At 27.3% G+C, this 57671-nt stretch carries 44 protein-coding genes and 8 tRNA genes (1 of these 52 running past the window's edge); 20 read left to right on the top strand and 32 right to left on the bottom strand.

What is annotated here, in order from left to right; translation table 4 throughout:
• From KQ876_RS03320 to KQ876_RS03310, 3 genes are all read left to right on the top strand, one after another.
• Positions 1-4023 carry the 3' portion of a PolC-type DNA polymerase III gene (locus KQ876_RS03320; protein WP_216490272.1) on the top strand. The gene continues 363 nt to the left of window position 1, outside the view, so only the last 4023 of its 4386 coding nucleotides appear in the window; its start codon lies beyond the left edge, outside the window; its stop codon occupies positions 4021-4023.
• 13 nt (positions 4024-4036) lie between these two features.
• Positions 4037-4849, top strand: coding sequence for a Cof-type HAD-IIB family hydrolase (locus KQ876_RS03315; protein ID WP_205852158.1), 813 nt, complete (start codon positions 4037-4039; stop codon positions 4847-4849).
• A gap of 181 nt (positions 4850-5030) precedes the next feature.
• Positions 5031-7415, top strand: coding sequence for a phosphoketolase (locus KQ876_RS03310; protein ID WP_205852390.1), 2385 nt, complete (start codon positions 5031-5033; stop codon positions 7413-7415).
• A 190-nt stretch (positions 7416-7605) separates the two neighbouring features.
• On the opposite strand, the gene KQ876_RS03305 is transcribed toward KQ876_RS03310, so the two are convergent.
• Positions 7606-8982: a ribonuclease III domain-containing protein gene (locus tag KQ876_RS03305; RefSeq protein ID WP_205852156.1), complete on the bottom strand. Its 1377-nt coding sequence runs from the start codon at positions 8980-8982 to the stop codon at positions 7606-7608.
• Between the two features lie 416 nt (positions 8983-9398).
• Between KQ876_RS03305 and KQ876_RS03300 the strand changes: the two genes are divergently transcribed.
• From KQ876_RS03300 to KQ876_RS03290, 3 genes are all read left to right on the top strand, one after another.
• A complete protein-coding gene (locus KQ876_RS03300; RefSeq protein ID WP_216490271.1) occupies positions 9399-11288 on the top strand; it encodes an MIP family Ig-specific serine endopeptidase in 1890 nt (629 codons plus the stop codon).
• 250 nt (positions 11289-11538) lie between these two features.
• A complete protein-coding gene (locus KQ876_RS03295) occupies positions 11539-12270 on the top strand; it encodes an MAG0920 family protein (protein WP_216490270.1) in 732 nt (243 codons plus the stop codon).
• 276 nt (positions 12271-12546) lie between these two features.
• Entirely contained in the window at positions 12547-12981 is a 435-nt protein-coding gene (locus tag KQ876_RS03290; RefSeq protein ID WP_205852153.1) for a hypothetical protein, read from the top strand.
• Positions 12982-13010: 29 nt separating this feature from the next.
• Here the strand turns inward: KQ876_RS03290 and KQ876_RS04485 are convergent, their stop codons facing one another.
• The 24 genes from KQ876_RS04485 to rpmH form a co-directional block, all read right to left on the bottom strand.
• Positions 13011-13937 (bottom strand): bifunctional oligoribonuclease/PAP phosphatase NrnA, encoded by a 927-nt coding sequence (locus KQ876_RS04485; protein ID WP_216490269.1) that lies wholly within the window; start codon positions 13935-13937, stop codon positions 13011-13013.
• Entirely contained in the window at positions 13927-16083 is a 2157-nt protein-coding gene (locus tag KQ876_RS03280; RefSeq protein WP_216490268.1) for an ABC transporter permease, read from the bottom strand. The genes KQ876_RS04485 and KQ876_RS03280 overlap by 11 nt, the downstream gene beginning before the upstream one ends.
• The gene (gene phnC, locus KQ876_RS03275; protein WP_216490266.1) at positions 16083-16958 is read right to left on the bottom strand and encodes a phosphonate ABC transporter ATP-binding protein; all 876 of its coding nucleotides are present in this window, start codon (positions 16956-16958) and stop codon (positions 16083-16085) included. Before phnC ends, KQ876_RS03280 begins: the two co-directional genes overlap by 1 nt.
• A gap of 7 nt (positions 16959-16965) precedes the next feature.
• Positions 16966-18270, bottom strand: coding sequence for a PhnD/SsuA/transferrin family substrate-binding protein (locus tag KQ876_RS03270; RefSeq protein WP_216490264.1), 1305 nt, complete (start codon positions 18268-18270; stop codon positions 16966-16968).
• Between the two features lie 300 nt (positions 18271-18570).
• Entirely contained in the window at positions 18571-19194 is a 624-nt protein-coding gene (locus KQ876_RS03265) for a hypothetical protein (RefSeq protein WP_216490262.1), read from the bottom strand.
• A 117-nt stretch (positions 19195-19311) separates the two neighbouring features.
• Positions 19312-20025 carry a peptide chain release factor N(5)-glutamine methyltransferase gene (gene prmC, locus KQ876_RS03260; protein ID WP_216490260.1) on the bottom strand — a complete coding sequence of 238 codons (714 nt, stop codon included), beginning with the start codon at positions 20023-20025 and terminating at the stop codon, positions 19312-19314.
• Positions 20025-21104, bottom strand: a complete 1080-nt coding sequence (gene prfA, locus KQ876_RS03255; protein WP_205852147.1) for a peptide chain release factor 1 — start codon at positions 21102-21104, stop codon at positions 20025-20027. Before prfA ends, prmC begins: the two co-directional genes overlap by 1 nt.
• A gap of 107 nt (positions 21105-21211) precedes the next feature.
• Positions 21212-21844 carry a signal peptidase II gene (locus tag KQ876_RS03250; protein ID WP_216490258.1) on the bottom strand — a complete coding sequence of 211 codons (633 nt, stop codon included), beginning with the start codon at positions 21842-21844 and terminating at the stop codon, positions 21212-21214.
• The gene (gene ileS, locus KQ876_RS03245) at positions 21828-24533 is read right to left on the bottom strand and encodes an isoleucine--tRNA ligase (RefSeq protein WP_216490256.1); all 2706 of its coding nucleotides are present in this window, start codon (positions 24531-24533) and stop codon (positions 21828-21830) included. The genes KQ876_RS03250 and ileS overlap by 17 nt, the downstream gene beginning before the upstream one ends.
• A 111-nt stretch (positions 24534-24644) precedes the next feature.
• Positions 24645-24720: transfer RNA gene (locus tag KQ876_RS03240), tRNA-Phe, on the bottom strand.
• A 5-nt stretch (positions 24721-24725) separates the two neighbouring features.
• Positions 24726-24802 (bottom strand) — tRNA-Asp (locus KQ876_RS03235).
• Between the two features lie 3 nt (positions 24803-24805).
• Positions 24806-24882, bottom strand: a tRNA-Met gene (locus KQ876_RS03230).
• 26 nt (positions 24883-24908) lie between these two features.
• Positions 24909-25001: transfer RNA gene (locus KQ876_RS03225), tRNA-Ser, on the bottom strand.
• A gap of 7 nt (positions 25002-25008) precedes the next feature.
• Positions 25009-25084, bottom strand: a tRNA-Ile gene (locus tag KQ876_RS03220).
• 29 nt (positions 25085-25113) lie between these two features.
• Positions 25114-25190, bottom strand: a tRNA-Met gene (locus KQ876_RS03215).
• 5 nt (positions 25191-25195) lie between these two features.
• Positions 25196-25272: transfer RNA gene (locus KQ876_RS03210), tRNA-Ala, on the bottom strand.
• Positions 25273-25277: 5 nt separating this feature from the next.
• Positions 25278-25354, bottom strand: a tRNA-Pro gene (locus KQ876_RS03205).
• A 254-nt stretch (positions 25355-25608) separates the two neighbouring features.
• The gene (pgmB, locus tag KQ876_RS03200; RefSeq protein ID WP_216490254.1) at positions 25609-26277 is read right to left on the bottom strand and encodes a beta-phosphoglucomutase; all 669 of its coding nucleotides are present in this window, start codon (positions 26275-26277) and stop codon (positions 25609-25611) included.
• A complete protein-coding gene (locus KQ876_RS03195) occupies positions 26270-28654 on the bottom strand; it encodes a glycosyl hydrolase family 65 protein (protein WP_205852405.1) in 2385 nt (794 codons plus the stop codon). The genes pgmB and KQ876_RS03195 overlap by 8 nt, the downstream gene beginning before the upstream one ends.
• Before the next feature lies 1 nt (position 28655).
• Positions 28656-30311, bottom strand: a complete 1656-nt coding sequence (locus KQ876_RS03190) for an alpha-amylase family glycosyl hydrolase (protein WP_216490252.1) — start codon at positions 30309-30311, stop codon at positions 28656-28658.
• Positions 30311-32326 carry an alpha-amylase family glycosyl hydrolase gene (locus tag KQ876_RS04480; protein ID WP_216490248.1) on the bottom strand — a complete coding sequence of 672 codons (2016 nt, stop codon included), beginning with the start codon at positions 32324-32326 and terminating at the stop codon, positions 30311-30313. The genes KQ876_RS03190 and KQ876_RS04480 overlap by 1 nt, the downstream gene beginning before the upstream one ends.
• Before the next feature lie 194 nt (positions 32327-32520).
• On the bottom strand, positions 32521-34569 hold the full coding sequence (gene yidC / locus KQ876_RS04475; RefSeq protein ID WP_216490246.1) for a membrane protein insertase YidC: 2049 nt from the start codon (positions 34567-34569) through the stop codon (positions 32521-32523).
• Positions 34559-34888, bottom strand: coding sequence for a ribonuclease P protein component (gene rnpA, locus KQ876_RS03175; RefSeq protein WP_205852139.1), 330 nt, complete (start codon positions 34886-34888; stop codon positions 34559-34561). Before rnpA ends, yidC begins: the two co-directional genes overlap by 11 nt.
• 13 nt (positions 34889-34901) lie before the next feature.
• Entirely contained in the window at positions 34902-35048 is a 147-nt protein-coding gene (gene rpmH / locus KQ876_RS03170; protein WP_205852138.1) for a 50S ribosomal protein L34, read from the bottom strand.
• A gap of 240 nt (positions 35049-35288) precedes the next feature.
• Here rpmH and KQ876_RS03165 point away from each other — a divergent pair, with 240 nt between their 5' ends.
• Positions 35289-36131: an HAD family hydrolase gene (locus tag KQ876_RS03165; protein ID WP_216490244.1), complete on the top strand. Its 843-nt coding sequence runs from the start codon at positions 35289-35291 to the stop codon at positions 36129-36131.
• A 14-nt stretch (positions 36132-36145) separates the two neighbouring features.
• Here KQ876_RS03165 and KQ876_RS03160 read toward each other — a convergent pair whose 3' ends face one another.
• On the bottom strand, positions 36146-36376 hold the full coding sequence (locus KQ876_RS03160) for a hypothetical protein (protein ID WP_216490242.1): 231 nt from the start codon (positions 36374-36376) through the stop codon (positions 36146-36148).
• Between KQ876_RS03160 and KQ876_RS03155 the strand changes: the two genes are divergently transcribed.
• Complete coding sequence (locus tag KQ876_RS03155) at positions 36375-36806, top strand: PQ-loop domain-containing transporter (protein ID WP_216490240.1); 432 nt, start codon at positions 36375-36377, stop codon at positions 36804-36806. The two genes, KQ876_RS03160 and KQ876_RS03155, sit on opposite strands and share 2 nt — an antisense overlap.
• Positions 36807-36828: 22 nt before the next feature.
• On the opposite strand, the gene KQ876_RS03150 is transcribed toward KQ876_RS03155, so the two are convergent.
• Genes KQ876_RS03150 through def form a run of 4 tightly spaced genes read right to left on the bottom strand, consistent with a single transcriptional unit; the run spans position 36829 to position 40163 of the window.
• Complete coding sequence (locus KQ876_RS03150; RefSeq protein ID WP_205852411.1) at positions 36829-37380, bottom strand: DJ-1/PfpI family protein; 552 nt, start codon at positions 37378-37380, stop codon at positions 36829-36831.
• Between the two features lies 1 nt (position 37381).
• Positions 37382-38308, bottom strand: coding sequence for an MSC_0882 family membrane protein (locus tag KQ876_RS03145; protein ID WP_205852134.1), 927 nt, complete (start codon positions 38306-38308; stop codon positions 37382-37384).
• A gap of 9 nt (positions 38309-38317) precedes the next feature.
• Positions 38318-39574: a hypothetical protein gene (locus tag KQ876_RS03140; RefSeq protein ID WP_216490238.1), complete on the bottom strand. Its 1257-nt coding sequence runs from the start codon at positions 39572-39574 to the stop codon at positions 38318-38320.
• A gap of 25 nt (positions 39575-39599) precedes the next feature.
• Positions 39600-40163: a peptide deformylase gene (gene def, locus KQ876_RS03135; protein WP_216490236.1), complete on the bottom strand. Its 564-nt coding sequence runs from the start codon at positions 40161-40163 to the stop codon at positions 39600-39602.
• A 75-nt stretch (positions 40164-40238) separates the two neighbouring features.
• On the opposite strand from def, the gene plsY reads away from it, so the two are divergent.
• The 12 genes from plsY (at position 40239) to KQ876_RS03075 (ending at position 56297) form a co-directional block, all read left to right on the top strand.
• Entirely contained in the window at positions 40239-40967 is a 729-nt protein-coding gene (gene plsY, locus KQ876_RS03130; RefSeq protein ID WP_216490234.1) for a glycerol-3-phosphate 1-O-acyltransferase PlsY, read from the top strand.
• Positions 40968-41060: 93 nt separating this feature from the next.
• Entirely contained in the window at positions 41061-41960 is a 900-nt protein-coding gene (locus tag KQ876_RS03125) for an ROK family protein (protein ID WP_205852414.1), read from the top strand.
• A 100-nt stretch (positions 41961-42060) separates the two neighbouring features.
• Positions 42061-44109, top strand: coding sequence for an alpha-amylase family glycosyl hydrolase (locus tag KQ876_RS04470; RefSeq protein ID WP_216490232.1), 2049 nt, complete (start codon positions 42061-42063; stop codon positions 44107-44109).
• A 101-nt stretch (positions 44110-44210) separates the two neighbouring features.
• Complete coding sequence (locus tag KQ876_RS03115; protein ID WP_205852416.1) at positions 44211-44660, top strand: hypothetical protein; 450 nt, start codon at positions 44211-44213, stop codon at positions 44658-44660.
• A gap of 18 nt (positions 44661-44678) precedes the next feature.
• Positions 44679-47156, top strand: a complete 2478-nt coding sequence (locus tag KQ876_RS03110; protein ID WP_216490231.1) for a hypothetical protein — start codon at positions 44679-44681, stop codon at positions 47154-47156.
• Positions 47157-47162: 6 nt separating this feature from the next.
• A complete protein-coding gene (locus tag KQ876_RS03105) occupies positions 47163-47687 on the top strand; it encodes a hypothetical protein (RefSeq protein ID WP_205852127.1) in 525 nt (174 codons plus the stop codon).
• Positions 47688-47689: 2 nt separating this feature from the next.
• Positions 47690-50806 carry an ABC transporter permease subunit gene (locus KQ876_RS04465; RefSeq protein ID WP_216490230.1) on the top strand — a complete coding sequence of 1039 codons (3117 nt, stop codon included), beginning with the start codon at positions 47690-47692 and terminating at the stop codon, positions 50804-50806.
• Positions 50807-50809: 3 nt separating this feature from the next.
• Positions 50810-51760, top strand: a complete 951-nt coding sequence (locus KQ876_RS03095; protein ID WP_205852126.1) for a sugar ABC transporter permease — start codon at positions 50810-50812, stop codon at positions 51758-51760.
• A gap of 3 nt (positions 51761-51763) precedes the next feature.
• Entirely contained in the window at positions 51764-52960 is a 1197-nt protein-coding gene (locus KQ876_RS03090) for an ABC transporter ATP-binding protein (RefSeq protein WP_205852125.1), read from the top strand.
• A gap of 1 nt (position 52961) precedes the next feature.
• Positions 52962-53669, top strand: coding sequence for a hypothetical protein (locus KQ876_RS03085; RefSeq protein ID WP_216490229.1), 708 nt, complete (start codon positions 52962-52964; stop codon positions 53667-53669).
• A gap of 103 nt (positions 53670-53772) precedes the next feature.
• Complete coding sequence (locus KQ876_RS04460; protein WP_216490228.1) at positions 53773-55548, top strand: alpha-amylase family glycosyl hydrolase; 1776 nt, start codon at positions 53773-53775, stop codon at positions 55546-55548.
• A 35-nt stretch (positions 55549-55583) separates the two neighbouring features.
• Positions 55584-56297, top strand: a complete 714-nt coding sequence (locus tag KQ876_RS03075; RefSeq protein ID WP_205852122.1) for a winged helix-turn-helix domain-containing protein — start codon at positions 55584-55586, stop codon at positions 56295-56297.
• A gap of 21 nt (positions 56298-56318) precedes the next feature.
• Here the strand turns inward: KQ876_RS03075 and KQ876_RS03070 are convergent, their stop codons facing one another.
• Both KQ876_RS03070 and KQ876_RS03065 read right to left on the bottom strand, forming a co-directional pair.
• A complete protein-coding gene (locus KQ876_RS03070; RefSeq protein ID WP_216490227.1) occupies positions 56319-56870 on the bottom strand; it encodes a hypothetical protein in 552 nt (183 codons plus the stop codon).
• A gap of 95 nt (positions 56871-56965) precedes the next feature.
• A partial coding sequence (locus tag KQ876_RS03065) for a restriction endonuclease subunit S (RefSeq protein WP_216490226.1) occupies positions 56966-57671 on the bottom strand: 706 nt, incomplete at its 5' end.

Raw genomic sequence — 57671 nt, 5'->3', positions numbered from 1 at the left:
ATAAAGCATGAATCAGACATTTCCGAAGAGGAAATTACTGAAGCTAGAAATATAATCAAAAATGATATGATTCGTTATGGATTTAAAGATTTTCAAATTGATTTTCAATTGGTAGAAACCATTAATAGTTTTAATCATATTGAAGAACATGATAAAGAACTTCAAAAGTATATAAAAGAACTTAACCAAAAAGAGGTTAATATTCAAAAAACAAATAGTTATAGTTCAAATTTTTATAACAGCAATAATAATTCTAATTTTAGATTTAATAAATTTTCCAAAAATACATATAATCATGTAACGATAAAAGAAATGTCAACTTTCTCGGAGTTAGAAACAAATAAAAAAGTTCATTTTGAGGGTGAAATTTATCGTCAAGAAATTAGAAGGCTAGGTAATGTCTACGTGGCAAAATATAGTTTAACAGACTATAAAGATACCATAACAGTTTCTCACTATTTAGGTGAAGATAAAAACAATGCGACAATTTATAAAGTTGGACAATTTATTCTTGTTGATGGATTATTACAAATAAACAGATATGGTTTTGACTTAAATAAAAATGTTAGATCAGATAAAATTATTGTTGGAGATAATCCTTATCATAATGTTACTTTGGATAATTCAATAGAAAAGAGAATTGAATTATCAGCAAGAACTAAAATGAATACCATGGATGGTATTTTATCTGCGACAGATTTAGTAGAAATTGCTAAAAAACATGGTCACAAAGCCGTTGCAATACTAGATTCAAATTCGGTTCAAGCGTTTCCTGAATTTACACAAGCAGCAAAGAAAAATGGCATAAAACCCATTTATGGTGTTTCTTTTGATATTATCGAAAAAGGAAATAATATTATTTTAGGTGATTTCGACCCTAGTATAAATATTAACGATGCGGAATTTGTTGTTTTCGATATAGAAACAACTCATTTATCTCCAAGAATTGGGGAATTGATAGAATTTGGTGCAACCGTAATTAAGAACGGCGAGATTGTCAATAAGTCACAATTTTTTGTTAAAGCTAAAAAACCTCTATCTGCATTTACAACTAACTTAACAGGTATTACTCAACAAATGATTGATTCTCAAGGTATTCAATTAGACGATGCGCTTGATAAAATTTATGAATTATTCAACAATAAAATAGCGGTTGCGCATAATGCAAAATTTGACATGAACTTCTTGATACAAAAGTTTTTAGAAGCTAATAGAGAATTACCAAAAACAACATATATAGATACTCTTATGATTTCAAGAATTATTTTTGAAGATAAGAAAAAACATAGTTTAGGTGAATTTTGTAAGAACTTCGATGTTATTTATGATACCGAAGTTGCTCACCGAGCTGATTATGATGCGGAAGTTTTGGCTAGTGCTTTTAAGAACTCTATTTTTTGATTTGTCGATAACAATGTAGTAACATTGAGCGAGTTGAATGAATTTACTAGAGATGAAAAATTATTTTATTCTAAGTTAAATACTACTTTTAATCAATATTCAGTAATCGCTTTGAACAACGATGGTTTAAAAGAAATTTTCCAAATGATTTCAAAAACATTAACAGAACGTTTTTGAAACTCTCCAAAAATGTTTTTTGACGATTTACCAAAAAGTAAAAATATATTAATTGGTTCAAATGGTTTAAGGGGTGAATTAATTGATAAACTACTTTATTCGAATGATATAGAGTTAGAGAAAATCATTGAAAGATGTGATTATATAGAAATACCAGCGCCGCAAACGCTTTCTCATAAATGAAGTGGAAAAGATGATTTTTCAAAAGAAGAAATAGAAGGGTTGCTTAAACATCTTGTTAATAAGGCAAAAAGTTTAAATAAGATGGTGGTTGCTATTGGTGACGTTAGATACGAAACTAAAGAAGATGCAATATTTTTCAAATCACTAGTATATTCAAAAGGAATTGGAAATACATCTCATTTTTTGTTTGATTATAGAAAGAAAGATAGTTTACAAATACCAACATTAAATTATTTAACAACCGAAGAAATGATTCATCAATTTAGTTTTCTGGGTCATTTAGATTTAGTAAAAGAAATTGTTGTGGAAACTCCAAATAAAATTGCAGATATGGTTGATGATAATATTGTTGTAACGCGAGAAAAATTATATACCCCTAAATTTGATAATTCAAATGTAAAATTAAAAGAGTTAGTTTATAGTAATGCACATAAGAAATATGGCGAAAAATTACCTGAAATTGTAGAATTAAGGATTAAACAAGAATTGGAACCTATTTTAAAATATGGTTTTGATGTTGTTTATTGAATTTCACATATTTTAGTAAAAAAATCTGAAGAAAATGGATATATCGTTGGTAGTCGTGGTAGTGTTGGTTCATCTTTTGTTGCAACAATGGCAGAAATAACTGAAGTTAACCCATTACCACCGCATTATATTTGTGATAATTGTAAATATTTTGAGCTAGTTAAAAATCCTCCAACTCCATCAGGTTATGATTTAGATGATAAAATGTGTGAAAAATGCAATATTTTAATGGATAAGGATGGGAATTCGATACCTTTTGAAACTTTCTTAGGCTTTCAAGCTGATAAAGTTCCGGATATAGACCTTAATTTCTCAAGTGAATATCAAGGATTTATACATGATTATATAAAGGAACTTTTCGGAGAATATCATACTTTTAGAGCTGGTACAATATCAACTATAAAAGATAAAACAGCATTTGGTTATATTAAAAAAGCAAACGAAGAGTTTAATTTTGGTTACACAAATAGTTATATAGACTTTTTATCATACAAAATTGAAGGAGTTAAACGTACTACAGGTCAACACCCTGGTGGTATTATCATTGTACCAAAAGAATTTGATGTAGAGTATTTTACACCAATTAATTATCCAGCCGATGATACTTCATTAAATTGAAAAACTACTCATTTAAATTTTGAATCTATTCATGATAATTTATTAAAATTAGATATTTTAGGTCATAGAGATCCTACCGCGATTGCTATGTTATCTAAGATGACAGGAGTTAATGTTAAAACGGATATACCTAAAAAAGATCCTAGAGTTATGTCATTATTTTATAGCACTAAAGAGTTAGGTATTCAACCTAGCGAAATTGGAGACGAGCCTACAGGTGCAGTAGGATTACCAGAATTTGGTACCAACTTTGTTAGAAAAATGCTTAAAGATGCAAATCCTAGAACTTTTTCAGACTTAATTTCTATTTCAGGATTATCACATGGTACAAACGTGTGAAAGGGTAATGCAGAAACATTAATCAAAGAACAAAATATGTCTGTAAGTGATGTCATTTCTTGTAGGGATGATATTATGTTAATTTTAATTAAAAAAGGTTTAGATCCCTTATTTTCATTTAAGGTAATGGAAAAAGTTAGAAAAGGTAAAGGATTAAGCCCGGAAGAACAATCAGAGCTAAAGAAAAATAATATTCCGGAGTGAATGATAAAAAGTATGTTAATGATTGAGTATATGTTCCCTAAGGCACATGCTACAGCATATGTAATTATGGCTTGACGTATTGCTTGATTTAAGTTATATAAACCATTGGAATATTATTCAACATATCTATCAATACGTGTATCAGAGTTTGATATTAAAGTTATTGTAGATGATTTTAAAGCGGTAAAAATTAATGAAAAAATTAACGAAATTAATAAATTAAAAGATAAAAAGAAATTAGATGAAGATCTTCTAGTAACTTTAGAAATAGCACGTGAAATTTATGCTAGAGGTTATAAAATTTCTAATATTGATTTAATGAAATCTAAAGCAGATGAATGAATAATTGATTATGAAAATAACGCTTTAATTCCGCCTTTTACATCTGTTAAAGGTTTAGGTCTTGCGGCTGCCCAAAAATTAGTTCAAGCTCGTGAAGAAAGACCGTTTATTTCGAAAGAAGACTTTAAATTAAGAAGTGGTGTAAATAAAACCATAACAAACGTGCTAGATGAATTAGGTGTTCTTAAAGATCTAACAGAAACTAATCAAATGTCATTATTTACATTATAATTAAGGAGAAAAAATGAATAAACCAAAAGTAATTTTTATAGACCTAGACGGAACAACTTTAGATGGTCCAGGCGAAAAATTTTGACACAAAGAAGCCACAGAATATACAAAAAATATAATTAGAAAACTTCAAACACAAATTCCGGTTATTGTATCAACCGGGAGAGGTGTTAACCCAAAAACAGCTAAAATAGTTAGAGATTTAGGTTCTGAAACTTATATTGCTTGAAATGGTGCACAAACAGTTGTAAAGGGAGAAGTAGTTAATAAAGAAATAGTAGATCCAAAAGTTGCTCAAGAACTTTTTGATGAAATTAAAAAAAGTAAATCTTTTGTAGTTTATAATTCAAACTCAAGAGATTTGGCGTTTGTCAAAAACTGATTTTATAAAATTCTTATGGGATTTGGTAAGAAAAATGCTAAAAGATATAAGGATTACAAAAATGATTTTGATGTATACAAGGCTCTTATTTGAAATTTAAATAAGGATAGAATCAAAGAATTAGCTAATGAATGAGGCAAAAAATTCGAAGGTAGATTAACTGTTACAATTAGTGGAAATAATAATATACTAGAAATAACAGGAGCAAATGTATCTAAAGGTGATGAAGAGTTAAGATTATGTAAACTGTGAGGGATCGATCCAAAAGATGCAATTCATATAGGCGATTCGATGAATGATGCATCTGCAAAAGGCAAGATAGGAAAACTTGTTGCCATGGCAAATTCAGTTGATGAATTAAAACAAATAGCTGACGAGGTTACAAGTCATTCATGTAATGACTCCGGACTTGCTAAGTATTTAAAACAATTTATAGAAGAATAAAAAAAGATATTCGGTGTTTACTGAATATTTTTATAAACTTATACAATGCAATGGAAAATATGAAATAAAAACATATTTTTATAAAAAATAATATAAAAATAATATAATAAATATACTATATAGTTATCTTTTGAAAAAAAGATTCTTTTAATAAAAAATAAAATAATAAATTAGGAGATTTATGAAAAAAAATGATTTTGATAGTAAAGATTATTTAGATAAAGTTCATGCTTGATGAAGAGCTGCAAATTATTTATCATTAGGTCAAATGTACTTAAGAAATAATCCTTTACTTTTTGATAAAATTCGTCCAGAAGATATTAAAATGTATCCAATTGGGCACTGAGGAACAATACCTGGTCAAAACTTAATTTATGCACACTTAAATCGTGTAATAAATAAATATGATTTAGAAATGTTTTACATTTCAGGTCCAGGTCATGGTGGACAAGTTATGATTTCTAACTCATTTTTAGACGGAAGTTATTCAGAACTATTCCCAGAAATTACAAATGATACTGAAGGGTTAACAAGAATGTTTAAAAGATTCTCATTCCCTGGTGGTACAGCGTCTCATGCTGCTCCCGAAACACCTGGTTCAATTCATGAAGGTGGGGAATTAGGATATTCAATTTCACATGCAGTAGGTGCTATTTTAGATAACCCAAATATTATTGCGGCAACAGTTATTGGGGATGGTGAAGCAGAAACAGGTCCTTTAGCAGGAAGTTGATTCTCATCATCATTTATTAATCCTGTAAATGACGGGGTTGTATTGCCTATTGTTCATGTTAATGGTGGAAAAATTTCAAACCCTACAATTTATGCTAGAAAAACTGATAAAGAAATTTCAGATATGCTAGCAGGTTATGGTTGAGAAGCTATTTTTGTTGAAGCTGACCCAAAAGATACTATTGGTATTCATGAGTTAATGGCAGAAAAATTTGATTTAGCAATCGAAAAAATTAAAGCAATTCATGCTGAGCAAAGACAAAGACCAGCTGAAGAAGCAACAAGACCTGTTTGACCAGCTTTAATTGTTAGAACACCAAAAGGTTGAACATTACCTGAAAGAATTAATAACTTAAAATATGAAGGAAGTTTTAGAGCTCACCAAGTACCAGTTCCAGTTACTTCTGAAAACCCAAAAATGATTGATGAATTAGAAAATTGATTATTATCATATAAACCACATGAATTATTTAACGAAGATGGTTCTTTTAAAAAAGAATTTGCTGATATCGCGCCAAAAGGTGAAAAAAGAATGGCAATGCACCCAATTACAAATGGTGGTGTAAACCCTACAACACTTAATTTTGGAAATTGAGAAGATTTTGCACTTAAATTTACTAAACCTGGTGAAGTTAAAGACCAAGATATGGTAACAGCTAGCTATTGATTTGCTGATATTATCAAAAGAAATCCAACAAACTTTAGAGCTTTTGGACCTGATGAAACTAAATCAAATAGATTATTTGAAGTTTTAAAAGTAACAAATAGACAATGAATGGAAAAAATTAATCCTGAATTAGATGAAGCTTTAAGTCCTGCGGGAAGATTAATTGATTCTCAATTATCAGAACACCAAGCAGAAGGATTCTTAGAAGGTTATGTATTAACTGGACGTCACGGATTCTTTGCTTCATATGAATCATTTTTAAGAGTAGTTGATTCTATGTTAACTCAACATATGAAATGAGTTGTTAAAGCAAATAAAATTTCATGAAGAAAAGATTATCCTTCATTAAACGTTATTGCAACATCAACTGCATTCCAACAAGATCACAATGGTTATACACACCAAGATCCAGGTATTTTAGGACACTTAGCAGATAAAAGACCTGAATTAATCAGAGAATATTTACCTGCAGACTCAAATACATTATTAGCAGTTTTAGATAAATCATTTAGAGAAAGAAATGTAATTAACTTAATTGTTGCGTCAAAACAACCTAGAGATCAATTTTATAACGTAGAAGAAGCGAGAGAATTGGTTGAAAAAGGTTACAAAGTAATTGATTGAGCATCAACCGTTAAAGAAGGTGAAGAACCAGATTTAGTTGTTGTAGCTGCAGGAACAGAACCAAACTTAGAAGCATTAGCTACAATTTCAATTTTAAATAAACATTTTAAAGATCTAAAAATCAGATTCGTTAATGTTGTTGATTTATTAAAATTAAGACATCAAAGTATTGACCCACGTGGTTTATCAGATGAAGAATTTAATTCAGTGTTTACAACAAATAAACCAATATTATTTGCGTTCCACGGATTTGAAGGTTTAATTAGAGACTTCTTCTTCTCACGTAGAAACCACAATTTATGAGTTCACGGATACAGGGAAAATGGTGATATCACTACATCATTTGATATTCGTTTAATGTCACACATGGATAGATTCCACATGTCTAAAACAGCCGCTAGAGCAGTGTATGGTCAAGAAAATGTTAAAGATTTCTTAGATTTAATGGACGAAAAAATCGCATACCACAACTACTATATAAAAGAAGTTGGTATTGATATTGATGAAGTTAGAAATTGAAAATGAGAAGATTTAAATAAATAATAACAGAGAAAAACTGAACTTTAACAAGTCCAGTTTTTGTTTTTAATAATAAAAATTTTATATTTAAAACGAAATCTATTTTTTAAAAAATTTAAAAAATCATAAATTTTAATTTAAAAACCTTAGTCTTGTAAAAGGGCTAAGGTTTTTAACTAATAAATAGTCTAGAGTAGTTTCGTATTTTTTTCAACTATTTATCTTTGAATTTGTTATTAATTGCTAAATGCAATTGATTAGAAAGTGAATTTAACGCTTTTGTACGATTGTTTGATTCAATTTTTTTAGTCATTGTTTCAGAATTATTTTTAAATAGCAGCGAAACGTTTAATTCAACCTTATCTTTTGATATTTGTTTTTCAGTGATATCAGTAATTTCGATTTTATATTTCTCAAATTTATTTTTTAAGCTAGCAAAAGGTCTTGATTCCTTTTCGTAAGCGACTATTTTTGATGCTAAATCATCGGTTTTTTTATTTTTTGCTTTTGGTTTATCTATATTTTTAATATAGTTAGCAATATAATTTTTAACTTCAGATTTTAACTTATCTTTTTTAGGTGCAGAAACTTTAAAGTCATGGTTAGTGTTTTGGTTATTAAGTTTCAATTTACCTACAAAAAATCAAGTTGTAATGCCGCTTTGCTTGCTTTCAAATTTAAATGTTAGTGATTCGACTTTACTTAAATCGTCTTTATTTACATACTTTTCTAAATCTTTTTTAGAAGGAGTATTTAAATTATTCTCATAATCACTTAAACGGCTAGTAGATCATTTATCTAATTTTACAATTACATCGTTAATTGAATCTTTTTTCTTTGACTTTTTAGACTTAAATTCAACTAAATTACTATTGTTTAACTTATCTTTAACAGATATTATACTTTCTCAATTATTGTTTGAACCTTCCTTAACAAGTTGAGAAAGTGTATTTGTAACATCAATAATATTTAATTTTATTAGTTTATCAATATTACTTTTTTCTGTTGGAATTTTGAATGCTACTTTATTTTGTTTAGAAATTGCAACTTCTTTACTATTTTTAACTGTATTATTAATAATATTTTCGTCACTTTTTCCAGAAGATTCACCAATTTGTAGTAGTCTAATTACAACATCACGAGTAATATTAAAATCATAATTTGAGTCTATATATACAGCTCCAATGATTGCTTCAATAATATCAGCATTTTCTTTAGAGCTATCGTCCTCGTCATTTGTTCGACTAGAATGCTTTAATTCATTAATGTTAATTGTTTTTGCGATTATTTTTAAATGATCATTTTTAAAGTAACTTTGTGATTCATCGTTTATTTTACCTAAATCAACCTCAATGTCTAAGCTAGGGATGTCTTTTTTCTTATATTTACCAATCAAATACTCTTTGACAACTAAATTGAGAACAGGATCCCCTAAAAACTCAAGGTATTCATTATTTACGGTTTTTAGACCGTTTTCTAAACTTCCACCATTACTATTTGTATTTGAGTATCCTTTAGTAATTAAGGCTTGGTGTAATAAAAGTGGATTTTTGAATTTGTACTTTAATATATTATTTTGTAGTTTAATCATATTTATCTCCTTTATTTTTTGTAAATAGGTTTAAAATATGCGAAACTACTCATTAATATTTTATAATAAATAATTAAACTCAACAAACATTTGTTTTAATAAAAAAGCAAACAAAACGAATGCTTTTATTTTAAGTCTTCTAATATTTTTAAAATATCATCATAAGAACTAAAGGTTTGAGTTTCTAAGTGTTGAGACTCAACTGCCTCCTAATTCATGTACATCTTCCACTTTTTTAAAAATATTAAAAAGTATTTTATATTAATATTTTATTTAATATTTAGTTTAATGTGAAAAAACATTTTTTATGTCTATTTTTATGTCTAAAAAATATTTTTTCACTTTTTATTAAAATTTATATATAAGTATATAATTTCAAATATTGATTAAATATTCATAATAAGGACGGTACTAAAATGAAAAAGAAAATATTATTATCAATGATATCGACAGTGATTCTACCTACAATTGCGGTGGTTTCTTGTTCACAAAATAAATATAATTCTCCAAAAAAAGAAGAGAATAAAAAAGATATTAAAAATAATGATAACTTAGCTAAAACAGAATCACAAAATAATAAAACTAATAGTGATACTACACCAAATAAAAATGAAAATGTGGCGGATTCAACGAACTCAAACGCCAATGCTCAAGACCAAAGTAATGTTGCAAATACACAAACTAATGAAAAAACAACTAATCCCGAAAACACAGGTGAAAATCAATCAAATAGTAATGCTAATGAAGTTGGAGGGAGTGGAGCACAAAATCAACCTTCGAAACCGAACCCTGAAATGCCTTTTATACCTGATGCTGATTTTTTCAATAATTTAAGAAAAAGAGATCACCAATATTCAATGGATGTAAATAAGTTTACAAAACCTAGCGAAAAAGACATTTATAAAGAAATATATGACCGTACATTTGCAATTAAATTTGGTGTAAATTTAGGCACTGACGATAGTTCGTTTTTAGCAACTTCAGGTGGTACTGCTTGATTGCTTGATTATCATAAACAAGATGAAAACAAATACAAGTTGTTCTTAGCTACTAATTTACATGTTATCGGTATGTTATCTAATACTTTAGAAGAAAGTGTTGCAAAGCAATTAAATTACGATGACGAAAGAGGTTTTAAGGCTAATTCTATTTCGATTGGAAAAAGTAGTGAATATATAACTGATTTTGAAGCTAAAAATAATAACTTTAATTATGCGGGTGATGAACGTTATAGAACGAATTGATTAACAAATAATGAATTATTCACAAACAGAGAAAGAAGCGATAATGATGCTTCTAGAACAACAAAAGCTAATGATGGTGCTATTTCAAAACCTAAATTAATTTTTGCAGGTTATGATTTTATGAAACATGAATATATAAATAAGTATCAACAAGAGGCTAGAAGAAAAACTCAAGAACGTTTTGAACAGTTAAAAGCTCAAGATTATGAAGATATTAACGATAAGAGCAATTCAATTTGAGCACTTAATAATACTTTACAAAATAATAAATATATACCTTTTTACACTGACTTTGCTGTCTTTGAAATAGATGTAGATTTTTCAAAAATGGATGATACTCATTCGAAATGATTTAAAGATGCAACTAAAGCTTTAGACCAATATATCGAAAGAAATAAAACTAATACAACTCCAAATCAAGATAAAAAAGTCTCAACATACACACTTACAACTGATTATATAAGTGCAATGCAAAATTCCGGAGAAAACTTAACTAATGCAAAAGATATTTATATCGGTGGATATCCAGCTGTTGATTCATCTTCTTCAGCTTGAAGCCGTAATAATCCAGTAGAAAGAAATAGTGATCAAAATTGATACACAGGTACCTCAAAAAATTCAGAGACTTTTGGGTTAGCAGCAAGAGCTTATGAAGAAAAAATGACAAATAATAATTTTTCTCCATACACAGAAATATTTGGTAAAACATTAGCTGATTTCTACGGATTTACACAAAGAATTAACTTTTCATCATTATATTATGGAGCATCAGGTTCAGTTGTTTATAATGAATTTGGACAAATTATTGGTGCATATAGTGGTGTAAGTAGTAATGTAGATTATGGTGATTTAAGTAAATCAGGTTCATTTACACCTTTATTATTATCAAATGATTATACATTCAATAACGATACTATTAAGGCATATAACTTGATTGACGGAAGTGATAAAACTAAATATTCTGCTCAAACCGCTTCATATCGTGAAAACTTAAGTAAAATTTACCCAAATGGGTTTGAAAATGGTAAAAAAGATACTGCAATATTTACAGAAGGATATTAAAATAAAAAAAGCATATATTAAGTGATAAGATCTTAATTTTGCTTTTTAATATAATTGTATTTAGAAATTTAACAACTCAAAATATAAATTTTAAATTTGAATTATTGTTGAAACAATAATTCAACTTTTTTATATTTATTTGTATTTTTTGACTTAAATTCAATAAAAATGACAAAAATATGTTTTTAATTTTAAATTTATTATTATTAAATATAATTTTCAATCATATAAAATAAATAAAAAGGAGAAAATGACAAATTTAGTATTAGTTTTTGCTTTTGTGTTAATACCAATGTTTTTATTATTAATAATGGTAAATAATACAAAGTGAAATTTTAAAATGTATATTGTATTACTTGACAGTATGCTTAAAAAATTAAAGAACAATAATTTAAAGATAAATGATAAACAATTAAAGAGAATTTTAAAAACATTAACTGTTTTGGTTTCTTGATTATTTGTGATTAGTTTATTTGGTGTTGCGTCTGTAGTTATTAATGTTATAACAATTATTTCTAAAACAAGCAATTTTATTGCGTTAATACCTTATTTACCATTAGTTTTATTATTTATACCACCAGTAATATTTTTATTTTTATTTGTAAGAGTATTAGTAATTCTTATTAAATTTAAGAAACTAAATAATAATAAAGATGTTTTATTAGAAGAAAAGCTTGACGTAAATAAAAGCAACTTAGAATTTAAAAATATTTTTAAATCTAGACGAATGATATATTCATATAAATTATCTGCACAAATTTTTATGTTTTGAAGCAATAAAATAATTAATGTACGTAAATTTGATATGGATAGATTTTTAAAGAATATAAATAATAAAGAAGAATTTGAATATATTACATATTTATTATTGTTTTCTGGTTCAAACCACATCCTTGATAACCAAAACAATTCTTTAAGCGATGAAGAAATTATTAAAATTTGAAATAATTTAAATGATGTTTATTCAAATTTTAATAAGTAAAAGGAAATAAAAAACATGGATAGTATATATTTATTCATTATAATTTTTTTAGCAAACCTTACTTATGTTAGTTTTTGTTTTAGGATACCATTTTTAAATGTTAAATTTTTTTATTCTGTATTTAATTCATTGTTTGTTAATTCGAAAAATAAAAATTTAAAAATTAATCAGCAAATTGAAAAAATAATTAAAAGAAAAATAAGAAATTTCTTAATTTACACTTCTTTCCTAACGATTTTGTCAATTGTTTTAATTCCTCTAATTATTTTTTATTCAATGAATGAAACTATTGAAGTTTCAAGAAAATGAGGAATAATTTGGGTTGTTTTAGGTATAATCACTCTTATTCCTATTTTATATTTTAATATTCTTTGAATCAAAACTTTTTCTAATTATCTTAAATATAAAAAGATTAATTTAAGTAAATTTACATTGGAAGAAGAAGTTAAAATCGAACCACAAAAAATAAATGAAAAAATTTTTAGAGTAAGAGAACTTTTAATAACTATTAATAATAAAAATAATGAAGTTGAATCGACATTAGCTTCGATATTTAATATAACTAAAAAACAGAAGCAATTTGATTTTTACTTTTATTTATTACTTTTCTCAGGTAATAATCATATTTCATTAAATGATAATACTTTCAGCATTGAACAAATAATAAATTATTGAAATAATAGAGAAAATATTTTTAATGAATTGTTATAAAATAAAAGCCGCTTTTAAACGGCTTTTTATTATGCTGTTATTAAATTATTAATATAATTTATAACTTTGTCAATTTCATCTTTATTTTTAATTATAAACCCACTTGAATTGTGGTGACCTCCACCACCGAATTTTCTTGCAATTATTGAAACATCAAAGGATCCGTTTGATCTAATTTCAACTCTATAATCACCTTGCTCTCTTTTCAAAAAAGCAATTGTAATATCTGTGTTTGAAATTTCAACAAATTTAGCGACTAAAGGTCTTACTATATCGTTAGTTATTATATCGTTTGATACTGTATATGTTACATTTTCGACAACCTTTTTATTATTACATACCTTTCAAATAGTATTTAATTCTTCGTTATTAAGTTGCATTTTAATTAGTAAGGAAGAGTAGTTTAAATTATGTTCAAATAGCACTTTCATAGCTTCAAAAGTTTCGGAGGTTATATTTCTTTCTTTAAAAAATTCGGTATCGGTTAAAATTGCAACTGCCGCACCTTCAAGTGATAAATTATTAGTTTTAAGATTCAAATGTTTTATAAGCATTGCAATTAATTGTCCTGTGGCAGGACAATTATCGCCACCTATTTCAAATAGTCATTCATTTTCAAATGGGTGATGATCTATTTTAATAGATTCTTGAGTTATAACTCTATGATCGTAAATTCTTGATTTTGTTGAAGTATCAACAACGATTTTAAGACTTTTGTTAAAGAATTCATTAGATACAAGATTCTCTTCTTCTTTTAATAAAAAACTTAAATTACGTGGGTAATCTTTACCTGATATTTTTACTTCTTTAATTTTTGTTGAATTAAGCAAAATTAATTCTTTTAATGCAACAGCACTGCCTAAGGTGTCACCATCAGGTTCTATATGAGTACATAAAGTTATATATTGTGCTTGAGATATTATTTCTCAAAATTTTTTAAGTTGTTTAACTAGCATGTTTTTTACTTTCAATTGATTTATTTTCAAAATATTTAGAACTAACTTTATCCGAAGATTGTAAAGATAATTTTAATCTTTTGCTTCACGCTCAAATTCTTAAGTTTTTATTTTCGTTTCAAACACTTAAAAAAGCTTCTTTTTTAAGTGTTCTTAATTCTTTTGAAATTAGACTAGATTGATTTAGTAATCTTCTTTTTAAGTCTATATATTCCCCTAATTTAATTTTATTTTCAAAGTAAAATTTGTTTTTCAATTGATTATTAAATTTAGCAATATTATATTTAGCAATTCTATTATCATAGACAAAAATTTCTTTATTTATTTTTGATAACGCTAGGGCTTTTACTAAAACGTTATTTCTAAAGTATTTTTTAAAATATGCATTTTCTTCTAAGAAATATCCGTTCATTATTTTCTTTCTAAGCATATTAGAAATTTGCTCAATTATTAATAATAATACAATTGTAAATATTAAATAAGAACTTAAAATGCTTCAATAACGTATATCTGCTGAATAAACTGTAATTTGATATCCGTAATCACAAGCTCCAACAGCTCCAATAATTACGGTGCTTTTAAAATTGATTTCAATTCTATATAAGAAGTTAGAAAGAGTTTGCGGTAATATTTCTTTAATTACTCCTATTTTAATTTTAGTTCATGTAGAAAGACCTAAACTTTCGAGGGATTGAAATACTTTATCATCTATTTTATCCACACTTTCATTTATTAATTTTGCAAGCATACCAATACTGTGAATAGCTAAAGCCAATGTTCCTGCTCATATGATTGAATCTTTTTGTCAAAGTAAAAATATTAATGCGTATGTAAATGGTGGAATTGCTCTTAATGTTATAATTATAAATTTGAAAAACAGAGAAACAAATTTTCCTGATATTTTTTTAGATGCTAGTATTCCGAAAAATAAACTAAACACTAACCCTATAACACTTGCTAAAATTGCAATAGCTAGTGCTTCTGTACCTAAAATAATAGGATTATCACCGCTATCCCATTTAAATACACTTAAATTTGGTGTGAATAAATTTTTAACACCTTCGTTAAAATATGCTAATCCTTCAGGTCCAGTTGTTCTAAATTCAATTGAAAATAATGATATTATAAACAATATAAAAATAATTATTGAAATAGTTATTTTTATATAAATATTTTTGGGCTTTTGTTTTTTAAGTTGTTCTAGTTTCTTCTTAAAATTTAAATTTTCATCAATAGTTGGATGTTTTGGAGAATATTCTAAAATTCATTTTTTCACTAAAAATGTAAATATTTCTAGCAAAATCATAAATGCTACAAGTATTCAAATTGCAATTGATAAGTGTGCAAAGTTGTTTGGGACTGCATATTCATCAGCCATTAATTGACCTATTGTGGAAATTCCGATAATACTTAAAATTGCTGCAAAACGAACAACCATTTCGAAACTATAAAATCCATAACTAACAATTCTTTTTAACAAATATGGAAGAATAGATTTTTTAAATGCTATTCACTTAGTATTTCCTATCGCTTGTAAACCGTAATAACTAGACACATCATAAGTATCTAAATCTTCATATAGTCATTTTGCCATTAGTGAAGCAACAAAAATAGCTATAGAAAGAGTTGCAACTAATGATGGAGATAAAATAAAATAAATTATATAAGCATACACTATTGGCGGTATCGTTCTCATAATACTCATAAATGCACGCATTGGTACATAAATTCAAGGAGTTTTAATAAAATTTTTCGAACTTAAGAGCGCAATTGGAATACCTAAAAAAATACCTATTATTGTTCCTAAAATCGAGTAAGAAATAGTTTGTCAAAGTAATTTTAAGCTTTGGGTAGTAGTATCTGCAATTGTTATATCGGTTCTTGAACCTATAACCGCATTTGTATTAAATTTAAAAAAATTAGCTATTAATTTTAAAAAACTTTGGGAATTTTGGAAATCTGGTTTTATTTTGATAAATAATAAAATTATCGCAATTAAACTTATTGCAAATGTTAAATAAAAAAGTCAAGGAAATTTTTTAGTTACTTTTTGGCCGTTAATGTCGACAAATTTAGGTCTAAAATAATCATAAATTAACTGTATAAGTTTTTTAAATTTGAAGTTTTGCTTAAATGAGGTACTCATTATTTAAGGTCCTTAATTTTAAACATTATTTCTTCTTGAATTATTTTTCTCTTTCTCTTTGTTTCAAGAAATTGTTGTTGATCAAATTGCTCTAATTGTTCACCGTAAATATTTTTTAATACTTCTAAATTAACTTTATCTCAGCTTCCGTCAAATACCACTTCACCTTTTTTGATTCCTATTATTCTATCTGCATATTGAAGTGCTAAATCTACGTGGTGTAAATTTGCTAAAATAGTTATTTTGTCCATTTTGTTAACTAATAAAAAACCGTCCATAACAGATTTAGCCATAATAGGATCTAGTGCACCTACAGGTTCATCAGCTAAAATAATTTTAGGTTTTTGAGCTAGAGTTCTCGCTAGTGCAACACGTTGCATTTGCCCTCCACTTAAATCCTTAGCTCTATCATATGCGTTTTCTAAAATATTAACTCTTGCTAAACATTGATAGGCAAAATCAATATCATCTTTTGAATATCAACCTAAAAACGATCTTAAAGGATGCATTTGAGGAAGTCGAGCAGCGAGAACATTTTGTAAAACACTAATATTATCAATTAAGTTATATCCTTGAAAGACGATACCTACTTTTGTTCTAAACTCTCTTAAGTGTTTTCTTTTTAAGTTATTTACATTAAACGGTCCGACAGTTAATGTTCCTGAAGAAATTTCGTTTATTTTATTAACAGTTTTTAATAATGTTGTTTTACCTGCTCCAGATAATCCGATAATTGCAACGAATTCACCTTGGTTAATAGAAAGATTGACATTAGTCAATCCTTTTTTGCCGTTAGGATAAGTTTTATCTACATCTTGTCATTTAATGTTTCAATCACCACTTATCCTATTATTTTCACTTTTTTTTAATTTCATATTATAACTATTCACCTTTAAATGACTTAAATCCTGTAAAGTGTTTTTTAAATCATGCTTCAGGGAATATGTATGAACCTGATGAAGTTGTAGATGTATATGCAAATTTAATTAATCCTTTAACTTCATCTCATGGTAATGTTCAATTTGATCCTTGTGTTTCCAATGCGTTTTTAATTTTTAATGCTATTTCAGAGTCTTTTTTAGCCATAATGTATGAACGATAGTAACCAACTACCGGAAGATTACCATTTGCAGAATTTATTAAACTGTCAACTTTTGTTTTAAGTGCTTCGTTGTATCCATTTTCATTGTCGACTTTTTTTGGAGCATTTTCTATGTTTTGTGGAATGTATAATTTTTTTTCGTTTTGAGAATTAAATGTATTGTAACCATTTATCGCATCTACTAATATTTTTTCATCGGTAAAAGCAGGTGTTGTTGTGTTAGTAGTTGATTCGTATGGATCTATTATTTGTACGGATCTACCGGCCACTAAAATAAAGTTTGTTCCTTGTGCTTGTTCTGCTCATGAACCTGCTGGTAAAAATGCAACATCTATAGAACCTTCTCTTAATGCGTTTGCGGCAGCATTATATTCTGTAGCTGTTGAAATTTCAATATTATATCCTTTATCGTTTAAGTATTTTTCTAATGCTTGAGAAGCTTTTCTAACTTCTGCAGGGTCACTTGAAGGTATAAATTGAATTTTAAATTTGTTTGTTGAATTTTCTTTTCTTGTCACTACTCCATTATTTATATCAAAATAATCTGAACCTTCTATTAAAGGTGTTCCATAAGTGTTTACTTTTGTACCTTTTGTATCAATTATTATTTGTCCATTTTCATCAACCGATGAGTAATCATTGTGACTATATGTTGTAAAAACAAATTTTGTTTTTCCTGGGTTTTGAATGTCACTGATTTGCAATTGTGGATTACTTTTATCTCTAATTGCTGATTGTAAAATGATTTTAATTGCTTCTACATCACCTCTTTTTAAATTTGATCTAGCTTGTACACCATCGTTTGCTATAATTTCTGTTGCACCTACAGCAACTAAATTATTAGAGTTTTTAATCAAAACTCTTGTATCACCTCAACCAGCAGCTAATGTTGCAGTTCCTAAATCTAATTTTGTCATTTCATCAGAATAACCATTTGCTTTAATTAAATTAAATTCTGATTTTGAATTTTTATCGTTTTGTTTTGTTGAATTTGAACATGAAGCAACAAGAATAGGAAAAGTTCCAAATGTAGTTAATGTTGCTAATTTTAATGTTGTTATAAATAATTTTTTAGTTTTTTTCATTTTATTTTTGCGCCTTTATATTTTAATTCTAAGTTATTTAAGTGTGTATAATTTTAGAAATCGCCTTTATTAATTTAAAAAACGTAATACACTTTTAAGTTTAGCAACTAACTTTTAAATTAATAATAAATGCAAGGTTATAAAGAACTTTTTTATGTTTTTTATCTATTTAAATTTATTTTGGTAATTTAAATAATTATCATATATAATTAAAGTTAACCAACAATTCAAAAATGCAATTTAAAAAGTTTATTAAAAAATAAGTCTTATTATCTAATAGGTGTAATAAGACTTATTTTTTTAATCTAATGTAAATTCCTTTGTTAATTCTATTGTGTCTTGAATATATTGACCGCGTCTTTGGTCAGCTTTTCTTATATAATGTGACAATCAAAGTTTTAAGGTTATTATGTTTCCGCTTTTTGAAATAATTACATCATCTTGAGATTTGTGTTCCCCATTTGAATTTGCTCTTAATGATGATTCTTCTTTTGTTGAACTATCATATGAGTTTTTAAATGTATAAATATTCTTATCTTGTTCTAAAATAACTTGTTTATCAGGATTATTATATGTTGGTTTATCATAGAATTTTTTACCAACTCTATCATAATATAATTTACTTTCGCCATCGTTTAAACCTTTTAAAAATTCTTTATTCGCTATGGTAATCGAATTCATGAAAGGCTCTCTATTTTTTTCAAAGCTAAATTCTTCTTCTGATTGTGTATTAGCACTTGCGTTTGCACTAGCTTCTGTTTCAATGATGCTATTTTTATCAGAAACTGTTATACTGGCATTGGTTTTTGTTTTGTTTTCTTCTTTTTCTTTTGATTCATTATTGTTATTTGTTGTAGAACATGCTACCGACGCTATTGTGGCAATAGGTAGAGCAAAAATTGAAAATAAGGTTTTAAATTTCATCGTGTATTATTTTATCCTTTCATTTTTTTGGTAGGTTTTTTATTATATCATGTTAAATATGTAAATTATAAAAAATATAATAAAAACCTAAAAGTACTTATCTATAGTATTTTTAGGTTAAAAAATTATCTTAACAAATCTATTTTTATTGCTTAAATCTTTAGTTATTTCTAATAGTTTGAATTTATTTTTAATTGAATTTCAAAATTCAATATGTAATGGATTTATTTCAAAAAGTAAAATTCCGTTTTTATTTAAATATTTTGGTGCTAGTTCTATAATTTTTTTGTAAAAAAATAAACCATTGTCGTCAGCAAATAAAGCATTATGTGGCTCGAAATCTAAAACAGATTTACTTAATTTTTCATCATTTCCTATGTAAGGAGGGTTAGAAACGATTATATCAAATTTACCTGTTATATTTTCAAATAGGTTTGAGTGCAAAATATTAACTTTTAAATTATTAATATTACTATTCAATTCTTGTGACTTAATTGCTTCACTTGATATATCTGAAAGTGTAACAGATATATCTTTATATTTATTTTTAATCGCTAAACCAATGAATCCAGAACCAGAACAAAGATCCAATACAAATTTAAATTGATTTAATTTTATTTCTTTGATAGCTAAATAAATTAATTCTTCTGTTTCATATCTAGGAATTAAAACATTATGTCTAATATCTATTTTAATATCTGCCATTTCAATATAGCCCATTATTTTTTGAACAGGCATACCGCTATTTAATTGTTCTAATTCAAAAGAAGATATTTCCTCTTTAAGTCCATATCTTCTTTTTTCTAATAATAAATCTTCTTTAGAAGGCATTAAATACCAGCTTCTTTTATTTTTTCGTTTTGTTCTTCGGTTAAGAGAGCATCGATTATTGAGTTAAGTTTTCCTTCCATAACAGAGTTAAGTGAAGTTGAGTAACCAATTCTATGATCGGTTACACGATCTTGTGGATAATTGTAAGTTCTTATTTTTTCAGATCTAGCTCCTGAACCAGCTAATTTACGATATCCAGATTCTTCTTCTTGTTTCTTCTTGAGCTCTAAATCATATAATTTAGATTTTAAAATACGCATTGCTATTTCTTTATTTTGGATTTGACTTTTACCTTCTTGACAAGAAACGATTATACCGCTTGCGAAGTGTGTAATTCTAACTGCAGAGTCGGTTGTGTTAACTGATTGTCCACCGTTACCACTTGAACGAAATACGTCTACTCTAATATCTTCAGCTCTTACTTCAATTTCTATATCATCATCAATTTCGGGCATAACAGTAACTGTAGAAGTAGATGTATGAACACGACCTTTTGTTTCTGTTACAGGAACACGTTGAACTCTATGTACACCACTTTCAAATTTTAATTTTGAGTAAGGCTTATCACCTTTAACGGAAAAAGTAACTAATGTAAACCCTCCGGCTTCTGCAACTGTAGCATCTAATAATGTTGTTTTCATATTATTTTGAGCACATCATTTTGAATACATTCTATATAAGTCACCAGCAAAGATATTGGCTTCGTCTCCACCGGCAGCACCACGGATTTCTACAATAACATCTTTGTCATCATTTTCATCTTTAGGTAAAATAAGTATTTTAAGTTCTTCACTTAATTTTGACATATTTTCTTCCGCTTCAGCAATTTCCATTTTTGCTAATTGAATCATTTGATCATCTTTTTCGATTGAAAGTAATTCTTTAGCTTGTTTTAAGGTTTCCTCGTTGCTTAAGTATTTTTTGAAAGTTTCTACTATATCGTTTATTGAATTAATTTCTTTATTAATTTTATTGTATTTTTTAATATCAGAAATAACATCAGGGTTTAAAAGTGCTTTTTCTAACTCTTCATGTTTTTCTTTAATTTGCATTAGTGATTTGTACATTGTGTTTTCCATAGTATTTTAATTTTAACACAAAAAGCACTTTTTGTTATTAAAACGATTCTATTTAGAACTAAAAAATATCAAAACATTTTAAAAGCTTTAATGTTTTGATATTTAAATTATTTAATGATTAATTTTTGATTTTTGTTATTCTTTTCGTTTTTATGTTCTAAGAAATTAATGAATAAAGAGTATATTATTGTTGAAATAATTCCGATAAAAATACATAAATCGGCAAAATTGAATGTCCCGCGGCTTTGTGCAAAAGGAGTATAAAATACATCTTTTACATATCCATTAAATATAAATCTATCCATTGCGTTTCCTATATCTCCGGCTAAAACCAAACCTAATAAGAAAGCTAAAACAAATCTTTGCTTTTGCCAAAAAAGAACAGATATTAAAACTAATATTGCAACTACTATACCGATAAATTGTATTATAAAGGTATTTCTTGTAGTTAAAAAGGTTACTCCTCCATGTCAAATGCTACGCACACCAATAATTTTATAATCCAATCATTGACTTGGGCTTTGATATATTTTTTCAGGAAGGAAATAATTATTTCCGTCTGTTATTAATCCTTCATTATTTAGTGTAAAAATATCACCGTGTTTAAATAATAAATTCTTTGTTAGTTGATCTATAGAAAAGAAAATAATAAACACTACAAATATAACTATATAACTAGCTAAAATTCTTTTTTTATTTTGATAAATTTTTTGTAGTGAATTTTTAATCTTCCAGTTCATCTAAAGGAAATTCCTTTACGATATTAGAACAACTTAAACAAATGTTATTGCTTTTATCGAAATCATTTTCCTCGAAGTGGTTTCAGCATCTTTCACATTTTAAAGATTCAAATGTTATTATCTGTGTTTCTTTTGTATTGTCAAAAGTTACTTTACCAACCATTAATAATGTTTTTAAATCTAGTGATTTAATTAAATCAGAATTAGTGTTTAAAATTAAATGTGCTTCATTTGAACGTTTAATTAGACCGCTCTTAATTTCTTTTTCTATTAGGACATTAACTTCGTCACGTAATTCGAAAAATTCTTGATATTTTTCTAAAATAACATTATCGTACTTAAATTCATTATTGTTCATATATTCTGAAAGCATTAGTAAAATTGGTTTATTCTTGCTATTAAAGAATGAAAAGGCTTCTTCTGATGTGGTTGGTAAAATAGGGGCAATTATGTGTACTAAGAATTCAGTTATTTCATAAAGATTAGTTAAAACCATAATTCTTTCAGGGTTATCAATTTTTTGAACATATAAAATATCTTTTGTTATTGTTAAATAAAAACTAGAAAGATCGACTATGTAGTTGTTTAATATTTTAATAACGTTGATAAATTTATATTCGTCATAAGCTTTAAAAATAGTTTCTTTAATATTTTCCAATTGATTTTTAATATACAAATGAATTCCTGTACGTTCTAGTTCTGAGTCGTATTCAAAATTATTTAAGTTACCTAATAAGAATTTAATTGTGTTTCTAATTCTACGGTAAATTTCGGTATTTTGATCTAGTATTTCATCGGAAATAGAAATATCGTTTGAGTATTCAGAATTAGCAACTCATAATCTCAAAATGTCTGCTCCACGTTTTTTAACTATATCAAGAGGGTTAATAACATTGCCTTTAGATTTAGACATTTTTTCACCTTTTTTATCAACAGTGAATCCATGTGAAACTATTTTTTTATAAGGCGCAAAACCGTTGAACGCCACAGAATTAATGATTGAAGAGTTAAATCAACCACGATATTGATCTGTACCTTCTAAATATAAATCATAAGGAGGTTTAATTCCGTTTTCATCATCAATATCTACAGCGATGCTTGAAACACCAGAATCGAATCATACATCCATTATATCCATTTCACGAGTAAAGCCTTTTCCACGATATTTTTCTGGTAATAATTCATCAGTTTCTTTTTCTCATCAAACATCTGTTCCAAACTGTGAAACAAGATTTATTACATAGTCAAAAATTTCTTCTTCAAATACAGGGTTTTTATCTTGATCGTAAAAGAAGATTAGCGGAACACCTCAAGTTCTTTGTCTTGAAATTGTTCAATCACCTCTATTTAAAATCATATTATAAAGTCTTTTGTGCGCTCATTCAGGATATGTAGTAACGTTATTTTCAATTTCTGAAAGTATTTTATCTCTTATTTTATCAATTGAAACAAATCATTGTGGTGTCCCACGATAAATTATTGGTTTGTGTGTTCTTCAATCGTGTGGATATGAGTGCTTAAAACGACTAAAATGTAATAAATCCGAACCTAAAAATTGACCAATTAATTTGTTGGCATCTTCGTAAAAAATATTATCAAATTGTGTATTTGTATTTTCGATATATCCTTTATCCGAAATATGCATTATCATATTTAAATTGTATTTTTTACCAATTAAATAGTCATCTTCACCAAACATAGGTGCAATGTGCACTATACCAGTACCAGATTCTGTTGTTACGTGGTGACCTAAAATTAAAGGAGCTTCAACTTTTGTTATAGGTGTGTTATATAAAATTGAATGATTCTCAATTTCAGAACCAATGAATGTTTCTAAAATTTCATATCCTTCTCAATTTAACTTTGAAACAAATTCGTTTAATAATTCTTTAGCAACAATATAACGTTGGTCTTGATATGACAAAACATTATATTCTATTTTTTCACCTAAAGCAGCACCTGCATTTGCCAATAATGTTCATGGTGTTGTTGTTCAAATTATAATTTTATCATTTGGTTTAATTGATTTAAAAGTAGAACTAACGACATTGAAAGAAACATAAATAGAAGGTGAAACAACATCTTGGTATTCAACTTCTGATTCTGCTAGAGCACTTTGTGAACTTGGTGATCAATAGACAGGTTTAAGGCCTTTATAAATTAAACCATCGAAAACAAGCTTCTTCAATACTTCTAATTGTTTAACTTCATATTTTTTATCAAGTGTTATATATTTTTTATCATAGTTGGTAAACAATTGAAGTAATTCCAATTGTTTTAATTGTTTATCTACTTGTTTTAAAGCGTATTTAGCAGCTTTTTTTCTAATAATAATAGGACTTAGTTCATCTTTATTTAATTTTGCCTCTGTCAACATTTTGTGTTCTATTGGTAAACCATGAGTATCTCAACCAAAAACAAAAGGAGAATAAAAACCCCTAAGTGTTTTGTATCTTACTATTATGTCTTTTAAAATTTTATTTAAAGCGTGTCCAACATGGATATCTCCGTTTGCGTATGGAGGTCCATCATGTAAAATGAAGCGAGGATTGTTCTTGTTTTTTTCTAAAACTTTTTTATAAACTTCGCTTGTTGCTCAAAGTTCTCTAAATTTAGATTCTTTTTGAGTTAGGTTTGCTCTCATTTCAAAATCAGTTTTAGGCATGTTTAATGTTTTTTTATAATTCATATTTTCTCCACAAAGATTATTTATAAATATTTTTAATTATATATTATAAAATAAAAAAATAACTCTATTTTATAAGCTAAAATGTAGCTTCCAAAATAGAGTTATTTTGAATGGTGGCCCCGGCAGGAATCGAACCAGCGACACACAGAGCTTCAATCTGTTGCTCTACCAACTGAGCTACAGGGCCATAAATGGCGGTCCAGACGGGGATCGAACCCGCGTTCTCCTCCGTGACAGGGAGGCGTATTAAACCACTTTACCACTGGACCATTTGGTTGCGGAGACAGGACTCGAACCTGTGACCTTCGGGTTATGAGCCCGACGAGCTACCAAACTGCTCCACTCCGCGATATAAAAATTAATAAACTATAAAAATGGCGGGTGATGAGGGATTCGAACCCCCGCGGGCCGTGAAGCCCCTGGCAGTTTTCAAGACTGCTCCCTTCAGCCGGACTTGGGTAATCACCCATTTTATTGGTGGACCTAACAGGACTCGAACCTGTAACCAACCGGTTATGAGCCGGTTGCTCTAACCATTGAGCTATAGGTCCAATAAATATAATGGATTTATAGTTATTTTTGGTAGCACCGAAGAGAGTCGAACTCTTGACCTTCCGGGTATGAACCGGATGCTCTAACCAACTGAGCTACAGTGCCATATATGGTGGAGAGTATGGGATTCGAACCCACCACCTCCTGCGTGCAAGGCAGGCGCTCTAGCCAAATGAGCTAACCCCCCATAAATGGTGAAGAAGACAGGATTTGAACCTGCGACCACTACAGCCCAAATGTAGTGCTCTACCAAGCTGAGCTACTTCTCCAACTTATTTTTTAGGCTATAGTATTATACTACAAAAAAAGAATTTGTAAAAAATTAATTATTTTTTTGTAGTAAGTATAGTATAACATAAATTTATCTTTTTTATAAGTTAATTTATAAAAATATTTAATTGAGCAATATTATTATAATATAAAAAATTAAATGATGATATTTTTTATTAAATATTTTCGATAGTTTATAAAATTTAATTAATTTATTAAAAAATCAAGATATCTAGTATCCTGATTTTTAGTTTTATTTTAATTTAATAATTGTTTGAAAATCTAACTCTGAAGTTGATTTGTAGATTGTATCGGCTTTTGAAAAATCTTCAGATGATCCGTGTGTAATAGCTACAGCATACATGTTTGCATCTTTAATACCTTGAATACCCGCTGGAGCATCTTCAAATCCAATACATTGATCCACTGATAAATTAACACCTTTAGCTGCTTGAATAAAGATATCCGGTGCAGGTTTTCCGTTTTTAACATCCCCAGGATAAACGATAAAATCAAACATTTCTTTGATTCCTAATTTATCTAAAATTGTAGGTGCATTATAACTACTTGAAGCAATTGATAATTTAATTCCTGCATCTTTAGCATCTGTTAAGAACTTACCTATCCCTGGTAATAATGATTCTTTATTAATTTCTGTAGATAATAAAACTTTATATAAATCATTTTTTCTTGTTGCGATATCATTCATTTCTGATTCTGATAGTACAAGATCAGGTTTTTTAATTTTGATAATTGCTTTAAGTGTATCTAATCTTGGTAAACCTCTTAATTTTTCATTATCATCATTTGTATAATCAATCCCAAATTCCTTAACTATTTCTCTTCATGCTTTAAAGTGTAAAACTGCTGTATCAGTAATAACACCGTCTAAGTCAAAAATAAATCCTTTAATTTTAGTCATTTTTTACCTCGAATAATGTTGGTTTATTTGTAATGTATTCTTTTTTACCATGAACATATATTACACCGTCAAATCTTGATGTACCAATTGTTTTAATACTAAATTGTGTTTTTTCTAGAATAACTTCAAATAATGTTCCTTGATATTTAAATCTATATGTTAGTCCTGATCATGCTTTAGGTAAAATTGGATCTAAATGTAATTTATCATCATGTCAATCAAGTCCACCGAATCCAAACACTATCATTTGGTAGATTGCTGCTAATGAACCTGCATGAATCCCGGCATTTGAAGTATGCATTGCTGGGCCTAAATCTATATTAATTCCGTATTTAAAAATATCATAAGCTTTATCAATTTTTTTAAGTCTTGCTGCTTCAATTGCGTATGTTGCAGGAGATAATGATGAATCATGTGTTGTAAGTGGTTCGTAGTAATTAAAGTTTGCTTCACGAACCTCTTTTGAATATAGGTGTGGCAATATGTTTGTTAGTAAAACTACGTCTGCTTGTTTTACTAATTGAGATGATAAACGCTTAATACCTTCTGTAGTGTTAAATAGTTTTTTACCAGCATCTCCAAGCATTTGGAATGGTAAAACATCTATTTTAGGTAATTTTAAGAATTGATCATTTTCTGCAATAATTAAATCTTGATTTGGTTTTTGTTGAACTAACTTTTCAGAAACTTCTTTTAATTTTGAAACATTAATTGCGTACGGTATTTTTTGTTTGATAGATGCTCACACATATGGTTTTTTAGCTTTTAAGTATTTTATGTATTTTAATGCTAAATCAATGTTTTGTTTTGCGAACATATTGATGTATGCATTATTGTCTATGTTACCTTTGTATTCGTTAGGACCCATAACATCTTTAATTTCATAACTTCCATCTGGTTGAAGTTCGGCTCTATGTTGATAGAAAATGGCTGTATCGATAATCATTTCGAATCCCATTTTTTCCATAAATTTCTCATCTTTAGTTACATTATAGTATTGGTTAACTGCATAAGCAACGTCTGCGGAAACGTGAATTTCTTGACGTCTTGAAGCGATAGGAACTTGTTTACCTGTAGCAACATCTGCTTGACCTCAATATGGACACACTTCTCCCTCAGTAGGTCACGCCATTTCTCAAGGGAATTGCGCACCTAATAAGTTGCTTTCTTCTTCACGTTCCTTAACTTCTTTTGCTTTAGCACGAGCTCCTTGAATACCTTTATATCTATATGTTAATAAGTTTTTAACAATTTTTGGTTCATTAAATAAGTAAATAGGATTAATAAAGAATTCTGTATCTCAATATGTGTGTCCTTGGTAACCTTCTCCAGAAAGTCCTTTTGCACCTACATTCATATTTGTTGAATGTCTTGGGACAAAACCGTTTAAGTGGAAAATACCAAAATCTAAAGCAAGTGAATCGTATTTACTTTCTTCGTTTTCACCTTTGATTTGAACGTAGAATTGTTTTCAAACTCTTTCATCCATTGTGTTAATTGATGCTTCTTTTAAGTTATCGTATGTTTGAGCTAAAAGTTCAGCATGTTTAAGGTTTGCGTTTTCTTTAACAATATCATGTTTAAGTAAGAATTTTTTACCATCTACACTTGTGTGGACTGACATAAGTTTTTCTAAAACAATAATATCACCCGGTTTTACATCGACATTAATTTTAAATCCGACATAACGACGTTGCATTTCTACAACATAATCGTCATGTCCACCTTTTATACGTTTACCATTAACAAATAATCTAGTAATCATATTGTGAACAGCAAGTTTTTTAGATAAAGTTGTTTCTTGTTCCATTTGCAATGATTCGGTAGTAGGTCTTGCTTTTTTACCTTCCCCAAAGTGTTGAGTACCACTATTTGTTACTTGACCGTTAATCGCAGGTTTAAGAGTAAGTTTAACAGAATTGTTTTCTGGTGTTTCTAAAACTTTGATTGTAATTTTTTGTCCGTATACATTTGCATCTGCGTTTGAAACAAAACGCTCAAAATTGAATTCAAATTTTCCACTTCCTCTTTTTGCGACTACAGTTCTTTTTAAATATCCTTCACGAATGTAAAGTGTTTTTGAATATTCATCTCTATTTTTAAGATCAAATTGTAAGCCGTTCATAAAAATAGGAGTAGTCATTAAATCTGCTAAATTAGCTAATTCTGATACATCATCTTTTGTATCTTTATTGAACATACCGTTTACGAAAAAATCTTCTTTGTTATATGAAGCTTTTTCTTCATCAGCACTTCTTATACCCATATAACCGTTACCTAAAGCAAAAATACTTTCTGTTTTAGCTGTTACATTACGATCAAATTTAACTTGTGTAACTGTTTTATTTTCTAAATCATATTTTAAAAAGTCTTTCATTTTAAACCTCTTTCATGGCTAATAATATTGATTCAAATGGTCTCAACGTATTAGCAACTATTTTGTTATCTTTATATGAAGATAAAAGCTGTGTATATCCCTTTAATTCTTCATCTAAAATTAATTCTTTGTTTGTAATATTTAATATAGCAATTAATTCTTGTTCTTCAAATTTTCTTGTAATTTTTGCTACTCCAGTTGATAATAATTCTATTTTTGAAGTACCGTCAACTAAAACATCATGAAATTTATCTTTACGCATCGAAATTAATTCTTTATAAAAGTAGAAAATACTATTTTTATCATCCAAAGCATCTTTAACATTAATTTCTTTTTGGTTTCTACCTAAAATAAATCATGGTTTATTACCTTTATTAAACCCAGCGTTTATTGAATTATCTCATTGCATTAGTGAACGACCAGCATCACGAGAATTTATATTTAAATATTTTATAAATTCACTTTCACTATAAACTTTTTTCTGGTCCACTAAATCTGCAAATCCGTTAGCAACGTCCACGTCTCTAAATTCATCTCTATTTGCAAAATGTGTATTTAATAGACCTATTTCTTCTCCATAATAAATACATGGAATACCTTTTAAGGTCATTAGCATTAAAGCGTGAGATTTTGCAGATTCCTCTCTAAAAATAGATTCATCACCTCAACGAGAAATACTACGTGAAGTGTCATGATTTGACAAGAAGTTAGTAAACATTTCAGGTTTAATTTTTTCATTATGTTGGAAAGGTTGTTGTTGATAAACAAATTGTTTGTAATCTCAGTTTGCATCAAAACCATTTCTTCCGGTCTTGTTGCTTCAACCAATTCATCATCATGAGAAATTGTAGTAGTTTTGAGAAACTTTTGATTCTCCATCACCGTATTTTAATAATTCTTCCGCAGTAATACCACTTGCTTCACCTAAAGTGAAAGCGTCAGGTTTATCAAAGAAAGCTTGTTGATTGAACGCTTTTAAATAATCAACTGCACCATCACACCATGCAAAATATGGGTTTGCATTAACATCATCAAATGTCTTTGCAACGTGTTTAATTGCATCTAATCTAAATCCGCGAACACCTAAATCATATCAGAAGTTAATAACATCAACCATAGCCTTAATTGTGTCTGGATGTGCTCAATTTAAGTCTACTTGTTCTTTCGAAAATAAGTGGAAATAATATCTATTTACACTAGGAACAAATTCTCATGCAGAACCACCAAAAATGCTTTGAGCTTTCTTTTCTTCGTCATTTAATTTATCTCTTCAAATAAAATAATTGTGTTCTATGTTATCTCTAGATTCTATTGCTTTCTTAAATCAATCATGTTCATTTGAAACATGATTTAAAACAATATCCATTATAATGTCAATTCCTAATTCTTTTGCCTTAGTAGCCATTTCTTTAAAGTCTTCTAAAGTTCCGAATTGTTTTCATACTGACTTATAATCTAAAACATCATAACCAGCATCTACGAAATTTGTTTCGTATGTTGGTGTTAATCATATACTATCAATTCCTAATTCTTTTAAGTAGTCTAACTTTTCTGTAATTCCTTTTAAGTCACCGTCTCCGTCATTATTAGAATCATAAAATGATCTAGGAAAAATTTGATATATAACTCTATCTTTTAATTTAATTACATTTTTCATTATGCTCTCCTTAATAATATTGAAGAATTTTTATCTAAAATTCCTTTTTTAAATTTTATTCTTGAATTAAATAATATTTTGTCGCCATCATTTAATTTGTAATTAATTTCTTGGTTCGAAAAGTTATGTATTACTTCGATTGTTTCATTATTTAGTGAAATTGTAAAACTTAAAATCCCTTTTTGAATATTTGTTTTTGTAAATTTTAATGATTTATTAATTTCTTCGTTTGTTGCTAATCTAAAGAATTTTGTTTTATTTCTAAAGTTATTTATTTTTTTGAAGAAGTCATATATAAACTCTTTAACACCTTCTTTATCAAGATGTTCTCATTTGATAGCATTTACATAATCTGTTGTTTTGTATGAGTTTGGATGATACGAATTTTTGTCTGGTTTTTCATTAAAATCATCATACTCTGAAACTTTACATTTAAACCCTTCTTCACCAGAGTAATCACACGGCTTGCTTTGTAATAATTCGGTACCAGCTAAAATAAATTGTCTTCCTTGGGTGAAAGTGGTCATCATTAAAGCTTGACGATAAGTTTCTATACGTTCTATAAAAGTTAAATTAGTAGTAGTTGTATTAATTTTGTCTCAAAGTGTCATACCGTCATGACAAGCAGCGTAGGCTAAATTTGTTGCTATATCATCTGAATATAAAACATATTTTTCGCGTGAGTGTTTTGCGTTGCCGAAATTAAAATCTTTAATACCACCAACAATCGATGTAACGTATCTTTTAAATAGTGTTTTATCATATTTGGATATTAATCCTGGTTTAAAATCATTGTGTTCGTATCCTTTAATCGCATCTCTAAGAGAATCGTTAAAGTAACCAAATCCAATATTATTTGATTTTACTCCTTTAATATATGAATCCTTAAATTTTAAATCAGAGAATGGTCAAGCTTCTCCGTGTAAAATTATATTAGGATTAATTTTACGTAATTCTTTAGCAATATAATCGATTGTTTCGTTGTGATGGAATGATGAAAGATCAAATCTAAAACCATCAATATTAAAATATTTAACAAAATACTTTAAAGAATCCACCATTATTTTTCTAACCATATAACGCTCATCTGCTAAAGGCGCATAATTAACAGGAGTTATTTTAGCGTTATCTCTATAATAATATCCTGGAAGTATATTATCATAAATAGAATTAGTCATCATGTGATTATAAACAACATCCATAATAACCCCAACACCATTATTGTGGGCATCTTGAACTAATTTTTTAAGTTCTTTAATTCTAGCGTGTGGGTCATCAGGATTTGAAGAATAAATTCCGTTGATTGTAAAGTAATTATGCGGATCATAACCTCAATTGTAATTTGTTGTTCATCCTTTACCTTCACCTTTTTTGTATATCTTTGTTTCGTTGTCATTAACGGTGTAAGCAGATTGAATAGGCAATAATTGAACGTGTGTAATTCCTAGGTCTTTTACGTATCTAAATAAATTGTGTTCTCTCAATGCATTAAATGTTCCGAGTCTGGATTTAAAATCTTTTTGATTTAAAGCGCTTGTGAAATCACGAACATGTAATTCATAAATACTTGCATCTACGTAATTATTTTTTCTTCAAATTAGTTTTTTTGGTTTGTTTCCATTTTTGTCTGAATTAATATTAAGTAAAATACCTTTTCCAACTTTTGTTTCTTCACCTTTTCAGTCAAAAGAAGCCAACGAATAAGCGTAAGGGTCTAACGCGTAGGTTTCGCTTTCGTTACTATGGGTAATTTTAAATTGATATAAGAAATTTTCAAATTCGAGTGGTAACTCAAATTTTCAAATTACTTTTTCTTTAGTTCCTTGTAATGTATTTATTATTTTTTCTTTATCGTTTTTGTCGAAAATTAATAATTCTACATTTTTAGCAATTGGTTGCCAAATCTTAACTTGAATTAGATTGTTTTTAAATAAAACACCTAAATCATTTTTTTGATATGAATATTCTTTATCGAAATTTATGTAGAATTTGCTTGATTTATTTCTTAAATTCATAGTGATAGTATTATATAAAATAAGCGTTTTTAGCATTAAATTTTGTTTAAATTCTTGATATATCAACAAAGCAAAAAATAGCGTAAAAATAAGTATTTTGTTAGTTAAAATTTGCATTTATTTTATATATATTTTTTAATAAATTTTTATGATTTTGCATATAAAAAATGACTAAGCATTTGCTAAAGTCATTTTTATGATTTTCTAGCTAGTTTTTTAGAATATTTTTCTTTAAACCATTTTGTTTTCTTAAGTTTGTGTAATGAAAGAACTTCAAGCATTTGTCATAATCCACCGAATAATCAATAAATTTGAACACCAACTCCGAACATAATTGTAATAATTGCGAACACCGCGACCATAATTTTTTGAGTTTTTTCTGATTTTTTAAGCGCGTTCTTTTCTGAGATTGTTGTAGTTCTTTTGAATTTTTTTCTATTTAAGAATTGTGGTAATAATTGAGAAAGTATTTGGATTGCTATAGTTAGTACTAAAATTCATAGATAACTAAAGTCTCCACCCATAACTTTTTGGAATGAAACTGAAGAGAAGTTTAATCCTAATCAAACTGTATCTTTAATTTCAGGAATACCTTGAATAACCCTTCACATAGCAAGGAAAATAGGCATTGATATTAATAAACTACCAAATTGATCTAAAGGATTAATATTGTATTTTGCATATAGTGCTTGAATTTCTTGGTTTTTTCTCATTTTCATTTGTTTATTTTTTTCAAAACCTTGATATTTAGCTTCTATTGCCGCTTTTTTATATCTTAATCCTTCTTGTAATGATTGTGACATTTTAGTTTTAAAAGTTAATGCTAATGCTATTAATCTTGTTAAAACCAATGAAATAACAATGGCGATAATTGCTTCTCACCCTTTTAAATCAGGTAGTGATTGTTGTAATGATTGCACAACAACTGATAATGGATAAACTATTAAACCATAGAATGGTCCATATTCTCACGATTGTGCTCAATTAGAAATAGGTTGTAAAGGATAATCACCTCTAAACAATAATTCTTTATTAATAACGTTTAATTTTGATTCTTCAAAATTATACTTATTAATATTAGAAGAAATAATTTTAGATTGTTCTACACTTTTTGGGTCGTTTTTATCTTTTCTTTTTTCTACAAATCCTAAAGAATTTAGATAATTAAGCATTGTTTCTTGGTACATTCTAATTAATGTTAATTCCGGTTGAGAAACTTCAAATAAAGTTTCATCACTATCTTGAGCAACTATTACTTTTTTGTCGTCTTTTATTAAACTTTTAAAATATTCTGATACTGATGTAAAGTCTTCGTCGTTAATTTTATTTATTGTATATTTATTTAAATCACTTAAAAATTTACTATTTTTACCAAATGTATAATTATAAAATTCTTGTAAAACATCTCTAGCAAACATAAAGTTTGCAATTGTAATTTTATCGTTTACGTTTGTAATATTTTCGTCTTTTTCATTGTAGTTATTTACTAATTGTAAACCACTAATAAAGTTAACTGATAAGTTTCCTTTACTATCAACATTGTAAACATCTTTTTGTATTGTTTTTTTACTATCTGCAGATTTTACATCTATTTTATGTTTCTTTACATCAATATATGGAATAGCGGTATTAGGTAAAAATCTTAGCAATACAATATCATCAATATCGTTTACATATTTATAAGAAGTTGAGTTAGCAGATTTAAATAAATATCTACCATTTTTTTCTACAATAAATCTATTGTTATTATCTTTTTGGCTTTCAATATTAATAGCGGATAAGAATATTTTTTGACCATTAGTTTCGACACCGTATTGACCACCGTTTTCTGTGGTTTGTTCTCTTAATTTAGATAAAATTTCTCTATCATTAACATAGATGTTTTTATCAGCATTTTGTTCTAATATTTGTAGCTTTGATATTTCTAATTTTTTTTCTGTATCGTTTCCGTCATTGTCAACTAAAGGTAATGTTGTTGTTTTTTCATTACCATATTCACGTTCTTTGAATGTATTAACTCTAGGTGCAATATCATTTTTATTTGTGAAAAATTCTATACCGTTACCAACGGTTGTTGAATTTTTCAAAACAAATGATTGAATACAACCTGTCATAGTTAGACCAAAAATTAAAAGATATAAAATGATTTTCATTCATTTAAAAAAACCTTTTTTAGCTTTTTCTTTTTTTTCGTCCGAACTATTGTTATTGTTTCTAAAATAATTAAAGTTATTATTTTTCATTTTTTCTAAATCTTTCAAATAATTTTTGTATTTCTACTTTTTTAATAGAAAAAGGAGAGTTACAAAACTCTTTTCTTGCAATAATAACAAAATCATAATTTAAATCATACGGATTTAAATTATTTATTATTGCCTTGAGTTGTCTTTTATTAAAATTACGACCAACAGCATTTTCAAATTTTTTAGGTATTGTTATACCCATTTTAAAAGAATTACTTTTCTTGTAGTATAAAACAATATATTTATTATGTAATGAATTGTTTTTACTTATTATTTCTTGAAAATCCCAATTCTTTTTTAGTCGATATATTTTTTTCATGTTGGTGCTTTTATTATTTGTCAGAAACTGTTAAATGTTTTCTACCTTTAGCTCTTCTAGCAGCTAATACTTTTCTACCATTGGCAGTTTTCATTCTTGCTCTAAAACCGTGAACTTTTGCATGTTTTCGTTTATTAGGTTGGTATGTACGTTTGCTCATTTTTCCTCCTTATTTAGATTATAATATTTAAGCGTATTTATATTATACAATAATTTAATTTATACATTAACTAATAATTATTATTGTTTAAAAGTTATAATAGTAATATTAATTCATTAAAAAAACATCTAAGTTTGTGTCTTGTTTATTAAGTTTTATTTTTTAATTTTATAAAAAATACAAATAAATATATATAATTAAAAATGTTTCTTTTTATAAGAAAACGATAGGAGTTTATAAATGAAAAAACTTTTTGCTTTTGATTTGGATGGAACCATTTTAGGTGAAGATAATAGCATTTCAGAATTTAATTTTAATGCTTTGAATTTGTCTAAAAAATCAGGTAATCTAAATGTAATAGCTACTGGAAGAGGTATAAGTAAAGTATTACCTTTATTTAACAAAAATACTATTCATAATTTTGATTATTTTGTGTGTTCTAACGGAGCGGTTATATACGATATAAAAAACAAAAAAACCTTTGTGTTAGGCAAATTAGATAATGCCATATTTGATATTATTAGAGAATACTCAGATGAAAATAAACTAGTATTAACAATAGATTCGTTAGATTATAATTGTACTATTTTACCTGAAAGTAAAATACCTAATTGGCTAAGTAATGAAAATAAAATGGATCTTAATATATTAAACATTTGTAATATACAAGACTTGAAAAATAATATAGAAAATAATAATTTTCATATTGTTCAAATCGCAACTAGAAATCCTAAAAAACTTGCGAAAAAGATAACTAGTGAAATTATTAAGTTGCTTGATAAGTACAAGGTTTCAATTTTTCTAACCAACGGAGTGTATACTGACATTAACCCTTTAGGTGTTAATAAATTAAAGGGTCTTGAAAAAGTTTTAGAATTAGAAGGTTTATCACATAAAAATTTGATTAGTTTTGGTGATAGTGGAAACGATATTGCAATGTTAAAAAATGCTAACTTAAGTTTTGCAATGGGCAACGCAACAGACGATGCAAAGGAAGCCGCAAGTAGAATTATTGGTAAAAATAACACAAATGCAATAGGAGAAACTATCATAGAAATACTAAAATTTAATAATGTGTTATAATTTTGTCCTATGAATTATACAATTGACGTATTATCGTGAATAGCAGCGGTATTTGTGATGATTTTAAGTTTACCGCAGTTAATCAACATCATTAAAACTAAGAAAACAGGGAATATCAATTTTGTTTCGTTTTGAATTTTTCATACCGGAGTATTGATGTGAACATTTTGATCATCATTTGGTAGTGAGAAATTATTTGCAACATTAATTGCTAATTCAGTTTGTTTATTCTTATATACAGTCATGATTGGTTTGTTATATTATTTCAAAAAAGAGTTTAGCTTATTTAAAAAGAAAATAGCATATTTAGGATTATTAATATTTCTATTAGTTTGAACAAGTTTTATAATAATAAGAAATGTTTCTGACTTTAGATGAACCGCAGATGTTCAAACTGCTATGGCATTAATTTTCCCATCATTAACTACATTTGCGTTCTTGCCACAGCTAATTTTTTCTTGAAGACATAAGCATTGAAAAGGTATATCAATTTGAATGTATGTGATTTATGAATTAAATAACTTAGTTTGAATAATTTGATGAATATTATTAATAATATCTTCTGTTGGAGGCGCAGAAGTTGGTCCGTTTATTGGTGGATTAATTTGACAATTAATTTCATTTATCTTATTCGGAACACAATTTATATTTACATTTAAATATAGAAAAAGTTAACATTGCAGAATGTTAACTTTTCTTATTTTCCTATTATAGATTTATAAGTATCTATTGCAGTTTGTTTATCAAAAATTTCTTCAAGAACTTTATATGCTAGTTTTTCAGCGGTCATAGCAGAACTTCCTGTTATAAAATTATTTGATACTACTACATCTGTATCTTCATAATCTTTATTATATCTAAATAATTTACTTCATTCGCTAGGAAAGCTTGTGAATTTAGTATTTTCTGGAATTAAATCATTTTCTTTTAGAGCATTCGGAGCGTCGCAAATTGCTCAAACTAGTTTTTGATTTTTAACAAATTTATTTATCAATTCGTGTGACTTAAAGTTTTTTCTTAAAACTTGCGCACCTTTACCGCCTGGGATAAATATGGCATCGTAATCTTTAAAATCAACTTCATTTAGGATATTATCTATTTTAGCTAAATTTAGTTGTCCGTTAGCGCTTTTGAGTACAGGGTTAAAATAATCAATTTTTTCAAATTTATTTGAACGACTTCAAATTGTTATCGGAGTTACTAATTCTAAGTCATTAAAATTATCTTCAAGTATAACTAATAATTTCATTTTATTTTTTGCCTCTTCTAATAATTCCTCTATATGAAAGATATATTATTAAAACAAGTGGCAATAATACAACTAATATAAATATAATTATATATGTTCTGAATCATGCTTTATTTTCACTTGCTTTTCTTTCTTCAACAAGTTTCATTACAGCTATTGCTGATTCAGCAGTACCAAATTGAGCTTTTACATCTTGAATTCTTTTTTTATCGTATAAAGTAATGAATAAATATAAAGCAAATATTCCAACAAACACACCACCATCAATTGCTAGCAATGTAGTTGTATTTCCAAATGTTGAATCAAGATTTTTCACTAAGTTTAAATATATGTGTAAATTTAGTGAACCATTTGTTTCGCTTTCATTAAAAGGTTGTCCGATAGTTACTTCTTCTATACCAAAATAAAGTGTTATTATTGCTAAGTTAAAAATTAGGAAATAAGTAGTGAAGAAAACGAATATTCATGTAAGCCTTAATGATTTGAGAGTTAATGCTTTGTATAAATCAGCAAACATTGTGCTTGATGCTGCGTCACCGTTAGAATAATTAGATCTGTAATTTTTCTCAACGTTTTTTCAACCTGAAATTTTAATTAAACTTCTAACAGAAACGGAGAATGAAATTAAAAGTACAAATGCAATTAGTACGTATCATCCTATTCCTCTATGAGGATCTTTTGCGGTGTTTAAAAAATAATTTACACCAATTGCAGCTAAAGATAAAAGGAATAATACTCCTCACAAAGTGAAAGAAAGGTATCTTATTCTTTTTTCTTTTTTTATTATCGAATATGTTGATGGATTAAGTTGTTTTTGTGGATCAACAAAAAGAGAACTATTGTTAATTTGTGAAGTTTGTAAATTTACTGGTATCTGACCTGTTTCGATGTTAACAGAATTTGTGTTATTTTGTTTTGGTTTAAACATAATTAAATTTTAGATGGATTTTAAAATTCCACTATTTTCACTTTCTTTATTATTTGATTTAGGGTTTTCATTTTCTATTTTTTCACTAGAATTGTCTTTTTGTTTCTCTCTTTTTTCCAATTCTGAAAATAAAGAGTTAATAACTTTATCAAAGTTTATAATTTTATTTTCTTCTCTTTGGATATTTTTTTCTATGATTTGTGATATTTTACTTGAAAGTTGTTCTTTAGCTTCTGTTGTTAAGTTAGTTGAGAAATTACCTAATATTGATTTAGTTTTATTGTCTAATGAATCTTTAATATATTCATCATATATTTGTGAAATGTTATCAACAAAGTATTGTGTAGCAATTTCTTTTTTCTCATCTTTTGAGGCTGTTACGTATCTAGGATCATCAGATGTAACTTTAGCACGTACTTTTGTAGCTGTTTCATCGTCTATAACATTCATTTGTTTTAATTGTGGTATTTTGTCAAGATTATTTAAAACGATCTTTCTTAATTTAGGATCGTTTAATGTTTCTGTAAACCCTTTCATAACTTTTTCAAATTTTTCTTTAGCATCTTTATTATCAGGGTTATTAATATAATCATTAAACAATTGTTCACCACTAGTCAATACTTGATAAACTGATATTGCAAAATTTCCAATACCGTTAAGGCTAGCCCCCTTACCTCCAGTCATTATTTTGACGGCAACTTGGCTCGCCTTTGATGTGCTGTTGTCTTTTTGGCTTGCACTTAGTAAAACGTTACTAAATAAGAAAATACCAAAAGATGAAGCAATCATATTTGAGGCTCCGGTTATTAATCTCATTGTTGTCTTTGTCACAAAACCTTTTTGTTTGTCAATTCTTTTTCTTCTTTTACGCATTCAAAAGTGAATTGAAAGGGTGATTGAGAAGAAAATACCCCTCAACAATCAGTAGAATAATAAAGCTGCAAATGTAATTACAAAAGGTATTACATCTTTATATTCTTTAAAACGTTCGTTATTTTGCATCAAAGTTGCAGCGGTTATAGAAAATATAATTGTTAATCCGACTGAAGCAATTTTAGCAATAATATATTTTGTTCTCAATCACATACCAACAACAAAAGATATTGCAAAAAGCGCAATAATAACAATTGGTATTATATATGTTAAGCTAGGTACATCTAACTTCGTAAAAAACGAGTTAATTTTTTCTAAAATTTGTGATATCGCGTCTTTACTTTTTTCTGAAGAACTATTTTCAGAAAAGTAACTAACGTAGTTTAAGTTCATTTGTATTCCTCTCCATATAATTTGTCTATAAATAAGTAGATTTTTTAAGTTTTTTTCAAGGTTCTTTTTTCTTTAGACGATCGATAAAAAGCATACCGTTTAAGTGATCTAATTCATGTTGAAAAACAATAGCTAAATAATCTGTAACTTCGTATCTTAAAAATTTCTTTTCGAAGTAACTATAAGCATCAACTATTATTCTTTTACTTCTATGTACATAACCTGCTTGATTTGGTCATTCTTCAGGAACAGATAAACAACCTTCACCTTCGCTTAGTGCTACTAATTCTTTACTTTTAAAAACAACTTTTGGATTAAAAAGTACATCTTTAAAAATAACTTTTTCTTTTTCGTCTTTTATAAAAATATAAAAAGCATTTTTTAGAATTCCATATTGAACTGCAGCAACACCTACACCAGGTCTAAATATTGTTCCTTCTGTTTGTGAATCATCGATATGGTAAATCATTTGCTCTGCTAATTTTATGTTTTCGTTAGAAAGCGGTAATTCTACATCTAAGGAATTTTTCCTTAAAACCTTATCTGGTAATTCAACTATTTTTACATCAAATTGTTTTTGTTCATTCATAGTATTTATTATATAATTAATTACAGAAAAATTAAATATATAATTTATATAATTACACTTTTAAAAGGGAGAAAAATGGAAATTTATTTATCTATATTAACTAATTTGCTTTTTGTTGTAATTGGTTATTTGGTCGGCTCAATTAATTTATCTATATTATTAGGTAAATATTTTTTCAAAAAAGATTTACGCGAATTTAACTCTAAAAATGCCGGTTCTACTAATGCTAGACGTGTATATGGTAAATTTTTTGGTACTTTTATTTTAGTTGTAGATATTTTAAAACCTATAATTGTGATATTGTTATCATACGGAATATCTAAGCTTATAAACAATAGTATAAAAATTAATTTAGAAGTTTCAAACACATTTGAAAGTGCGAATAAGATTTACAATGAATTAATTTTAATCCCTACATTTGGTGGTTTTGCGGTTGTGTTAGGTCACGTTTTTCCTGTTTTTCATAAATTTAAAGGCGGAAAAGGGGTCGCAAATTTTGTTGGTTTAATGTTAAGTATAAATGTAATTTCCTTTTTGGTTTTTGTTGTTATATATTTTTTAGTTTTATATATTAAAAAATATGTTTCAGTAGCAAGCATTAGTGCATCAATTTCTTCTAGTGTGGTACTTTTTATTCCATGAATTATTACCGGAGAACTTGGTATTTTTAATAACATTTCAGGTATAAATTATTATTTTATAATTCCATTAATTTCTTTATTTTTAGTTTCATTAATAACTTACTCTCATAAGCCAAATATTTTAAGAATCAAAAATAAAACAGAACCAAAAATTAACTTTTAGACCCATATACTTTAATTTTGTGGATAATTATAATTGCATTTATATGCAATTATTTTTAATTAAATAAATATAATAACAATATATAATATTAATATGAATTATACGAAATATGCAACAGTAGATGTTGGTGGAACAAATGTGCGTTTTGCCTTATTCGATAAAGATGCCAAAATATTGATGAAAAATAAAACACAAACAAATATTAATAGTGCTGAAATTACATGCGATTGAATAATTGATCAAGTTAATAAATATAGTATTGAACACCTTGCTTTATGTATACCTGGGCCTAGCGATTATAAAAATGGTATTGTTTTAAAAAGCCCTAATTTATTAGGTTCTTGAGTAAACTTTGATGTTAAAAATTACTTATTATCTAAAACTAACTTAAAGTCAATTGTCTTTGAAAACGACGCAAATGCTATGGCTTTAGCAAATCATAATAAATATACTAAAGATGTCAATGTTAGTCAATTCTTCACAATTAGTACCGGTTTTGGTGCGGGTTTAGTTATAAATGATAAAATTTATCATGGTAATAATTATTATGCTCAAGAAATTGCGCAAATACCTGTATCGACAACAAATTTTAGCGAAAAACATCGTTTAATAAATGATTATGCATTAGAATTACACTGTTCAGGCAGTGGAATAGCAACAAAAGCTCAATTTTATAAGATTGCTAATAATGCAAAAGAAGTTTTCGAATTAGAATCAACTAACGAAATTGCTAAAAAAATAATTTTTGAAGCAAAAGACGCATTAACAAGAATGTTTGCAATTAGTGCAGGAATTATTGCTCCCCAAGTTTTCTTTGTAGGTGGTAGCCTAGCTTTAGCAAACAAAAAATTTGTTATAGATGCATTTGAAGAAGCTAAAAAGATTAGTGATTTTAACCATTTTAATAATGTTGAATTAGTTTTTGATGAAATGGGAGATGATTCTGCACTAATAGGATTATATTACTTGATTAACCAAAATACATTGTCTTAATGTATTTTTTTAATATAGTACTATTTGATGTATCAAGTTAAAAAAAATAGATAATATATGATGGGGAAATTTTCTAAAATTGCCTATAATTAATAATACTATGAAGAAAAAAATAAAATTATTACATTTAACAGCTGGTATTTTAGCTCCAGCAACATCATTAATTGCTTTAAGTTGTTCGACAACAAAAACTGATGATAATGCTAAAAGCAAATTGGTAGCTTACGAACAAAGCGATTTTCAAAAAAGAAGAAAAGAATCAGGAAAAAATTGAATTGGTTGAAATAATCCAAAATTTGTAGAGATAAATAGACAAAAAAGTTTAAATAATTTTACATACTCTGACGAAGCCGAAAATGTAAAAGCTATTGCTCCTTTTAATAACAAAGCAAAGAGATCTAATGTTGTATATCAATTAATGGTTTATTCATTTGCAGATGGGAACGGAGATGGTATAGGAGATTTTATTGGTTTAAAAAATAACCTAAGTTATTTTACTAATTTAGGAATAGATACTCTTTACTTGTCTCCTATATTTCCAGCATCTACATATCATGGTTATGATGCAATTGACTATACAGCAGTTGCTCCAGAACTTGGCGGGATGGAAGCTTTTGATGCTTTCTTAATTGAAGCACATAAAAATGGAATTAGGGTTGTTCTAGATATGGCTTTCAATCATACTTCATACGAACATCCATGATTCCAAAGTGCGCTTTTAAATGATAAATCAACATATAGAAGTTTTTATAATTTTTACACAAATGTTGGTGGAGGAAGAGCAAAAAGAGAAGGTGTTGATGATTCTAACTTAAGAACTTATTTTAAAGCAATACCTCAAAACGGTTCTCAATTTACAGATTATGATGGTAAAACATATCCAGTAAGAACTACAAATAAACATTGAGTGGCAGAATTTTGATCAGGTATGCCTGACTTAAATTTATTTAATTCTAGGTTACAAGAAGAAATAAAAAATATTCACTACTTTTGAGCTAAAAAAGGTGTAGACGGATTTAGATACGATGCATTCTATCATTTCTTCCAAAGTGAAAATAGATTTAAACGTACAGAGTCTGGCGCTTCTACAACAACTAAACTATTATCTGAATGAAGAAAAGCAGCGGAAAAAGGTTATGCTGATGCTGAAAAAGAAGGTGTAACAAGATCTTCAAATTCTCCATTCATGTTCGGTGAGTGATGAGGTGATCCTGCTGGCGCTACAGATAAAGGAAATTCGAAAGATTTTTGGTTTAATAAACAAGATGATTCTATGGCGATAGGTTCTTTAATTGATGCAACAAAATGAAGATACAATACAAATGTAAGTATTAGTCCCCAAGACGAAAGAAATGTTTTAAATAGTCTTAAAGATAAAAACGGGATTGCAAGAGAATGAATGCCTCATTTAGAAAATCACGATGTTGATAGATGAATTACATATTTTAGAAATACTGTTTCTCATGGTAAGGTAGGTGCAGAACCTAATACACTTAGTGATCAAGAAAGATCAGCATACGAATATGCAGTATTTTCATTATTAACAAGAGGAGGATATCCGACTCTTTACATGGGTGATGAAATATTAATGCAAGGCGGTAATAAAGGAGAAGGTGATACAAACGTTCGTGAACCTTGGTATTGAGGTGATATGTCTAAACAAGTTTATTTTAGTGACGAAAGAGACGGAGCTCAAATTTTACCTAAGGCATCTGTTGGTGAAGGTAATACAGAATATTTAATCTCTGATCCTGATGGTTTTTATAAACTTGTTTCTAAATTAATTCAAGTTAGAAAAGATTTTCCATCTGTAAGTGAACAAAAAGTTGAAAATATAGCTAACCCCGAAATAGTATTAGATTATCAATTAAGACCTGAAATTTACCAAGATGATTTTAAATATAATGAAACAGTTTTAAGAGATAATCACGACGGAACATATGTATTATTTATTTTTAACGGAGATAATAAACCTATTTCAAATGTTTGACTTAAAAAAGAGTTTGAGATAAAAAAAGTTTTATTATCTAAAAACATAACTGCAAAATTAATTGATGAATCTAATCCTCAAGAAAGCCCTACTCTTATACAAGGTAAAGATGGAGTTAAATTAGCTGCATTCTTAATTGGTAAAAAAGAACAAAAATAAAACACTCATCTTGATATATCAAGTTAGAATGACAAAAAATGATTAAATTTATAAAGGTAGAAATATCATAAATAAATTTATTGTAAAATTATAATTAGGATATGAAAAAGAAATATAAAATAAAGAAAATCCCCTTTAAAACTAAAGTTAGATGGTTATTTCTAGGCAAGTACCCTTTAGAAAGAAAATATAAGCCTAAAATTTTAGAATACTTATTTCTTATATTTTCAAGTATTGTGCTTTTAATTCTTCAAATAATTTTTGCTTTATATTTGATAAATTTAGCAAAAGAGGTAGAAAAAGACAGGTATTTAGTTAGTTTAATTCTAGAAATAAAAAAATATACTACTAGAATTCTTATATCTATATATTTCACATCTTATTTGGTTGCTTTGATTTTATCGGTACATGTCTTTTATATATTGCGAAAGACAGAATTCAATAAATGGATTGCAATCATTGGTGTAGTTAGTTTATTATTAATGTTAACACCCATAAGTATCCTATTCTTAATCGTCGCTTACAATAAAAATGAATTAGCGTTCGAGTAAAAAAATAATGGAGACAAAATGAAAAGAAAATTATTATTATCAACTGGTTTAGTTGCGGGTATCGCATCTCTTTCAACAGTTATTGCTTGTGGTTCTACAACACAAAGTTCATCAGGTAACACATGAGCAAATAGAAAAGAAATAGTTATTGCTGTTGATGGAGCCCAAGAAGACTTTTATAATGAAGTTATTAAAGAATTTAATGAAACACCTTATGCTAAGGAAAAAGGTTTCAAAATTCAAACAATTAACAAAAACGTTTTTGGTGCCTTAGATTTCGGCACACAAGGTTTAACAGATGAACAAGTTCCTGATTTATTTTATGCACCTAACGATAGAATTACAAGTACAGCACAAACAGGTTCATTAGCTGAAATCGATGAATTTGATCCTACTTTATTTGATGAACTTGCTAAACAATTGGGAGTTACATCTGCTGAAGAAATTAAAGAAATGAGAGATTTTGGTACTGTAGAAGGTGTTATTAAAGGTGATATAAACGCTGGTACAGTTAAAAAACTTTTAGCATTAAGACATAACGCTGAAGGTATAGTTATGGCATCTAGCGAAAACGAAGATGAGTCAAGAAAAATTTTAGAAAATGCAAATACTGATACATTAGCGGAATTAGTTACAAGTGGTGAAGCGTTATTAAGAATTCAAGACTTTTGATTTGGAAACGGAATCTTTGGTGGAGTTTTCGATAAATTACAAAAAGATAAAATTGAAAACGGTGAAGCAGCTGATTATTTAATGTCAAAAATACTTTATAGTGATAATAATGAAGTTAAATCAGGATTTATTAAATCAGACAAATTCCACCCAGAATTTAAAAAAGCTCTTGATGTAGTTGGTGATTTATTGTGACCAATTTATGAAGCTGCTTTTAAGAAAAACACAGTTGATTATGGACAAACTGTTTGAGGGAAAAAAGGTATTTCTCAAGCTGACTTAGTATCATTTTTAGGTTCAGATGTTGGTAATGCTCAAAACATTTCATTTAGATTAATGAAAGAAGGAAAAATAAAATTTGCTTTAGTAGGAACATGAGATATTCAAAATGCTCAATCTACAGCAAATGCAAAATCATTCTTTAACGTTGTTAATACAAAAGATGACTATAAATACTTACAAGCATCAGGTTCATGATCATACGCTATTAACGCAAGAAATAATGGTGTTTCAGAAGAAAGAAAAAATGCTATCGTTGAATTAATTAAGATTATTTTTAAAACTGAACCATACTTAAAATACTTTGAAAGAGATTCAAAAATTCCTTTTGCTAAGGCAGAACGTACAAGAGTTCAAGAAGCATACAATAGAGTTAATACAGAGAAAAATGCTGAAGTAGCAAAATTTGCAACAGATTTAGGATTCAAAAATTTTGAAGACTTAATTGTAAAATATCAAGAAGTAGTTCAACCGATTGTTAAATTAGCTAGAAGTGGTTTATTAGGAAATACTTGAAGCATCGAAACAAATTCAGATCCTTTAAACGATGCTAATAAATTACCTAAATCAACATACCAATTATTAACAAAAGAAGAAGTTAAATTAAAACCCGAAGATCAAAGAGGGAACTATAACGTTAAACCTGATCAAATGTCTAACGAACAATTTACAACTCTTAACAATAGTTTAGAAGATTCATATGCACTTAGAAACGTTCTTTCAGCAATATTAGGATTGACAAATCTTGCTGATCTTCAAGGTAATAATCAACAATGACAAATTGGTGAGGGTGTTATTAAAGGTGGATTATCTACAATAACAAATCCAAAATTTTCGGAATTAATGGAAGGTAATAACGCATGACACGTTAGAAAGGTAGAAAAATACATTTTCGGCGCTAACGGAGATAATGGTGATGAAAAAGAAGCTTTAATTCAATCATTTTCAAATGTTGTAAATGATGAAACTGGATTAAATGACTTAATTAATAGTGTTATCCAAAGAGCTAAAGACTTTTCTTCAGAAGTTGCAAAAACAACAGTTGCAGCTGATGTAATTGAAAAAGCTGTAAAAGGATATTTAGCTAACTTTGTTAACGTTGCTAAAGTAAGAAATGCTACAGCAGGAATTTATGCTGAAGGTAAAATGGTTAATTCTGATGGTCAACCTTCTGAAGTTACATTTGACGAAGTTACTGAAAAAACTGCTGAATACAACAAACTAAAAAGTGTTGATAAAGTTCTTCAAGTTGTTGCTTCAAGTAGAACAATCCAAGAAGGTGGAATTGGAATCTTGTCAACTCAAGAAAGACGTATTGATAACTCTAACCCTCAATTTGGTCAAGTATGAGGAAACTGAAACGAAAAAACAGTTGGTAACAAAGTTAAATTGGAAGAAATTAAAAATTCAGTTAATAACAAAGAACAATTTGTTGCTGCTATCGAAGATCATTTAAGTTACTTATTTGGCGAAACAGCTAAATCTATTACAGGTAAAGCGTCACTTACAGTTGCTTTCGATCCAAAAAAACCAGCTAACAATTAATAAAATATGTATCAAAAATACAAGACAAATATTAATAAACAACAATTTTATATTTTAATTTCATTAATAGCGTTACTATCAGTAACATTATTAGTTTGGGTTTTAATACCATTTGGTTATGGTATTAATCCTAATTATATTAATAAAATTGAAGCAAATAATAATGACGAAGAAGTTAGTAAACTTGTTTCACAATTAGCAATGAAAACAATAATATCTTACATTGCAAACTCATTCGTGATAATATTTTTCTTGGTATATATATTACTTTTAAAAAATAAAATTAAAGCAGGATATCTATTCTTTATAATTTGAATTTTAGTATTTATAACTTTTATTGCAATGCCATTTTATGGTGGTTCAGAGCAAACAAGCCAATATACTAAATTTCAATTCTGGGTAGGTATCTTTGCTTCGTTTTTATCAGGAATAAATGCATTTACATTATTTGTATTTATGTTAAAATACCACATAGATAGAAAATTTCATTATTATGAATGATACAAAATACACAAAGGACGAAGCAAATAATTATGGAAGATTTAAAACTTTATAATTGATATGGCGAGTCATTTGATAATATTTTACCCCAAAGCTCAGGTAATATGGCAGCTTACAAAAAGCAAGTAAGAAACATATTTTTGAGAACAAGGGACAGAATAAAGTCTCAAGAAAGTATAGACAAAGATTTATACTTAAGAGCAAGAACAAAACTACAAGATAATTTAAAAAGAGAACTTGCGAGTCACAAAGTTGCCTACAAGAATAAACTTGCAGTTTTAAAAGATTCTATTAAAAAATTATCATACGCAGATTCAACAATCAACTTGTTGCAATTTGAAATCAATAAAATTAAGGCGTCTTTAAAGGATACAAAAAAATATGCAAAAGATTTTGTTTATTCTTTACAACAAAGCGCTGATGAAATTGATGTCAAATTAGATAACATAGAAAAATTAAAAACAAAAACTTATGTTGATGAAGAAGAATTGTTTAAAAAATTCGCTATTTACAACATAATGTATATTTATATTAAAAAAACAGGTAAGACCGATTTTGATATTAAGCTAATTCACGACGATCTATTACCAATAGAGCAGGAATGAGTTAAAAAACTTGATAATCCAAATCAATATTTCACTAATATTTATAATTCAGTTGAAAAACAAAGAATAAGTTTATACAATCGTAAACAAGAATTAATAAGAAAATACGAAGGAACTTATAAGTTACAAAAACAACTTTTCATTGAAGAAACAGAAGAAATTAAGTTAGTAACTAAACAGAAAATACTTGAATTAGAATATGAATATACAAAAAAATCTAATGAACTACTAGAACGTGCAAAAGAAACTAAAACAAAAGCGTTGGCGAAAATTGAAGAACAAAAAGAGATTATTTTAAATGCTGAAACAAAAAATAAAGCTATTGTAAAAGAAATAATCGATAATTCAAACAAACAAATTAAAGAAATAAAATCAAACTATAAAGAACAATTAAAATTAGTTAAATATCGCTCAATGATACAAAACACCAAAGATTTTATGAGTTTTTTATCAAAAAATGAAATTGATATTCCTCAATTAGACTATACATTCAAGAGTACTTTTACACTAGACGAAGCGAAGGAAATTTCTAATAAATTAAATGGTCAATTAAGTGATTTCTTAATCGAAAATAAAGAAAATCATTTTGTTCAAATTGCTCATTCTCAATTTTTTAGCAAAATTAATTTATTTAGAACATATTACGAATTCAAAAATTTATTAAAGTCACAATACAAAGAAAAAGTTGGTTTAAGTAAAGTTAAATATACTTATGAAGGTAAATTTAACTTAGAAGAATCTAAATCATTAAGAGATTTATTTATTGATTCTAGAAAAACTAGGTTAGCCTTTAGAAAAGAAAAAATAAAAGCTAAGTATGAACTTTTAGTTCTTAAACAAAAAGAAGTAGAAAAACTTAACAATAGAGATAACAAAAATATCGATGATTTAAGTTTTGAATTATTGACAGATAACGAAAAATTTAAGTTAGCAAAATCTAAAGCTATTAAGCAATTTAAAGATGAAAAAGCAGAATTAAAACGTAAAATAGCTTCAAAAGAAATTTCAAAACAAGCTTACAAAAATAAAATTTACGAATATAAAATTAATAAAAAAGAAACTATTCGTGAAACAAAATTAAAATCAATGTTAATGTCTAATAAAGAAATTCTAAGAACAGCATTTTGAAGGGAATTTTCTGAAGTTAAAGTTAACAAAAAAATATATGAAAGTAAAATAACAGAAGCGCAAAAAACTATACCAGTTGAAACAATGAAGAATTTAAGATTCCTAACATCATTTTTAGGATTTGTTTTTCCTGGATTATCAGAATTATTATTCTTCAAACAATATGTTAAAGGTACTTTATTAACATTGTTATCAACTTTTATATGAACAATTATTATTCCATTTTCATTTGGTGCTTATTGAAGTAAAATGGGTGGAATTCCAGGATTTAGTGACCTTGGAAAAGGACTTCATAATTCATCACTAGGTATTTTTACGGATGCTCGTTTATATATATTTGGTGGTGTTATTTCGGTTGTTTTATTAGTTTTCGCATTAGCGTATTTATCCGTATCATCGATTAGTTCTTATCGTGTTGCTAAACAATTAGAATATGGTTCAAGACCAAGTAAATGAACACATACAAAAAGATGATTAAATACAAGTGGATTTCCATGGATGATTTCACTATTCGGTTGATTCTTAATGATTTTCATCGTTGCAACACCGATATTTACATCTATATTAATTTCATTTACCAACTTCGGTTATGAGCATCAAGCTCCGTCTCAAACAGTTGATTGAGTAGGGCTTAAGATGTGAGGATATTGATGAGTATTTAGAGAAAATAACTTGTTATTATCATTACAAAGAGTTATTGTTTGAACAATAATTTGAACAATATTATCTACATTAATTCCGATAAGTGTAGGTATTATAATTGCTGTATTAACAAACAGCCAAAGAATTAAATTTAAAAAAGTATTTAGAGTTATTTACATTTTACCTTGAGCAATTCCTGCGTTCGTTACACTTACATTTATTAAAAGTATGTTCCAAGGTGGGGACCAAGGTTTCATTAACTTAATTATGCTTAAAATAGGGTTAATTAGTGATGCCAAAAACTGATTAGCTGAAATAGGTACAACTAGAGTTCTTGTTATTATAGTTCAAACATGAATTGCTTATGCTTGAATCTTTATGTTAGTGACAGGTAACTTACAATCTATACCAAAAGATATTTACGAAGCTGGTTCAGTTGATGGTGCAAGAGGTGCACAGTTATTTAGATATTTAACATTACCTTCATTATTACTTTCAATTGCACCTATGTTAATTGGACAATTTGTTGGTTCATTCAATAACTTTACAACAATTTCTATATTCACAGGTGGTGGTCCTGCTTTTGCGAATCCTACTGTGTTTGGTGAAGCTTCAACAGATATCATTATTTCATGAGTTTATAAGTTAACACTTGGTACAGTTAAATTTGCCGGAGATCAAGCTTTCGCTGCCGCTTTAACAACTTTAGCCGCATTATTCAGTATTTCACTTGGTGCTCGTGGATTTATTAAATCAATGTCAAGGAGGGATTAAGAGATGTTTTCTAGAAAAAGAATTTATTCACATATTTTTGATGATATAAAAGTCAATAATAAAAAACTAGACAAAAAAAGATTAAATTTTAATGAATCAGATTCAAAACCTCCTACAACAATGGAAATAATTTGATTATTCTTTAATTATTTAATCTTAATAGTTTGAGCAATAATTGTGCTTTTCCCAATTGTTTCTCTAATTATTTCTGCTTTTAATATAAACAACCCACGTATTATTGCCATCACACCATTTAAATTTGGGTGAGAAAACTTTACATACTTATTCACAAGTGAGCAAAGTTATTTTGGTAGATGATATTTCAATACAATACTAATAGCCGTATTAACAATGGTTATTTCAACAATAGCAGTAGCCTTAAATGGTTATGCATATTCAAGATTTAAATTTGCTGGTTCTAAGCATTCATTGACAGTTATTATGATGCTTCAAATGATTCCGGCTACATCAGCTCTAATTTCGCTATATTTACTTATCAGAATGGGTAATTCATTAGGCTTCCCAACAATATTTATGTTGATTCTAATTTATGCAGGTGGTTCAATTTCTGGTAATACATTTATGTTGAAAAGTTATTTAGACACAGTGTCATCAGAACTAGATGATTCGGCAAAAGTTGATGGATGCAATAACTGAGGGCTATTCTTTAAAATATTAGTTCCAGTTATCAGACCTGCGTTAATTATGGTTGCTTTATGATCATTCTTGATACCATTTACAGACGTTATTTTACCTAAGTTTGTTTTATTTGAATTAAAAAATACAACACTTGCTGTTGGGTTAAGTTACTTTATTGATACTGAACCTAAACACGTTAATGCGGGTGCTTATGCTGCGGGTTCAATACTAGCTTCAGCTCCAGCGTTTGTATTATTTATGTACTTACAAAGATACATTGTAGGTGGATTAAGTGACGGAGCCGTGAAAGGATAATATATGAAAAACAATTTAGACCAAAATTTGACTTCAGATTTAGAAACAGGTTTTGAAACTATTGATTTAGATTCGATGCTTTCTGAAGTTGGGGAAATTTCTTCCACAAATAGCGGTGCCCACATTAATTTAGTAAATATTTCTAAAAAATATGAAGGAAACGAAAAATATACATTAGAAAATATTAATCTTGAAATTAAACCAGGTACCTTCTGTATCTTTTTAGGACCATCAGGTTGTGGTAAAACTACGCTTTTAAGAATGATTGCTGGTCTTAACTCAATTACTAAAGGTGATTTATTATTTAATAATAAAAGATACAACAACTTATTACCAAATGAACGTAATATAGCTATGGTTTTCCAATCATACGCTTTATACCCACATATGAATGTTTATAATAATATTTCATTTGGATTAAAAATAGCTAAAGAAAGAAAAGATATCATTGACCGTCGTGTTAAGGATGTTGCTAAAATTTTAAAAATAGATGAATATCTATATAGAAAACCTCGTGATTTATCAGGAGGTCAAAGACAACGTGTTGCGATAGGACGTGCTATCGCTAGAAAACCACTTGTTTTCTTAATGGATGAACCTCTTTCAAACTTAGATGCTAAATTAAGAGAAAGCATGCGTAGAGAAATTGTTAATATCCATAGAATGTTAAACACAACAAGTATTTATGTTACACACGACCAGTTAGAAGCTATGACAATGGGTGACCAAATTGTCGTGTTTAATGATGGAAAAATCCAACAAAGCGGTAAAGGTAAAGATTTATACTTTAGACCTGCAAACGTTTTTGTTGCAAAATTTATTGGTTCTCCAACAATGAATACTTTTGACGCAGTTTACAAAGGTGGTAAATTAACAGAAGTAAATAACAGTTTAGAAATTACTTTAGATGAAGAAGCTAAACAACATGTAAAAGAAAATCAAAAAATAGTTGTTGGTTTCAGATCTGAAGATTTAAAAATACATAATAAACAAGTTCCAAATTCAGTTTTAGGAAAAATAACAAATATTGAATTAATTGGTAAAGATCAACTTATCGCAGTAAAAGTTAATGAAGATTTAGAGTTTATTGTTAACGCATCAAATAGTGAAGAATTTGAATTATACTCACATGTGTATGTTGAATTCATAATACCAAGAATACATTTATTTGATAAAGAAACCGAAAACAGAATTAATTAACATGAAATTTTTAGAACATTTTAAAAATTATAAAGAAAGAAAAATTCTTTTATTCTTAATTACATTATTAGTATTTATTTCTTTAATATTCCAAATAGTAATGTATATTAATTTTTTCGATAGAATTGAAATCGAAAAAAATTGAATTAATGCTGGCCATGTATTAGTTCTAAACTGAAAAAAAGCTTCCCCTACTTATCAATTAACTGAGTTATTTCTATTTTTAAATACATTATTTGTATTTTCTGCAGTTATCATTCTTATTATTTTGTTTATTATGCAATATAAACTTTATAAAAATATAGGTAATGCTGATGAGTATTTTAAAAGTTTATACTTTTTAGTAACAGTTTTATTTGTTAGTGCATTTGCGATTATTTCATTACAACCTGAAAGTGTAAATCAAATTAATGTAATAACAATTAATAATGAACTTCGTGAAGTTAATAATACACTAAGTTATGATCTTAGTTATAAACTAATTTGATCTTCAATGTTTATGTCATTTATAGCATTAGTATTTACAATTAGCGCTAAAAAGAAATTTGGTTTTGTAACCAAAGATAAAATCCTAATGCCTTCAATTAATGGAAAAGACACTAGACTAAAAATGTTTTTAGGTAAAAAGACAACAACATTACCTATGTCTAGAAGTGACAAAATAACTGACCTAAAAAATAAAATTCAAGATGTATTAGATAACAAATAATATTAAAAAAACAACAGATCGATCTGTTGTTTTTTGTTTACACCTATCAAGAAAAAAATAAATATACTTTTAAATTTTAATAACTTATTATAATTCTATTACTATGAATTTAAAAAATAAAGCATTAAAAAAATATTACAATTTAATATATAAAAAATATTTAAAAAATCAACTTAGAAAAGAATATGCTAAGTGAGATGACTCTAAATATAATGATAACATTAATCAAACTTATAAAGATTTATGAAAAAACGCTCCAAAAGCGGAACCTTTACAAAATTACAAGAATACAAATATAATGTATCAAGTCTTAGTTTATTCATTTGCAGATGGTAATAATGATGGTATAGGAGATTTTATTGGTTTAAAAAATAAACTAGACTATTTATCGAATTTAGGTGTAGACCAAATTTGATTATCCCCATTGCATCCGTCATCAAGCTATCATGGATATAATGTTAAAGATTATTGTAATGTTGCTGATCAATTAGGTGGAATGGATGCATTTATTGATTTTTTAAGTGCAGCACATAAGAAAGGAATAAAAGTTTATTTAGATTTAATTTTTAACCATACATCTTTTGAACACCCTTGATTCCAAAAAGCTATCGAAGGAGACGAGTTATATAAAAAATATTATAGAATTGAACCGGATTTAGATATAAATGACCCTGACGTTAAATTAGATAAAGAATTTTATAGAAAAAGTTTTCCTAAGATTAATCAAAAACCTACCAATAAACATTATTTAGCAAGATTTTCGTATTCTATGCCTGATTTAAACTTAGATAACAAAGTTGTTATTGACGAGTTAGTAGAAATACAAAAATTTTGAACTGCAGTTGGAGTTGATGGTTTTAGATATGATGCAATAGCTGAATATTTTTCGAGTGAAATAGAAACTAAAAACAACTTTAATGAGGCTAAAATATTTTCTATTTTAAGAAAAGCAAGTGATGAAATTACAAAACCAGCAGGACGTGATGATGTATTTATGGTCGGAGAATGAGTTTTCACCGATACATTTAAAGGGTTGCAATATTTAAAAGACGGAAATGAATTAGGTCTTAACACCGTTTATGATGGATTCAAATATTTTAGACAAAATACAGATGTTAGAATTCCGTATAAAGATTTAAAAGATTTAGTGAAAAAATATGAAGAAGCTTCACCTATAAGTAGATGAATGCCATTTATAGATAATCATGATACTAAAAGATGATTAGATGTTTTTAGAGAAGAAGTTTCTAAAAACAAACCACATCAATTGACTAAAAAACTAACAGAATTAGAAAAAGATAATTTAAAAATTGCTTTATTCCAATTAATGGCATTACCAGGAAATCCAATTATTTATCAAGGTGATGAATTATATTATTTTGGTACAAGATACTATGGTGATCCATCATTAAGAGAACCAATGAAATGATCAAATCCACAAGAAAATTGTTTTATTTATGACGGGATTGTAATCGAAAACTTAGAAGAATATATTTTATTAACTTCTGCAACTCAATTGCCTGTAATTGAAGAAGCTATTAAGGTGGAGAATTCACCTTATAGTTTGATTCAATATATGTCTAAATTACGTGAAGAATATCCTTTCTTAAAAGAAACAAATTCTGACACAATTGCTGACCCTTATACATTTATAGATACTGACGATTATTCTAGTGTTACAGTTAGAAAAGCTCCTGAACAAGATAAAGAATTCTTACTGTTCGCGTTTTGTAATTATAAAAATGAAAAATTGAACTTCATAAAAATTTCGAGAGATTATCATTTTAAACCCGTTTTATTAAACAAGACAAAAAATTATGGTTGAAACTTTGAGATGGAGCAAGGTGGATACGCAATATTTAAATTGATAAAAAAATAAGAATTTTTTTATTTTAAATTTGGTAAAATTGTGATATGGTAAACGCAAAAAATAGAAAAAAAATTAATGAAGAACTAGTTTCTAAGGCAACTCCAAAAATATTAAGTAAAACCAATGAGGTAGTAAAATATTTAATTGATTTAATAGTAACTAGAAAAGTTCCTGTAAACAAAATTATGCCATCTGAGCACGCATTAATGGAAATGTTCAAATGTTCTAGAAGTGTAGTTGTTGGTGCTTATCAAAAACTATACGCGCTTGGTGCTGTTTACACAATATCCAAAAGAGGTCACTTTGTAGCGGAGAATTTTTATAATTTAATTAAACCCGTTAGTTTTTTAATGGGTGCCGACAGAGTTAGAGGTATTGAGATAGAAGAACCAACAGAACCGGATTGATTTCATGAAAAAAGAATAATTTTTGTTGAAGGATTCAGACAATTTCGTACAACTTACGAAATTGAAGGTAAAGTCATTGCTGAAGCAGATATATTCTTATCTATAAAAAACGTTGATCAATTTGAACCAATTAGTTTAAATAAACCTATTATTGACACTTTAGCTGAAAGAAGTAGTTTGACAAATATTGTTTATGAGTTGAAATATGAAAATGTAAAACTGTTTGGAGAAGATAAATTAGTTGTTATCACAATGTGAGGATACGACAATGAAAGCATTAGTATCGCAGCCAAGTTTTATATTAAACCAGAAAACTTTATTTTCTTTCACCAAGAATTTTCATTATATTAAAAAATGACTATTACAAATGTTTTAGTCATTTTTTGTATTAATAAATCCTTTGTGATATGGTAATTTTAATTTAGATTTGGTAATGTGAACAGAATAATAATTAGGATTGATATTAGTAATTTTTTTTATTTTTAATAAAGATTCATCATAATCAAAATAAAGTAAGATTCAAATATCTGGATCGTAAGAATAAATAGAATTAATCAAATCATAAATCTGATCGCCATCAGATTTTTTGTTAATTAAATTAAGTAGTTTATTAATTGCTTTATAGTTTAATTCACTTGAATTAGATGCTAACAAAAGATTTAAGTAAATTTTTTCACCAAAATAATTAAAGCTTGGAAGCGGATTATCAGCACTGAATTTTTTATTAATTGAAATTTGTTCACTATTATATGTCTTTAATTTTAAAAAAGATTGTAAATCTATAACTATCTCATATGGGTTTGAAAGTTGTTTGTCTTTAATTGCTTTTTCAAGTGAGTTTCCAAAAAGAGAGTATACAAAATTTCTTTGATGAGCAATTTCATCGAATTTAACTAATATTTTATTCTTTTCAATATTTTCCATATAAAAATTATATAAAAAAGATATCAAATAAAAATTATTTATCTGTTTAAAAGATAATATAAACAAATAAAATTTTTAATTTAATATATTTTTATTTATACAAACATTTTATTTATTAGTACATTTTTTATATTTTGAATTTTTAATAACTTTATTTTTGTTTGTTCAATTAAATTATCAATTATTGAAAATGTATTAACTATTTTATTCGTTTCTTGTGGGTTAGTTATTTTTATAAAAAAATTTGCAATATCATCATAAACTATAAATGGTATTCCGCCGCCGTTCTCTTTTCTTTTGATGTATTTTTTAAAGTTGCTTTTTAAAAAATAAAATAAAAACTTTGTTTCTAAATCAATCGTTTTTAAAACATATGTTCTTTGATAGGCATCAAACAACCCGTTAGCAAATTTTATATGTCCTAAATTGGCTCCGTTTCCTGCAATAGTTACAGATTCACCTTCAAAATTATAGGTATTAATTTTAAAAACTTTAACGCCGGATGTATAAAAATTATACTTTCCAAAAGAAACCATTGCATTTGCGTCTTTATTGCCCGTTTTAATAATCGCAATATTTGATATTTTGCTTTTATTTCACTTATCTTTAAAATATTTAAATCTAATTTCAGGAAATTCTACTTGACCGCTTACAAACATCTTATTAAGTAGAAATTCTTTAATATTTTTCATTTTTTCTAACTTACGCTGAAGTAGTGCGATTGATGAATCTAAATTATTTATTAATTTAGATATACTCTCTCTTTCACTTTTATTGGGCGAGTATGAAATTTTTATAGAT

The sequence above is a fragment of the Mycoplasma sp. CSL7491-lung genome (genome assembly GCF_018913965.1).
Lineage (GTDB): Bacteria > Bacillota_I > Bacilli_A > Mycoplasmatales > Metamycoplasmataceae > Mycoplasmopsis.
Note: the sequence above shows the minus strand (reverse complement) of the source record. Positions and strands in the feature narration are given on the sequence as shown.